Annotated in this window: 50 protein-coding genes and 2 pseudogenes; 29 read left to right on the top strand and 23 right to left on the bottom strand. The window is 59.8% G+C overall.

The window, feature by feature from the left end; translation table 11 throughout:
- Nucleotides 1–311: 311 nt before the first annotated feature.
- The 17 genes from AC07FD_RS22675 to AC07FD_RS22755 form a co-directional block, all read right to left on the bottom strand.
- Nucleotides 312–533 carry a DUF768 domain-containing protein gene (locus tag AC07FD_RS22675; RefSeq protein ID WP_478351625.1) on the bottom strand — a complete coding sequence of 74 codons (222 nt, stop codon included), beginning with the start codon at nucleotides 531–533 and terminating at the stop codon, nucleotides 312–314.
- An 82-nt stretch (nucleotides 534–615) separates the two neighbouring features.
- A complete protein-coding gene (locus AC07FD_RS22680; protein WP_478351626.1) occupies nucleotides 616–918 on the bottom strand; it encodes a DUF1236 domain-containing protein in 303 nt (100 codons plus the stop codon).
- Between the two features lie 133 nt (nucleotides 919–1,051).
- Complete coding sequence (locus tag AC07FD_RS22685; RefSeq protein WP_478351627.1) at nucleotides 1,052–1,207, bottom strand: hypothetical protein; 156 nt, start codon at nucleotides 1,205–1,207, stop codon at nucleotides 1,052–1,054.
- A 99-nt stretch (nucleotides 1,208–1,306) separates the two neighbouring features.
- Nucleotides 1,307–1,501 (bottom strand): hypothetical protein, encoded by a 195-nt coding sequence (locus AC07FD_RS22690; protein ID WP_478351628.1) that lies wholly within the window; start codon nucleotides 1,499–1,501, stop codon nucleotides 1,307–1,309.
- A 164-nt stretch (nucleotides 1,502–1,665) separates the two neighbouring features.
- Entirely contained in the window at nucleotides 1,666–1,791 is a 126-nt protein-coding gene (locus AC07FD_RS22695; RefSeq protein ID WP_478351629.1) for a hypothetical protein, read from the bottom strand.
- A gap of 19 nt (nucleotides 1,792–1,810) precedes the next feature.
- Nucleotides 1,811–2,683, bottom strand: a complete 873-nt coding sequence (locus AC07FD_RS22700; RefSeq protein WP_478351630.1) for an ATP-dependent DNA ligase — start codon at nucleotides 2,681–2,683, stop codon at nucleotides 1,811–1,813.
- 183 nt (nucleotides 2,684–2,866) lie between these two features.
- Nucleotides 2,867–3,145: a hypothetical protein gene (locus tag AC07FD_RS22705; protein WP_478351631.1), complete on the bottom strand. Its 279-nt coding sequence runs from the start codon at nucleotides 3,143–3,145 to the stop codon at nucleotides 2,867–2,869.
- Between the two features lie 365 nt (nucleotides 3,146–3,510).
- Nucleotides 3,511–3,894 (bottom strand): DUF982 domain-containing protein, encoded by a 384-nt coding sequence (locus AC07FD_RS22710; protein WP_478351632.1) that lies wholly within the window; start codon nucleotides 3,892–3,894, stop codon nucleotides 3,511–3,513.
- A gap of 192 nt (nucleotides 3,895–4,086) precedes the next feature.
- The gene (locus AC07FD_RS22715) at nucleotides 4,087–4,338 is read right to left on the bottom strand and encodes a hypothetical protein (protein WP_478351633.1); all 252 of its coding nucleotides are present in this window, start codon (nucleotides 4,336–4,338) and stop codon (nucleotides 4,087–4,089) included.
- Nucleotides 4,339–4,554: 216 nt separating this feature from the next.
- A complete protein-coding gene (locus AC07FD_RS22720; protein ID WP_478351634.1) occupies nucleotides 4,555–5,484 on the bottom strand; it encodes a Mu-like prophage major head subunit gpT family protein in 930 nt (309 codons plus the stop codon).
- Between the two features lie 2 nt (nucleotides 5,485–5,486).
- The gene (locus AC07FD_RS22725; RefSeq protein WP_478351635.1) at nucleotides 5,487–5,729 is read right to left on the bottom strand and encodes a hypothetical protein; all 243 of its coding nucleotides are present in this window, start codon (nucleotides 5,727–5,729) and stop codon (nucleotides 5,487–5,489) included.
- A complete protein-coding gene (locus AC07FD_RS22730; RefSeq protein WP_478351636.1) occupies nucleotides 5,726–6,526 on the bottom strand; it encodes a hypothetical protein in 801 nt (266 codons plus the stop codon). The genes AC07FD_RS22725 and AC07FD_RS22730 overlap by 4 nt, the downstream gene beginning before the upstream one ends.
- Nucleotides 6,523–8,550, bottom strand: a complete 2,028-nt coding sequence (locus AC07FD_RS22735) for a hypothetical protein (RefSeq protein WP_478351637.1) — start codon at nucleotides 8,548–8,550, stop codon at nucleotides 6,523–6,525. Before AC07FD_RS22735 ends, AC07FD_RS22730 begins: the two co-directional genes overlap by 4 nt.
- A 133-nt stretch (nucleotides 8,551–8,683) precedes the next feature.
- Nucleotides 8,684–9,265: a hypothetical protein gene (locus tag AC07FD_RS22740; protein ID WP_478351638.1), complete on the bottom strand. Its 582-nt coding sequence runs from the start codon at nucleotides 9,263–9,265 to the stop codon at nucleotides 8,684–8,686.
- A 97-nt stretch (nucleotides 9,266–9,362) separates the two neighbouring features.
- The gene (locus AC07FD_RS22745) at nucleotides 9,363–9,938 is read right to left on the bottom strand and encodes a MerR family transcriptional regulator (protein WP_478351639.1); all 576 of its coding nucleotides are present in this window, start codon (nucleotides 9,936–9,938) and stop codon (nucleotides 9,363–9,365) included.
- A 180-nt stretch (nucleotides 9,939–10,118) separates the two neighbouring features.
- Nucleotides 10,119–10,589, bottom strand: coding sequence for a hypothetical protein (locus AC07FD_RS22750; protein WP_478351640.1), 471 nt, complete (start codon nucleotides 10,587–10,589; stop codon nucleotides 10,119–10,121).
- 350 nt (nucleotides 10,590–10,939) lie between these two features.
- Nucleotides 10,940–11,299 (bottom strand): hypothetical protein, encoded by a 360-nt coding sequence (locus AC07FD_RS22755; RefSeq protein WP_478351641.1) that lies wholly within the window; start codon nucleotides 11,297–11,299, stop codon nucleotides 10,940–10,942.
- Between the two features lie 282 nt (nucleotides 11,300–11,581).
- Between AC07FD_RS22755 and AC07FD_RS22760 the strand changes: the two genes are divergently transcribed.
- The 3 genes from AC07FD_RS22760 (at nucleotide 11,582) to AC07FD_RS22770 (ending at nucleotide 13,392) form a co-directional block, all read left to right on the top strand.
- Complete coding sequence (locus tag AC07FD_RS22760; RefSeq protein WP_478351642.1) at nucleotides 11,582–11,947, top strand: hypothetical protein; 366 nt, start codon at nucleotides 11,582–11,584, stop codon at nucleotides 11,945–11,947.
- Nucleotides 11,948–12,094: 147 nt separating this feature from the next.
- Nucleotides 12,095–12,454, top strand: a complete 360-nt coding sequence (locus AC07FD_RS22765; RefSeq protein WP_478351672.1) for an ArsR/SmtB family transcription factor — start codon at nucleotides 12,095–12,097, stop codon at nucleotides 12,452–12,454.
- Between the two features lie 206 nt (nucleotides 12,455–12,660).
- Complete coding sequence (locus AC07FD_RS22770; RefSeq protein ID WP_478351643.1) at nucleotides 12,661–13,392, top strand: thermonuclease family protein; 732 nt, start codon at nucleotides 12,661–12,663, stop codon at nucleotides 13,390–13,392.
- A gap of 4 nt (nucleotides 13,393–13,396) precedes the next feature.
- On the opposite strand, the pseudogene AC07FD_RS22775 reads toward AC07FD_RS22770, so the two are convergent.
- Nucleotides 13,397–13,674: pseudogene (locus tag AC07FD_RS22775) on the bottom strand (DNA -binding domain-containing protein).
- A gap of 615 nt (nucleotides 13,675–14,289) precedes the next feature.
- Nucleotides 14,290–14,460: a DUF6011 domain-containing protein gene (locus tag AC07FD_RS22780; protein ID WP_478351644.1), complete on the bottom strand. Its 171-nt coding sequence runs from the start codon at nucleotides 14,458–14,460 to the stop codon at nucleotides 14,290–14,292.
- A gap of 213 nt (nucleotides 14,461–14,673) precedes the next feature.
- Between AC07FD_RS22780 and AC07FD_RS22785 the strand changes: the two genes are divergently transcribed.
- Nucleotides 14,674–15,534 carry a glycine-rich domain-containing protein gene (locus tag AC07FD_RS22785; RefSeq protein WP_478351645.1) on the top strand — a complete coding sequence of 287 codons (861 nt, stop codon included), beginning with the start codon at nucleotides 14,674–14,676 and terminating at the stop codon, nucleotides 15,532–15,534.
- A 110-nt stretch (nucleotides 15,535–15,644) separates the two neighbouring features.
- The gene (locus AC07FD_RS22790; RefSeq protein WP_478351646.1) at nucleotides 15,645–17,753 is read left to right on the top strand and encodes a beta strand repeat-containing protein; all 2,109 of its coding nucleotides are present in this window, start codon (nucleotides 15,645–15,647) and stop codon (nucleotides 17,751–17,753) included.
- Between the two features lie 2 nt (nucleotides 17,754–17,755).
- On the opposite strand, the gene AC07FD_RS22795 is transcribed toward AC07FD_RS22790, so the two are convergent.
- Complete coding sequence (locus AC07FD_RS22795; protein WP_478351647.1) at nucleotides 17,756–19,846, bottom strand: acyltransferase family protein; 2,091 nt, start codon at nucleotides 19,844–19,846, stop codon at nucleotides 17,756–17,758.
- On the opposite strand from AC07FD_RS22795, the gene AC07FD_RS22800 reads away from it, so the two are divergent.
- The 10 genes from AC07FD_RS22800 (at nucleotide 19,778) to AC07FD_RS22845 (ending at nucleotide 25,537) form a co-directional block, all read left to right on the top strand.
- Entirely contained in the window at nucleotides 19,778–20,413 is a 636-nt protein-coding gene (locus AC07FD_RS22800; protein WP_478351648.1) for an N-acetylmuramidase family protein, read from the top strand. The two genes, AC07FD_RS22795 and AC07FD_RS22800, sit on opposite strands and share 69 nt — an antisense overlap.
- Nucleotides 20,414–20,461: 48 nt before the next feature.
- A complete protein-coding gene (locus AC07FD_RS22805; RefSeq protein ID WP_478351649.1) occupies nucleotides 20,462–20,728 on the top strand; it encodes a hypothetical protein in 267 nt (88 codons plus the stop codon).
- Nucleotides 20,729–20,784: 56 nt separating this feature from the next.
- Nucleotides 20,785–21,162: a hypothetical protein gene (locus AC07FD_RS22810; RefSeq protein ID WP_478351650.1), complete on the top strand. Its 378-nt coding sequence runs from the start codon at nucleotides 20,785–20,787 to the stop codon at nucleotides 21,160–21,162.
- Between the two features lie 26 nt (nucleotides 21,163–21,188).
- Nucleotides 21,189–21,497 carry a hypothetical protein gene (locus AC07FD_RS22815; RefSeq protein WP_478351651.1) on the top strand — a complete coding sequence of 103 codons (309 nt, stop codon included), beginning with the start codon at nucleotides 21,189–21,191 and terminating at the stop codon, nucleotides 21,495–21,497.
- A 41-nt stretch (nucleotides 21,498–21,538) separates the two neighbouring features.
- Nucleotides 21,539–21,793 carry a hypothetical protein gene (locus AC07FD_RS22820; RefSeq protein WP_478351652.1) on the top strand — a complete coding sequence of 85 codons (255 nt, stop codon included), beginning with the start codon at nucleotides 21,539–21,541 and terminating at the stop codon, nucleotides 21,791–21,793.
- A gap of 64 nt (nucleotides 21,794–21,857) precedes the next feature.
- Nucleotides 21,858–22,214: a DUF1515 family protein gene (locus AC07FD_RS22825; RefSeq protein ID WP_478351653.1), complete on the top strand. Its 357-nt coding sequence runs from the start codon at nucleotides 21,858–21,860 to the stop codon at nucleotides 22,212–22,214.
- A gap of 293 nt (nucleotides 22,215–22,507) precedes the next feature.
- The gene (locus tag AC07FD_RS22830) at nucleotides 22,508–22,981 is read left to right on the top strand and encodes a YidB family protein (RefSeq protein ID WP_478351654.1); all 474 of its coding nucleotides are present in this window, start codon (nucleotides 22,508–22,510) and stop codon (nucleotides 22,979–22,981) included.
- A 107-nt stretch (nucleotides 22,982–23,088) separates the two neighbouring features.
- Complete coding sequence (locus AC07FD_RS22835) at nucleotides 23,089–23,307, top strand: DUF768 domain-containing protein (RefSeq protein WP_478351655.1); 219 nt, start codon at nucleotides 23,089–23,091, stop codon at nucleotides 23,305–23,307.
- A gap of 386 nt (nucleotides 23,308–23,693) precedes the next feature.
- Nucleotides 23,694–24,311: a hypothetical protein gene (locus AC07FD_RS22840; RefSeq protein WP_478351656.1), complete on the top strand. Its 618-nt coding sequence runs from the start codon at nucleotides 23,694–23,696 to the stop codon at nucleotides 24,309–24,311.
- A gap of 239 nt (nucleotides 24,312–24,550) precedes the next feature.
- On the top strand, nucleotides 24,551–25,537 hold the full coding sequence (locus AC07FD_RS22845) for an SMP-30/gluconolactonase/LRE family protein (RefSeq protein ID WP_478351657.1): 987 nt from the start codon (nucleotides 24,551–24,553) through the stop codon (nucleotides 25,535–25,537).
- A 62-nt stretch (nucleotides 25,538–25,599) separates the two neighbouring features.
- On the opposite strand, the gene AC07FD_RS22850 is transcribed toward AC07FD_RS22845, so the two are convergent.
- The gene (locus AC07FD_RS22850; RefSeq protein WP_478351658.1) at nucleotides 25,600–25,905 is read right to left on the bottom strand and encodes a hypothetical protein; all 306 of its coding nucleotides are present in this window, start codon (nucleotides 25,903–25,905) and stop codon (nucleotides 25,600–25,602) included.
- Nucleotides 25,906–26,171: 266 nt separating this feature from the next.
- Here AC07FD_RS22850 and AC07FD_RS22855 point away from each other — a divergent pair.
- Together AC07FD_RS22855 and AC07FD_RS22860 are read left to right on the top strand one after the other, a co-directional pair.
- Nucleotides 26,172–26,459 (top strand): annotated as a pseudogene (locus AC07FD_RS22855) (alpha-hydroxy-acid oxidizing protein); the annotation flags it as partial.
- A gap of 417 nt (nucleotides 26,460–26,876) precedes the next feature.
- Nucleotides 26,877–28,010 carry a M20 family metallopeptidase gene (locus AC07FD_RS22860; RefSeq protein ID WP_478351673.1) on the top strand — a complete coding sequence of 378 codons (1,134 nt, stop codon included), beginning with the start codon at nucleotides 26,877–26,879 and terminating at the stop codon, nucleotides 28,008–28,010.
- Nucleotides 28,011–28,294: 284 nt separating this feature from the next.
- Here the strand turns inward: AC07FD_RS22860 and wrbA are convergent, their stop codons facing one another.
- Both wrbA and AC07FD_RS22870 read right to left on the bottom strand, forming a co-directional pair.
- Nucleotides 28,295–28,894: an NAD(P)H:quinone oxidoreductase gene (gene wrbA, locus AC07FD_RS22865; protein ID WP_478351659.1), complete on the bottom strand. Its 600-nt coding sequence runs from the start codon at nucleotides 28,892–28,894 to the stop codon at nucleotides 28,295–28,297.
- A 54-nt stretch (nucleotides 28,895–28,948) separates the two neighbouring features.
- A complete protein-coding gene (locus AC07FD_RS22870; protein ID WP_478351660.1) occupies nucleotides 28,949–29,362 on the bottom strand; it encodes a DUF4437 domain-containing protein in 414 nt (137 codons plus the stop codon).
- A 131-nt stretch (nucleotides 29,363–29,493) separates the two neighbouring features.
- On the opposite strand from AC07FD_RS22870, the gene AC07FD_RS22875 reads away from it, so the two are divergent.
- The 12 genes from AC07FD_RS22875 (at nucleotide 29,494) to tsaA (ending at nucleotide 42,819) form a co-directional block, all read left to right on the top strand.
- Nucleotides 29,494–30,405 carry a LysR family transcriptional regulator gene (locus AC07FD_RS22875; protein WP_478351661.1) on the top strand — a complete coding sequence of 304 codons (912 nt, stop codon included), beginning with the start codon at nucleotides 29,494–29,496 and terminating at the stop codon, nucleotides 30,403–30,405.
- A gap of 471 nt (nucleotides 30,406–30,876) precedes the next feature.
- A complete protein-coding gene (locus AC07FD_RS22880) occupies nucleotides 30,877–34,233 on the top strand; it encodes an adenylate/guanylate cyclase domain-containing protein (RefSeq protein WP_478351662.1) in 3,357 nt (1,118 codons plus the stop codon).
- A gap of 389 nt (nucleotides 34,234–34,622) precedes the next feature.
- Nucleotides 34,623–34,913 carry a DUF1330 domain-containing protein gene (locus AC07FD_RS22885; protein WP_478351663.1) on the top strand — a complete coding sequence of 97 codons (291 nt, stop codon included), beginning with the start codon at nucleotides 34,623–34,625 and terminating at the stop codon, nucleotides 34,911–34,913.
- 513 nt (nucleotides 34,914–35,426) lie between these two features.
- Entirely contained in the window at nucleotides 35,427–36,422 is a 996-nt protein-coding gene (locus tag AC07FD_RS22890; protein WP_478351664.1) for an NAD(P)H-dependent flavin oxidoreductase, read from the top strand.
- A 229-nt stretch (nucleotides 36,423–36,651) separates the two neighbouring features.
- Entirely contained in the window at nucleotides 36,652–36,843 is a 192-nt protein-coding gene (locus tag AC07FD_RS22895) for a DUF3606 domain-containing protein (RefSeq protein WP_478351665.1), read from the top strand.
- Nucleotides 36,833–36,997, top strand: a complete 165-nt coding sequence (locus AC07FD_RS22900) for a hypothetical protein (RefSeq protein WP_478351666.1) — start codon at nucleotides 36,833–36,835, stop codon at nucleotides 36,995–36,997. Before AC07FD_RS22895 ends, AC07FD_RS22900 begins: the two co-directional genes overlap by 11 nt.
- A gap of 202 nt (nucleotides 36,998–37,199) precedes the next feature.
- Nucleotides 37,200–38,165: a hypothetical protein gene (locus tag AC07FD_RS22905; RefSeq protein WP_478351667.1), complete on the top strand. Its 966-nt coding sequence runs from the start codon at nucleotides 37,200–37,202 to the stop codon at nucleotides 38,163–38,165.
- Nucleotides 38,166–38,185: 20 nt separating this feature from the next.
- Nucleotides 38,186–38,887 carry a hypothetical protein gene (locus AC07FD_RS22910; protein ID WP_478351668.1) on the top strand — a complete coding sequence of 234 codons (702 nt, stop codon included), beginning with the start codon at nucleotides 38,186–38,188 and terminating at the stop codon, nucleotides 38,885–38,887.
- A 774-nt stretch (nucleotides 38,888–39,661) separates the two neighbouring features.
- Nucleotides 39,662–41,560, top strand: coding sequence for a polysaccharide biosynthesis protein (locus AC07FD_RS22915; protein WP_478351674.1), 1,899 nt, complete (start codon nucleotides 39,662–39,664; stop codon nucleotides 41,558–41,560).
- Between the two features lie 244 nt (nucleotides 41,561–41,804).
- Nucleotides 41,805–42,011: a hypothetical protein gene (locus AC07FD_RS22920; RefSeq protein ID WP_478351669.1), complete on the top strand. Its 207-nt coding sequence runs from the start codon at nucleotides 41,805–41,807 to the stop codon at nucleotides 42,009–42,011.
- Between the two features lie 102 nt (nucleotides 42,012–42,113).
- Complete coding sequence (locus AC07FD_RS22925; protein ID WP_478351670.1) at nucleotides 42,114–42,320, top strand: TOBE domain-containing protein; 207 nt, start codon at nucleotides 42,114–42,116, stop codon at nucleotides 42,318–42,320.
- Nucleotides 42,321–42,327: 7 nt separating this feature from the next.
- Nucleotides 42,328–42,819 carry a tRNA (N6-threonylcarbamoyladenosine(37)-N6)-methyltransferase TrmO gene (tsaA, locus tag AC07FD_RS22930; RefSeq protein ID WP_478351671.1) on the top strand — a complete coding sequence of 164 codons (492 nt, stop codon included), beginning with the start codon at nucleotides 42,328–42,330 and terminating at the stop codon, nucleotides 42,817–42,819.
- The last annotated feature ends 351 nt before the right edge of the window (nucleotides 42,820–43,170 follow it).

Raw genomic sequence — 43,170 nt, forward strand, 5'->3', positions numbered from 1 at the left:
TTCGCCCATTGGGCGTCCGTCAGCACGAATCGTTCCATCCAAAGCTTGAATCACAATCCAATCTCAGGCGGAATCCTGAATCTCAACAAGCCTTAGAGCGGTTGGCCCTGGCAGCGGTCCGCTTTGTCTCCGGCGGAGCACCTGGCTCAAAGCGATAAAAAGTGGATGGGGCCCGCTCTACATCGCCGTCATCCTCGCCAGCGCGGTCTGGCGCTACCGGCACAATGATATGATCGCCGGCCGCCGGCCTCCTGATGGCCGCGCTAGGCGTCCTGGCTCTATTGCTTCCCGTGCGGCAAGATCAACGCGCGCTATTCTGGTGCCTCACTCGGTCGCTCCGTCATAGCTTCGCGGAGCACCTCGTAGGCGCTGCCGCTGTCCTCTTCCAATTCCACATGGCTGCTACCCATCGCTTTCGCATCAGCGAAGAGCTTCATGACCATTTCGGCAATGGTGGTTTCGTCGGCGTCGCCGATTTCATCGAGATTGTCACTGATCCACTGATGAAGGAAGTTGGCGCCGCGCGTGCTCATCCGAATCGACCGAACTTGAATGGTTCCAGATCAAAAGAGCCCGCCACCGAGGGTGACTGGGCGCGGCGTCCTCGGCTGAGACTCAGTGCAGGACCGCGACGATTTTATGAGTTTTGGGATCAATCAGAACAGTCTGGTCATTGATTACCGCTACGCGGTATTTGACGTTGGGCACCTCGCGCAGTTCAACTTTGTCCGGGACCGGCGAGCCGATCTTGAGTTCAACCCCGAGCAGGCTGATCGACGCCAACGGCTGCTTCTTGACGTACTCGCGGATGACCGTTTCCTGCTCAGGCTGAACAACGACGACATCTTCTGCTACCGCTGCACCGATGCCGCTCAACAGAATGAACGCAGCCGCCGCACTCGAAATGTACATTTTCATAACATTCTCCATGAATTTCTGTTTCGCCCTCGGCTACTAAAACTCGGTGATCAGTTGGAAGTTCCGGTCCTGGCGTGAGGCTGCGCAAGAATGCTCGTAGTGCATCAGTTTGAATTGTGACGCGTGTCGATCATTAGCCGCGCCTCTCGAACGAGCGAGGCCAATTGCTTGCGCCGAGGAGCGTGACCAAATCGAGAGCCTGCTGCTCTGTGATGCCGGTTTCTTTCATCAATCGCCGGACAGCGTGACCGTCTGTCGATTGTAGCTTGTTGTTAGGATCGTCGGCCATTTGTCAGGCTTCCTGGCTGATGCCGGGAAAACGTCCATCTCGACAACAAAGTTCCGCATCGTTCAGGGAAACTCTCTTTGAGCGCACACAGCGCCAGAGCTACTTCCGCGTGATCCATTCCAGCAATTCAGGATCAATCTCTTCGCTGCCGGTGAAGTCGCGGATCAACTGTGCGGCGTGCGCCTGCCACTCGTCTTCAGGAAGGCCCTGCTCGAGCACCAATGTCCTGAAGGCACTGCGAATGATGTCGCAGTCAAAGGCCGATATGGCGCCTTTTGGCGCCTCTTCGTCCATCTCAACACCCGGTGTGTGGGCAAGAGCTTGGAGAACCCTCAAGCGTCCGCCTGCCTCTATTGGATGCGGACGACAGTTGAAATGATACGCCTATGCATGGCCTGCTACGAGTCCCAATTTGTTCGCTGGTCGGCGCACTAAGCAGCATCCTTCAGAACGACGGCCTAGCGCAGCCCTTGCATGATGAATTTGTAGATTGTTCCAATTTCTTCATCGATCTCTCGTTCGGGAATGCCTTGGGTGGCAGCCGCCCGTTTCGCGTCCACCGTCATTTCGATGACCAGCAACACAAATCACTTCCCCGTTTGCTCATTCTTCCCGGAAATCCTGCAAGGAAGCGTGCCGCAGATCCTCTTCGCCGCCCAAGTGCTTCACGCGCCCGATAAGGCCCGGTTTGACCCATTGCGTCGCCGGTCGCTTCATGCCCTTTGGCGCCGGCCCTGCATGGCCCTGGACACGCTTCCAGAGGCGTTCCCGCATCTCCCGGTTCAAGGTGATGAATGCCGAGCCGACATACCGCCCTGTGCCTCGCTCTGCCATGAGAGCGAATGCCGGCTTACCTGGCTCTCGCTCGACGCCGAGCAGATCGAAGTCGCCGATGGCGTAGCTTTTTGCCTTGAGCCAATTTGTCGTCGGGCCGCTTCGGTATTTGCTGTCGCTGCGCTTCGAAACCAGGCCTTCAAGGCCGGCGTTGTCGACCAGATGGAAAATGCTGGCAGCATCACCGGGCAGCGCCTGGCTGAATTGGATTCGGGCGCCGTCCGGGATCATCTTGGCCAGTATCTCGCGGCGATCGATCAGAGGCATATCGCGGATGTCAAAACCGTTGACGTGCAGGAGGTCGAAGGCGACGAAATAAAGGTCATGCTGGCGCCGGATAATTGCTTTGCGTAGCGCTCCGAAATCGGACAGGCCGGCATCGTTCAACACGATGATCTCGCCGTCGATGATGGCTTCCTCTACATCGAGTTCCGCGCCGACCTTTGCGAGGTCGCGATACTTCGATGTCCAGTCCAGACCGCGACGAGTGAAGATGCGGGTCCCGCCTGCATCGATGACGAGCTGCGAGCGGTACCCATCGAACTTGACTTCGTGAATCCAATCCTTGCCCTCGGGAGGCTTCTCCACCAGGGTCGGCATCATCGGAGGAATGAACGAAAGCCGATCGACCGTCTTGCCCATACGCAACCCACGCCACACAGAACGCGATTCAATAAACTTTTAGCGTTTCGGTTCCGTTAGCGAGCGCTGAAATTCGCCGGTACCTTAGGCCCGCTGCGGGGGGTGACACAGGGCCAGCGGGCCATCGGATCGGTGGGGTCGCGTCTTTTGCTCCACCCATTTGATTGGGTCGGTTCCTATTTCCTATTTCGAGCCACCCAGCGCCTTAAGCTTTTCGCAGAACTGGGCATGAGGCTTGCTCATCGCCGCGTCGTTGCACTCTTTCATCATCATGCCCTGATCGTCCTTCGACATGGCTGTCCAGGCAGCCTTCATTTCGGCATCGGACTTCATCGTTTTCATGCTTGCATCCGTAAAGAAGGGGCCCATCATCTTGGGCTCGTCGAGAGCTCCGGCAAGCGCTACGCCCGCCAATACGGCCGAGGCGGCCAGTGCACCTAAGCAAATAGATTTGATGTTCATGACGATTCTCACTCCCTTGTTTGTTTCGTCGGCCAGAAGGGCGACGCAAGAGTCAACGCGTGAAACGACCAAGAGTTCGGCGTCCAGATCCTTACTTTTTCGCAAGAATGGGCGTCTGGAAAGGCCTGGGCTCGGGCGCGGCGGGATCTTCAAAACCCGCTTGGCGGCGCGCCTCATTCAAGCGGGCTTTAGGTTGTCTCTGAGCCGGGTAGGCCGGAAAGCCCGCGCCTCTGGCGGAGGACGCGGGCCGATCGGATACCGATCTTCAGCCGACATCGGGGGCGACGTCGGCCGCCAACTCAAAGTAATTTAGAATTATCTAAAGTTCTACTGAATGCTGAATTCCAGAGACAGCCGCTCCCGGATCATCGCCGCCGCAGCATCCCACAAGCCTTCGCCGCAGCCAGAAATGCCTCCCTGACGTCATCGGGTGTCGCCGTTCCTTCAATCGCCGCCACGCACATTTCGACCGGAACACGCCATGTGCCGTTGCGCTTTTCCCAGGTCAGCAATTCTTCCGCGGCGGCGTCGACGTTGTTCACCTCGCGCGTTACGCCAACGCGCTTCGTTCGAACGGGAACCGGCGGTGAGAACCAGAGCATGGTCGATATTTGTTGCGATGCTAATGAATTGCCATGGGCGGGATGATTCGCGGAGCCGGCTTGCGTGGAATATTTTAGCAAAAGTGAATATTCATTACGTGATCGCGTAATTTCCGGCCTCGTGTAGCGCGCAAAATCACTTGGCACCTCCGCGCAACTTCATTTGGCACTAACTCGGCGCGCAAAAGGCCCGTTCAGGTCAGTGCTATTCTCGGGTCGCCACCCCCGCCGCCAGCGGACTGCTCAAAGCCGCCTATGGTTCCTCCAATACCGGGGATCATGCTGCCTCGCAAATCTTGGAAAGTTTGTCGACTTGCCGTATTTGGATGCCTTCGGCCATCAATGGCACCGCGCGCGCGCTGCGGCCTTCTCCAGCTGGACAGCATGGAGTTCGAAAAGCCCATTGTGGAACAAAGACCAGTCGTTGATGATCTTGGCATGCGCTGCCGGCAAGCCGGGAGCAGCCACCAGCTTCGAAACCAGCGTGTTGTTGGCTTCCCGCATGATCTCGACCAGCTCCTCATAGGTCTGAAACAAGCTCTCGGTTTCGCCGTCCGTGAGCTGCGTCACGTCGATCATTGTCGGTGGCATCTTCGTGGGTCCCATCAACACAAAACCTTTCTAATTCGAAAAAGTTGCCCCGGCCGCTCTGTCCAAACTCCTAAGTCCAGAGCGCCGGGGCGCGTTGCCAAGGCCGGTAGTCATGGACAACTCCGCCATTGGTCCCCGGCCGCCCCCCGATCCTTGCAAGAAAGGGGGCAGCCGGCCATCTTGAAGCCGCGCGCCAACGCCCGGCATCCAAGGTCCCTATGCGGCGTTCAGCCACTGAGTGATCAGAGGCTTTGCCGTATTTGCCCATTCGTTCTGCACCGCCACCGGCAAATCGTCGGCGCCAGCAAGCACGATACGAGAACCGTTGTTCAGCAGCCGCATGGCAGCGCCTTCGTTGTTCGGCCCGCAAACCAGCGTGTCAGGCTTCACGTTCAAAGGCCGGCCGGCATCGCCCAGCTGGGTCATCATCGCCGCCCGCGCTGCCTCGTAGTTTTCGGCCGTCAGCGGCTGTTTCGAAGCGTAGGCGAGCTGCCAAAGGCCGTAGCCGGCGTTGCATCGCCCGTCGCTGCCGTACAGATACTCCTTGTTGAAAAACACGTTGTCGTCGGTCTCCTTGTCCTTGGAGATCAGATTGCCCAACGGCATGCGCTCCTGGTAGAGCAGCGGCTTGATCGCCCGGCTGGTGTCGAGCAGAAACCAAGCTTCGCCAGCGCCGCCCTGGCTGTTTGAAACACTGGACGGGGTGCCATCGGCCGCAAGCACCGGATGATCGGTATCGAAAAAATACTGGCCATCGTAACACACGCCGGTGAAGCCGGCAGCGAGCAGCCCGAACACCAGTTCGTCCGGCAGCTCGGTTGCCGAGCGCCCCAACTCGGTGAACATCGGCGCATAGATGCCGAAGCGATCGTCCTGAATGTCGTTGCGCTGAACGGAGATCGTTTGCTGGAAGTCGCGGTTCTTGATCGTGAAACCGTGAGCGCTGAGGTTCTGGACGACACGCTGGCCGAGCCATTCCGTCATCTTCGGGAACTGGCCGAGCCAGCCATATTGCTCCTCACGGGTCGTGGACGGAATGACCATCGCAATCGACTTATAGGCTGGCGTCAGGGCCGTGAAACCCTGGTTGAAAGCGGTTTTGAAGCCAGCGAAAAGGGCGCTTAAATTGGTGGCGTTTACAAGCATATTCAGTGCTCCGGTGTCAGTTCGGCTTTCGCCTTGGTGAAGTCGTTGGTGTTGATGCCCATTTGCGAGCAGAGTTCGATTTCCAGCGCCGACAGATTGGTGTTGCCGGCGCATAGCCTGGCAGCGAATTCCCTCATCACGCTGGCCATCTTCAGGATGCCCAGGCGCAGCGTGTCCGCCTCGGTCACGGCCTTGCGATAGTCGCCGATCGGGACGTACTGGTTTGGGTCTGGACGCTCGTTCATCGCCGGCCTCTTGCTTTCATGCGCATCGCTTTCAAGGCGAGTTCGCGCTGTCTGGCCGGTTTGGCGTGGGCGATTGGTGTGACCGTTCCGTCCTCGGAGAACGGATTGATCCGCTCGCCGATCTTGTCGTGCCAGTCAACTATCGGCCGGACTTCGCAGCCGTTCGAGTTGACGATTGTCATATCGACCCCACCACCAACGACATACTTCGCCACGGTGCCAGGAGCGTCCCACCCCCCCGGTGGCAACAGCACCCGGCGCCAATGGTCCATGAGCGTTCTGCCAAGGTAGGACACATAGGAAACCACGTGCTCGCCTGGCTGTTGCTTGCGAGTGGCTGGTAGAGGCGTTCCGTTGGTCGACGCGCCGACAAATTGAGACCCGGCGTCCTCGAGCACGCCGAAAGCTGTATAGCCTTCAAAATGGCCGCCGACGCCTATCAGTTTGTTGGGCCTGTTCCGCCAAATAAGAAGCTGCGGTCCTCTGGTTGGCGACACGCATCCAATCAACACTTCAAGCTCGTTATTGAGGTCTGCATCGTACTCATAAATGCGCCCGCCGCATTCCGCGAAAGTCGCAATTGCCTCGTCAACTCCGGCCTCGTCGGCCCACTCAATGATCGTGCTGGATACTAGTTCGCTCCAACGTTCAGAGCCACGAGTTGCGACGGCCAAAGGAACTCTTGCCGTCACGACCTTCTGCTTTAAATCGCGGAGCACATATTGGTTGTCGTAGATCGCGCGATCACTGAAAAGGATAACGCCGTCCTCGACCTTCACCGCCCACGTTGCGCTCATGATGACAATGCTCCCGAAAGATCTAGTTTCTGGTTCTCAATGCACTCGCTTAGTGCCGCCGCTCGCCGGTTCTGGGCCTCCGTAAGGGCGATTTCCTTCTGGCGCTGCTGCTCGCGCTGCGCCGCGAATGGATCATCGCCAAATCGCTGGCTCATGACGGACTGGTCGCGTCCGGCCTGCTGGGTCCGATCGAAATTGCCGACAGATGAGCGGTTGATATCCTTGATATAGTCGGCGCTTTTGCCAAGCTGCGATGCAGCGGCCGTCGCGGCTAAAACGATGCCGAGAATTTTATCAGCCGTGGTCTGCAAGCCTGGGTTTTGCGCGACGACGCTGGAGATCGACTTCTCGAACGCGTCAAAGTCCGGACGGCCATTATGGGCCTCCCTGACTATTCTCTGGATGGGTTCATTGAACGCCGAGAATTGATCTCGTGCAGTGATGAAGCCCTGACCAGCGGCGAACGGGTTGATTAGGTCGGAAAACGCGCTAACATTTGCGACCCCAGACGATTTCTGCAAGTCGGCCGTCGTCCGGCGTGCCGCCGACTCAGACGCGATGATCGACTTCTGATAGAAGTCATCCGCCTTGATGCCCACATCGCCGTAGGCCTTCGCGAGGTCCGTGACGGCTTGACGCTGCGCCTCGGTTGCATCCTGGAGGTCTTTCGCCTTCTCACGGGTAAGCAGGTAGAACGCACCCGCTGCCACAGCGGCGAGACCAAAGCCGGTCGCGATAAGACCGGTCGTGCCGAGCACTCCCACCAATGCGCTGCCTGCGGCGGCGGCGCTTCCCTTGATCGCTGAGAGCGAGCCCTTGACGCCGCCTTCGCCCATCTGCAGCGACTGGAAGATCTGACCGCCCTGCGACGCGGCGATCTGGGACATCGGCGCCCCCATCAGCATCATGGTCGCGACGTCGTTGGCCTGGAATGAGAGGTTTTGCAGCTGGAAGCCCGAAAGCCTGGAGTTGCCGTTCGCCGCCGGCGTGGCCTGCCGGGTCTTGATCGCGGCGACGTTCGCCAGGGTCGCCTGCCGCTGCCGGCCGATGGCAGCTGTCATTTCGTCGCTCGAAATCGCCCCGAGGCGCTCCGCGTCGCGGGCCTCCAGCACGGCGGCCTTGTACCGGGCGATCTCCGCATAGATCGGATTGAAGCGGGCGCGCAGCGCGTCCAGGGACTTGCCATAGGCCTCGACATCAGCCCCTCGGTCCGGAACGATCGTGACCCGATTGACCATGGCTTGCGCTGCGTTCTTTTGCGCTGCGGCAACACCGTTCAGCGCGCTGACCTGGCTGTTCAGCGCAGCCGTCTCTTTCAACCGGGCCTCGGTCGCCAACGAGGCGGAAATCGCCCCGGTGCGCTCGGCCTGGCTAATGGTTTCAATCTCTGCTGCATATCTCTGTTGCGCGACGAACAGAGGATCGTAGCGAGACCTGAGCCCGTCGAGCTCGGCGCCGTAGGCGGCGATATCAGCCCCTCGGTCCGGAACGATCGTGACCCGATTGACCATGGCTTGCGCAGCGTTCTTTTGTGCTGCGGCAACACCGTTCAGCGCGCTGACATGGCTGTTCAGCGCAGCCGTCTCTTTCAACCGGGCCTCGGTCGCCAACGAGGCGGAAATCGCCCCGGTGCGCTCGGCCCGGTCGATGTCTTCAACAGCCGCTTTGTGCCGCATCTGCGCCGCAAACAGAGGATCGTAGCGCGCCCTGGTCCTGTCCAGCACCGCACCGAAGGCGTCGATGTCAGCCGCGCGCTGCCGGTACCCCGCGTCGCCGGTTGGCTGTGCTGCCGCGATCATTGACTGGATCGACCCCTGCAGCTGACGCTGGGCGGCAACCTGCGTGGCCAGCGCCTGGGTGACACGGCCGGAGGATGCGATCGCCTGGTCGTTAGCTGCCGTCATCGCCGCCGAGGTACGGCCGGCCTCGGCGCCAAGCTCGCGAACGCCAGCCGCCGTCTCCTGCACGGCGCCCTTGGCGCCTGCGGCATCGCCCGAAATGACGAGTGCGAGGTTGAGGGCCATTAGGCGGCAACCTCGAATTCGCAGGGAAGGCCGCCAGCGCATGTTGCGGGGCTTCGGATGACCGACTGCCGCGCGGAAAGCGCCCGCGCGCGTCCTAGGCCGTTCAAAACCGATTTCAGGGGCAATTCGCGGGTCATTCGTCGCCCGCTGCACGGATCAGCCGGCGTTTTGGCATGTCATCGTTGGCCGCTTTAGGCGTGTTATGGTTCGCCGCCAGCCTCCTTAGCTTCGTGCTTTTCAAGCGTTGGAACATCCTATCGACGCCGGTCTCGGTCATCCCAAGTCGGACGGCAATTTTAGCGTTAGATAGACCTGCTTTGCGGTAGTGCTTTGCGCGTAATTCTCGCGCAAGCGGGCAGCGAATTTGCGTCCCGCCATAAACCGTCATTAGTTTTTGAGCGATCTCGAAGCCAACAGCTTCGGCAACATGGTCCACCTTTTCGCGGGGGGCCTGGATGCCGATATTGTTGTCATGGTAGTGGGCTGTGGCGTGGACCCGGATGGACACCCGGCAACCCGCAAAGTTCTCTACGAAGAGTATGAAGTCAGCCTCGCCGAGCAACTCCAGCAGATCGCTTGAGAGTGTGTCTTCCATCATCGCCATATCCGTTTTGGGATTATGGCCAGCACTATGCGCCCGCCATGACGGGCCGCCATGCCCGCTAATGCGGGCGGTGGGCAGAAAGAGGGAAATGACGGTGGAAACCGGCATCATTCCATAGTTCGAATTGGATGCAAATCCCCGCCTTGGATGGCTTTTAAAACGAACAGGGCGGCGCGGCCCTTTTTTCCCAAGGGCCGCGTCCGTTTTCCTAGTGCTCGCTCCAGTTGGCCATCTTCTCCGATGACAAGCCAAGCTCAACAAGGATCGTCGCGGCCTCGTCGGCCGTGGGCAGCAACATGCCCTTTGGCAGATGCTTGGGCAGATCGCGCCATGCCCGGAACAGATCGCCCTTTGCTGCACCGCGCATTAGCCGCATGAGGGGCAGCACCCACGGCGGTGCGGTTTTCGTCTGCTCTGTCGGCAGCACGGCGGGCGGGGCTGTCAGGCTGACCAACGGCGTGGCGATCGTCTCGGGATCATCGAAGTCCGGCAGATCGAGCAGCCGCGAGATCAGGGTATCGAAGGCGCGCGGCGGCAGGCTCGTGACGTGATAGAGCCGGTATCTGCCAACGTGGCGGATACGCCAGCGGTCGGCCCGCGCCTTGCGCGAGACGCCAGCGGCTTTCGCTGGCAGCCCCGGCAAGCGGAGCGTCGCCAGTTCGGCAGCGTTGAACCACTCCTGAATTTGGGCCTCGTCACGCGCGAGGCAGAGCAGGAGGGTTTCGAGGTAGGAAAGCCGGCGCTGGTTGTATGCCCACTCGTCGGCGGGAACGTGAACCGTCAATTGGAACTCGGTACTCATGACGCATTGACCTTGTGTTGGTTGCGGATAGCGAAAGGGCGCGGCTTTAAAGCCACGCCCTTTCTGAGATCAGCGCAGACGCTGCCAAAGATCGTAAAATAGCCACGCTTTCATCGCGGCGCGTTGCCGGCGGGCGGTCAGCCACTTTTTCATGGGTGACGCCTATTCGTTGACGGCTTTGCCGACACTCGACGGCGCAGCGCGCACGTCGGTACCGAGCATCTGCGCCACGATCTTTTCGACTGCCGTCCGCCTCATATTCACGGCCTCGGCGATGTGGCCGAGTTCGACGCCTTCGCGCATCTTGTCGGCGATGAACTGGTTGCGAAGGTCTGTCGCAGTCGGCGGCTCTTCGAAGCCGGCTAGCGGAGCCGCAAGCTTTTCGGATTGACGGTGTAGTGCCTCCGCCTCTTGGTCGTCGCGGGCGATCTTCGCTGCCTCATCTGCCCGCCACTTCGCGGCGATGCTTTCGAGGATGTCGGTCTGGCTTTCGAGCAGCGTGTGGATGCCGTCCTGCACGGGGGCGAGGCTGTCGCCCTGGAGGTGAGTGCAGAAGATCATCCAGTTCAGCGCGCGATTGGCCTGAATGGTCTGCTCGAAGGCTTCGAGCGGGCTTTGGATATTAGAGGTCATGTGTCGGTCTCGCGTTTTTTGAATGGCCGGCAGGAACCCGTTTTGAAGCGGGAAAACCGGGGGTTCAAAACCGCGCGAGACGGCACCAAGACCTTTAGGCCGAAGCCTTGGACATACGCCCTGGTCCCCCGGTCGCGTGGATGCTGCGACCGCTCCCGAAAGAAAATAGTGCAAAGTTTGCACTCAATCTTCCGGGCATAAAAAAAGCGCCGTTCAAGCGCGGGTTTTGAATTGGGTGCAGACTTTGCACTGTTTTCCAAGCCGGCCTTAGAGGCGCTCGACCTCTCGCAGAGTTTTGAAGCTCCGGCGCGACATATAGCGCCAATTCGATTTGAGTGCAAATGTTGCACTCATTCCGGAGGCTTTGGGTCGATCTCGTCGGCGATCGCGCGCAAGGCGGCAGCGATGCTGGCAGTCGATCCCGGCAGGCCAGCGAGGAACGTGCGGACAAGTTCCAGCGGCGCTGGCCTGGGGTGCCCGCCTTCCGTAGTAGTGGGTCTTTCTTTCCAGCCTTTGCGAACGGTCAGTGCCCATCGATAGAAGGGAGCTTGCGTGGTCGGTGGAATTCCCAGTGCGGCGAGGTCCGCATTCAAGTCATTCAGGATTTGCAGTGTTGTCGACCGCTTGCCTTTGAGCCTATCGAACGCCCTTTGCAGCGCCGGTATTCCGGGCTCCGGTATAAGGTCGAGTTTTGTACGCTGCTCGCCCATCGGTCGCTGTCTCCCGTCCTATTTCGGTCGTTTATCGGCTGTTCCCTTTAGCTGCACGCGGCTGCTGTGCGGCATGCCCGCCTTGGCGGGGCTGCTTATCTGTGGACAGTCGTGCATCTCGGCTTTCGCCCTGCTTGGCCAGGCAGTAGGTTCTGCGCGTTAAAGGGGTCGCATTCGCGGCCTCTTTTGCGTGCCGCTCGCGTTCGGAGTTCGCGTCAGAGTTCGCAAAAGTTTGGCGGCCGCATTTTGTCCGTTTGCTAGAACGGAAAACGAAGTATTTTCATGCGCTTGCCGCCGTTTGGTGGCGGGCGTTTTTCCATGTCTGCGAACTTTTGCGCGAAGTCAGAGTTCGTTTCGGAGTTTGCGCCGCGTTTTGGCCTGCTTTCCGGCATTCCGCGCGCCGAATTGTTCTTTTTTCAACAGGACTTAGCCGATTGCCGGCCTTTTGGCGCTGGCGCGGCAGAGCGGCTGCGTTGCCGCTCGTTTAAATCGATTTGGTGCCAAATGAAGTTGCGCGGCGGTGTCGCGTTGCGGCCCGCCGTTCCGGTCCAGCCGGATCGCGGTTTGTGTAGCCCAATCAATGGCTTCGCGCGGCCAGTCCCGCTTTATCCCGTCTTATCCCGGAGAAGGGCCGCCGCTGCCATCTGATCTTGCGCGTTACACCTCGAAAAGGCGGGGCATCATAACCGTTGAAGGCTCCTGTCTAACGTCTGGGGCCGAGGCCGCCACCTCCCCGTCAAGGTGACCCTCCGGGCCGTTCTAGCTGGAACCACTGTCGGATTGAGAAAAGAATTGATGATTTCGAGGCGGCTTACAGCCCACGCAAAATATGTCGCGGAATTTCTATTTGTGATGGGCAATGAGAAACGGCTGTTGATCATGAGCCATCTGATCGACGGTGAAATGTCGGTCGGCTCCATCGCCGAGAAGGTGATGCTAGGTCAATCCGCCTTGTCGCAGCACTTGGCCAAAATGAGGGCACTCGATCTTGTCGAGACCCGTCGCGATCGGCAGACGATCTACTATTCCTGCAAATCCGATGCCGTGCGCGAACTGCTCGGCAAGCTGGACGAGCTCGTTGCTGAGGACAAATTCCCCGTGTCCCTGCAGCAGCCTCAGGGAATAAGAGCACCCCGCAGATTGAAAGCTGCATGAGTCCCGCAGGCTTGATCCGTTCCGCACATCGCTAAGAAGCTGATTGGGAAGGTGCGGGCGGCGTAGCGAGATTCGACTTCCTCTCGATAGCGAGGCATGATGGGGCTGCGGTGTTCGGGGGGACGCCTATGGCTTGGTCAAGATATCCACCTAAGAAGGTTCGCCGACCGGCGAGACGTTCGGTCTTTCGAGATCCGCAATTTCGATTGGCAGCGGTCGTCCTGGTTGGCGCGGTCGGCTACATCACCGCCAGCAATTCTGATATTGAACGCATCCCCATTCTCGGATCAATGAACAATCCAGGCCCGATCTCAGGTGTCGCATCCGTCATTGACGGCGACACGATCGAGATCCACGGCCAGCGCATCCGCTTCAACGGGATCGATGCGCCAGAGTCCACCCAGCAGTGTGACGACGCCAAGGGCTTTCGCTACCAATGCGGTGCGAAGTCGGCGGCGGCCCTCGATGCCTTCCTGACGATTTCCAAGCCGGTTACATGCACGTTCGTCTCATGGGACCGGTACGGTCGCTATGTCGGCGACTGCGCGCGTGCTGATGGCGCCAGCGTGGCCGGCTGGATGGTCGAGCACGGCATGGCGCTGGATTGGCCCAAATACAGCGACGGCGCCTATGCTGGACAGCAAGCGACGGCACAGGCTGCAAAGCGTGGGATCTGGGTCGGCGCGTTTGAGATGCCTTGGGATTGGCGGGCAGAGCACCGCACTGGCGAGCAAGCTCGGCCTGTAGCGTCCCTGCTGGGCTCCGGATCTAGTAGCTGTGACATCAAGGGGAACATCAGCTCAAAGGGCGAGCGCATCTATCACATGCGCGGGCAGGAATATTACGACCGGACCATGATCTCGTCCGGCAAGGGCGAGCGCTGGTTCTGTTCCGAGGAAGAAGCACGCGCGGCCGGGTGGCGGAAAGCGAGACGCTAGGTTTCTAATGCGGCGCGCCGCCTGCCAGCAGATACTTGTAGCCGTTGGTCGTCATCCATCGGGCTCGGGCAAGATGCGTTTCCCACGCGCGGAATGCGCGCTCCGGCTCCTTTGCAGGATCGATGTGCAGAACGATCCTGGCAACCTCTCGCCAGTCGGCGTCACGGCCGCAGCGTCAAGAACACGAATGTAGGTGAGCAGGCGTTCCTCGTCGTAGCCGGTCAGAACAGAGGGAGCAGGCGCCTCGTCATCAACATCGGGATCTAGGAGAGGCTTCAACATGCTCAAACCATAACAGGAGCCCAAGAATGAAAAAAGCCCGCCACCTTTCGGCAGCGGGCAAAGTTAGGAAGTGTGCTGGGATCAACCAGCGAAGGTCAACGAGCGGCGGCGGGGTTGGTTGCGGAATGGCACTGGTTTAGTGCGGCAATCGGCTGACGACGAAGATCGCTGCAGCACCCAAGGCTATGACCAGCGCAAGCACTGCTAAGCCTATTCGCTTGTAGGAAATCCGAGGCCTGGAGCGGGCTGCTTTCGAGGCCTCCACCTCATCGAGATTGTTGTAGATGGCCTGCCGATCGTTGTCCTGCTTAGGCGCTGATTTAGCCTTTTCATAAGCGCTGTGAATACGTCGGCCGTTTTCCCCGTAGCGGTCGCTGTTCGGGTAAGCCTTCTTTGACTTTGGCTGGGTCGGTCGAAGTATCCCCATAGATGTCGATGATAAATCAGACGAAGGGTGCCCGCCAGCCGTCAGCGTTTACCGCCGCTGTGTCCTACGCTAGCGAAGCGCCGTTCGCGCCGTGGCGGAGCGCAGTGCTGCAAGCTCGTCTTTACTCAAAGTCATTGTCTTGGTCTCCGTGGCAGGGGATTGGTTCGAGTTCGAGGAAGGCGCGGGGTTCAGCCCCACGCCAGTCCCCAGCGCTTGGCGCACACCGGCCCGTAGCCGACATCGATGGAGCGGTGGTCGGTGAGCTCGATGGCGCAGAAGCAGCAGTTTCCGGTCCGCTTGCCGTGGGCGGCACCGGCCTTCGAAGGGTTCTCGGCCAGAGCCGAAAGCGCGGGAATCAAGGTCTCGGGTCCAGGCGAGCGCCGCGACCGCGTGAACTCGCCCTTGCGGTCGATGCGCCCATACCATTCGCGGCTTGCGAACGATCCCGGCGAGGTGACGTTGATCTGCCCTGCGTGGCTGGAGCGTTCACCGGCAGGCGCGAGGATGACGGTTTTCCGCCGCTGAACTTCCTTCCGGTCGGCTCGGGCGGCGTGCCTCCGTTCGGCCAGGACATGAACGGCATCATGCGTCAGATGACGCAGTGGTTGCAGTGGGCGGAAGTTGGGGGGCCGATCACTTACGATGCGGCCTTTCAAGCCCAGGTTGGAGGCTATCCGAAGGGTGCCATTGTCGCCTCGGCCGTGACCTTCGGAGTCTGGTGGCTGTCAACCGTCGACAACAGCGTGACCAATCCAGACACGGGCGGCGCTGGCTGGAGGCGGTACTTCACCTCTGGCGGGCTGATCGCAACGCGCGTCTTCGCAAACAGCGCCACTTACACGCCCACGCCTGGAACCAACAGCATTCGCGTCATGGTGGTCGGCGCGGGCGGCGGCGGCGGTGGCTGTCCGGCCATGAGTTCCACGCAATTTGCATCAGGCGGCGGCGGCGGCTCCGGCGGCTGGGCTCAGTCGGCCCTCGCTACTGGTTTTGCAGGCGTCGCCATAACCATTGGGAACGGCGGAACAGGCGGCGTAGGCCTCGTGCCCGGCAACGCTGGCGGTACAACTTCGTTCGGCTCTGCCATCTCGATCTCTGGTGGCGGCGGCGGCGCTCCCGGCAACCCATCCACAAATCCATCCACCCAACGTGGAGGGGACGGGGGCGTTTCGACCGGCGGCAACCTGATCAACTCCTCGGGAAATTCTGGGCTGGCGGCAATCTCGCTCGCATCGGTCAATATGGTCAGCGGCGGTGGCGGCGGATCGATTTTGGGCGGTGGCGGCAAGCCAGTCGTTTCAACGACTGCGAACGGAAATGCTGGCGGAGGCCCAGGCGGCGGTGGCTCAGGGGCTGCAGGGCAATCGTCAGGCGCTCAAACGAACGGCGGCACAGGCGCTAAAGGCGAAGTTGTCATCGAAGAATTTGCCTGATCTGGCGCCTGCGTAACGCAGGTCCGCACACCACCTTTCTCCCTCTCCTTTTTTGGTCGCGCGCGCGTCGCGCATAACGTCCCGGGTTCGGCCCGGGCGAAGGATCGCCTATGCTCAAAAACATTTCACTCGCACTGGCGTTGGTCATCAGTCCAACGCTGGCCATGGCTCAGTCGGCGCCGTCAGACCCCGCAATGACCTATGGCATGGTCCCCACGGTCGGCCAGTGGAACCACTGGTTCCAGCAAAAGCAGGATGCCCTCGGCTACGTCCCGGTGAATCGCAGCGGCGACACGATGCAGGGCAAGCTGATCGCGGCCGCCTCCACGTCGACCAGCGCCGGCTTCAATCTGCCTCCGGGCACCGCTCCAGACGCTCCCGTCGATGGCGATGTCTGGATGACGACCGACGGCATGTTTGCCGAGGTCGGCGGGGTGACCATTGGCCCGATCCGCAACGGCAACGTCGCCGGTCCTGCAACGACGGTTGTCGGCGATCTGCCAACCTTCTCGACCACGGACGGTTCGGCCCTTGCCGACAGCGGTCAAGCCCTGCCCTCGGGTGCCCTTGTCGGCACCACGGGCATTCAGACGCTCACGAACAAAACCCTGACCGCGCCGGTTCTCGGATCACCAAGCATCACGGGAACGGTAACGGTCGGCGGCGTGGCGATGAATTTCCCAGCGTCGGGCCTCATCGCCGGAACAACCGATGCTCAAACGCTCACCAACAAGAGCATCGATGCGTCTGAAGTAAATTCGGGCACGCTTGCCGGCGCGCAGCTTCCGGCGCCCACGGTCTCGGTCCTTGGCGGCGTAATTTCGGCGACTGCGCCTTCGCACCAGTTCGCCACGGGCATCAACACGAGCGGCAACCTAACGTTCGCGCAGCCGGCCACCGGAGACATCTCGGGTCTCGGAACCGTCGCGACACAAAATTCGAATGCCGTCGCCATCACCGGCGGCACGATCACCGGCATAACCGATCTTGCCGTTGCTGACGGTGGCACCGGCGGGTCGAGCGCCGCAACGGCGCGCACAAATCTAGGCTTCGCCAATGCCGCTGGCGACGATGTGATGAACGCCAGCGGGCAGCATTTTGCTGCCGGTTGCCGCAGCATTGAAGCGTTCGGCGGTGCCGGCGATGGCGTGACAGACAATCTCGCGGCATGGAATAGTGTTGTGGCGTCTTTTGGCGCGACAGACCAGTGCATTAAATTCGGAGTTGGAACGTATCTGTTCAGCAACACCGCGACCGCAACACCAAGCTCGACACATCATATCAAAATTTTCGGTATGGGAAAAAGCGTCACGCATTTGTTGTGGAATGCCAACGTCAACGGCATGGTTTTGAACACCGGCAACCAGATGACGATTGACGTTGAAGGGCTGGACTTCACTACCGGGATTACAGTTGCCAACACAAATTCGGCGCTGACAATCAACAGCGCCGATTGCAACGGCTCCCGGTTCGGCTCGTTTTTCAGCGACCTTTCTTTTCGTGGCGCTGGCACGTTTTCGCCAACAACGTTTTGGTCGAATGAATTGCTCATAAACGATTTGTCGTTTGTCAGCATTTCGGACGTCGATTTCTTCGGTGAAAGCGGCAGCCATGTCACTGGCTTGACGTATCAGGCGAGCAACCCGCCAACCTGCGTACCCATCGTTGCGAATATTTCCCGCGCGAATTTCATCGGTGACAAAGTCGGATTTCTCTATGGCAGCGGTGCGCAAGGCGTCACCATTTCACAGTCGAACTTCACGAATGGGCTAGTCGGAATCAGCCTTCCGGTAACGTCCGTTGGCACCGCGCAACTTGTCGTTTCGGATAGCCAGTTCAACACTGTGAACGATCAAATAGACATCAATGGAAATATTGCCGGCGCCCAATTTATCGGCAATACCTTTACAGTCCCTGCCGCTCGCACTGGAATTTTTATCAACAGCTCTGGCGCAACCGGCGCGGTTTGGTTTCCGATCATTGGCAACATTTTTGAAAACACTGTCGTTTCCGGTGGCGATGGAATTCAAATCAGCGCCAACGGGACTAACAATGCCGGCACGATTACCGGCAACGCTTTTTTCCATCTGGATTTTGGTGTTGCCTTGCAGGCGAGCGCGACACATTGGACGGTTGCAAGCAATTCCTACAACGCCGTGACGACGCCAACGATTAACAACGGCGGTGCAACCAACCTGATCGGGGTTGCCACGCCGTAGCCTCAGTGTGCGAGAAAAGGAAAGATGGCCGCGCCGTTCCGGGCCGCTAACAGTTGCGCGCCGGCTTGCGTCCAATGGAAGCGATCCCAATAGACCGGCGCGGCCTTGTTGGTGAAGATTGCACATCGGCCATTGGGGCAGACCGCCACCATCGGATCGATATAGGTGACGTGCGACAGCGTCTTGAGGAAAGTGTCGACCTTCACCGTCTGCGGGTCGATCTCTCGGAAACCATATTCACCGATGCCTGAGAAGGTGCCGTGCTTGTTTAGCAGATCAAGGCTGCTGCCGTTGAAGCTTTTGGTGCCGACAACGTAAACCGGAGCCTTTGTTCGAGATCGTATTTCGTCAATCGAAGCCTGGTCGTAGGGAAACGCCCAATTCTGCCAAAGCAGCGCGACAACCACGATGTCGGCATGCTCCATCGATGCCTGTTCGGATTGGATGGTTGAATACTGAGGGTCGCAGATTTGCTTAACTGCCGCCGAGAACGGGTTTATTGATTGCCAATATCTCTCGGACAGGTCGGCACGGAGCAGGGGTACGCCACAACGCCAGTCGAGTTTGCGATAGACGATTTCGAATTGTTTTGCCGCACCGGACTCTACAAGCAGGTTGATGATATCTGCCCCCTGAGAGTCGCCGATGACGAGAAGGCGCTTTTTGGGGGTCTTGAAATCGGGCACCATCAATGGATCCGCGTTCGAGAACGTATAGAGGCGCATGTTGTGGTCGCCTAAGGCAGTATAGGCCTGGCGCAGCTCATGAGGCATCCGCCACACCCACCCGTCCGTTGCCCAGCTTTGCGAAGCGGCAGCCATGAAGCCGGCGGTGATGGAGGCGAAAATCAGCGTCTTTACCAGCCGCAACGGGCGCGGCTTGCGGTAGCGCACTTCGATGAAATGGAAACTGGCGGCGCCGAGGAGCAAAGTCGCGACCAGCAAGGCGAGGCTTTGCCACACTTCCAGGGCGCCAAATCTGTACACCGTGAAGACGATCAGCGGCCAGTGAACCAGGTAGACCGAATAGCTGATCTTGCCGAGATAAACGGCCGGTCGGAACAGAGCCATTCTTGCCAGCCGGCCTTGACCGCCGAGCAGCATCAATGCCGCGCCCAGGACCGGCGCGAGAGCGGCAACGCCAGGATAAGCCGTCCGCTCCGAGTAGGCGAAGACGGCAAACAGGATCGCGGCCAGCCCTGCAACATAGAGCGGGTCGGCATAGGCCTTGGAAAGCCGCCTCTCGACCAGAAACACCAGCCCGCCTGCAGCGAACTCCCAGACCCGGAATGGGACGAGGAAAAAGGCTGCCGTCGGATCGTGGCGCATCATCCACAGGCAGCTCGCCAGCGATGCCGCGAAGGCTGCAGCGATCAAGGCGAACGCCACCCGATGGCTCTTTCGGACCGCCAGGGCAATGAGGAAGGGCCAGAAGGCATAGAACTGCAGCTCGACCGCCAGCGTCCAGATATGCAGCAGCGGCTTTTGTATCGCGCTCGAGTCGAAGTAGCCGGACTGCATCCAGAAATCGACGTTGGCCAGTCCAAGCAGGGAGAATATCGCGGACCGCGACAGCTCTTGGAACTGCTGCGGAATGAACAGGAAGCCGCCCACGACAAAGGTGACGACGATTGTCGCGAAAAGGGCCGGCAGCAGCCGGCGGGCGCGCCGGGCATAGAAGTTCGTCAGGGAGAAGCGGCCTAGCGCGCTCTCGTTCCAGATGATGCGCGAGATCAGGTATCCGCTGATTACGAAGAAGACGTCGACGCCAACGAAGCCGCCGCCGATCTTGGTCCAGCCGACATGGAACAGGACCACCGCAGCGACAGCGATGGCCCGCAAAACGTCAATATCCGATCGATGCTCTGCTGTTGAAGACTCGGCTTTTACTGTTTTGCCCATGGGCCTGTCTGTACTCCCCGCCCGAATTCTAGGCGGCGCCAACATACCCAAAAACCGAAACGGAACAAGCTGCCCGCGAGGGCGGAAAGGCCAACTATGGACATCACATTCAAGTGTACGGTCGTGCGCCTGAGCGATACCGATCTGCCGCGCATCGGCTACGGCATCGGCGTCGGCGAGGATGAGGTGCATGCCTTCCTCGACGTCGAGACGTCTGGCGGCGGCTATGACAGCCAGGGCCGGCCGAAGATGCTTCGGGAGACCTATCATTTCTTTAAGAACCTGCCGGCCGCGCTACGCCCTGCCGCCCTTGCGGCTGGTCTGGCCACGACAAGCTGGGTCAGCAACTATCCGAGCGACAGCTATCCCGACCTGGTGCGCATGATCGCCATCGATGAGACGGCGGCGCTGATGTCCTGCTCATGGGGCATCGGCCAGGTGATGGGCGAAAACCACATCGCCGCCGGCTACGACACCGTGCAGGCCATGGTCACCGACATGGTCAACGGCGGCGAGGCGGCCCAGCTGCAAGCCGCCGTCAATTTCATCAAGGCCGAGCATCTGGACGACGAACTGCGCACCCACCAATGGGCGGCGTTCGCGCGCGGCTACAACGGCTCCGGCTATGCCAGGAACCACTACGACACCAAGCTCGCCGCGCGCTTCAAGTGGTGGCAGGGCAGGCCCGATACGCCGTGGTCCCCGATGCCGGAGAACGCCAACATCTGCCAGTCCTGCGGCAATGCGGTGGCGGCCTGACCAATCCGCGCCGGCCGGTCGCCGGCAATCACGACAAGGAGAAGACCGATGACGGTCCGAGCAATGTTCTACGTCAGCGAAGTCAACCATCGCACCACGGGAGACCCGACGGCGGTGAACGTCCAGATCAAGCTGAGTGCTGCTTTCGGCACTTATCTGAAGGGCTTGCCTGAGGGCAACCGTGACTGGTCGAAGTACACCCCGGCTGGCGATCTTTCGATCACGATCACCAACCCTGCTGCCATCGAGCAATTCGAGATCGGCGAAGTCTACTCGCTGACGTTTGAGAAGGCCGAAAAGACCCCGGCAGCATAAGCGTACCCCGAGCCCGGCCGGGTGAGCCGGGCATCCCCCAAAGAAGGAAACTGTTCATGAAACTGCTGTTTGCGGCAGCGGCGATGCTCGTGCTCGCCGGCTGCGCCAATGTCACCAGCGCGATCGACACCGTCACGCAGGCTAAGGTCTCGCCCGCCGCGGTCTCGATCGCCGTCAACGCGTTCGACGCCGTGAAGGTCACGGCCAAGAACTATGTCGTCTATTGCTCGCCCGTGCCTGCGCCGGTCGGCTGCGACGACAATACCATTCAGACCAAGCTGGATCCGGCAATCAAGGCCGGCACCACGGCGCGCAACTCGATTGAGGACTTCCTGGCCTCGCACCCCGGCGAGCTCGGCGACGCGGGCGTCTATGACGCGCTGACCACCTCCACCGAAACCATCCAACAGATCGTCTCGGCCTTTCACGGCTGAACGTCGAACAATCAAGGAGCTACCCCGTGAACTGGTCCGCCTTCGCTGCCATGCTGCAGACCCTGCTGTCGTTGATCCCGCTGATCACCAGCTCGGCCAAGATCAATGAGATCATCGCTCAGCTGATCAACATCATCCCCGTCGCCGTCCAGGAGGCGCAGGACGTTGTGCCCCTGATCCGAAACATCATCTCCGCGCTGTCGAACAGCGGCTCGGTCACGCCCGACCAGGTCGCAGCGCTTAAAGCTCTCGATGCCGAGATCGACGCCTCCTATGACGCCGCGCTCTCGGCTTACCTGGCGGCGCGCCGCCCTCAGACGCCGGCGGCGCAGTAGCGTTTGCCGGCGTTTCTCAAATTTCGAAGGGACTCGCTTTCATGAAATGGCTGAACACCAACACGCTGCACAACGCCCTCAACGTGCTGATCTGGCTTCCCACGGCGATCGCAGGCCTTCTGACCGCCACCGGTTGCACGACGCTTGCGAGCGGCGGCTTCGATTGCGCAGCTTCGTGGCTACCGCCGCAGGACGCCCTGTGGATCGCCGCCTTCTCCGGCTTCCTCAAGACGCTGATCAACTTGCAGCGTGACGGCCTCGCCGGCCTGATCAAGCCGCAGCCACCGTTGAAGTGACATTGGCGCCGGCTCTCCGGGGCCGGCGCCATCCACTCCATGAAAGTGCTGATCCGGTGAACAGATGACATCGAAGCTTGACGATATCTCGGAGGCCATCGGCGGCTTGCGTGCGGAGGTGGCGGCATTGCGCCGCGACTTCACCGACAGTACACGTCGAGCGGATGAGCATCGGGCATCCATCCACAAGCGCGTTGACGACCTGGTGCACGATTTCGGCGAGGCGAAAACCAGCATCGAGACGATGAAGGCTGATGTCACCGATAGCAAGGAGATCACCGATGAATTCAAGGAGTGGAAGCAGCGCGGCATCGGCGCCCTGTTCGTGGCGGGCATTGCGGGCACGGCCGTCGGCGGCACCGCCGTCGGCTTCATCGCCTATTGGTGGGACGTCATCTTGAAGGTGCTGCGCACCCCCTGATCTTCCCATATCATTTCCTATCTCCCATCGGCTTCGGTCGGTGGGTTCTTTTTTGCGCTCAGGGTCGGAAAGCTCATCGGCTACCCCGAATGTGCGCAACCAACCCCTCCGCCGCTCGTTTACCCTATGCTGGCTTTGATCCCCAGCACTCCATAACTGGCCGGCTGCCGAAAGGTGGCGGGCTTTTTTGTTTCAGGCGTCGGGATCGAGCGGCTAGCGCGCGAGCATTATGTGGACAGGCGGAACCTTTGCGAGCACGGAGCCTTCTCTCTGTGACCCAAGGGAGGAAACCAATGGCAAATCTGGGAAGACTGGCTGTCGCAATGCTTGGCGTTCTGGCCTACCAAAATCGCGACAAGATCGGCGACTTGATCCGCGGTGCAGGAAATCGCGATCCCAACAACCCGCAAGACGGGCTTATGGATCAGCTTTCCAAGGGTGTATCTGGGACGGCGCTTGGGGACATCCTCGACCGCTTCAGAAATGCTGGAGCGGGATCGAAGGTAGATTCGTGGGTTGGCACCGGAGCCAACGAGCCGATTGAACCGAAGGATGTGGAGACGGCAATAGACGAGGACACCCTCACGTCCCTTTCGATGCAGACCGGTCTGTCACGCGATGAGTTGATTGCCAGGATCACGAAAGATTTGCCCGAAGTAGTCGACAAGCTGACGCCGGAAGGAGCACTGCCGGCCGCAAACGCGACGCAACAGACCGATGAGACAACACTCCTCGATCCGGCGCCAGCTCGCATCCCCGAGCGGTAGGTGGGATTAGGAGCTTCCACGAAAGCCGCGAAGAAGCCAGGTCGAAAGATGGTCGAGGTCGACTAGCGCAGTGCGGAACTGAAACCTGAGCACCAGCTTATGCATCAATGAGCACGCGCGGAATCAGCTTCCTGGATCAATGGATTGCCGACAACGTCCCTGAGACGACGAAAGCCGACGTGATCTCCGTTGACGAGCTAACCCACAAGCTGTTTGCCGATGCCAAATCGGTGGGGATCAAGCGGAACGAGTGCGACGAGGAAGTCGACAGCCTCTATCGAACGATCCTCGACGCGATTGTTGCCTGCCCGAGTGATGCGCTCTAAAGCGTCCGACCGGCGCGACAGTCGTGCGGATGCTTTGGGAGATTGATCATCTTGCCCTCTGCAAATGGCGATCACCGTGTTCCCGATGCTCCAGACAGTACCAGTGCGAAGCCTGCCTTGGCTTGGCAAAGCCGAACGGCGCACGCTTCCCGCATCCGACAAACTCGCAGATGTGATTTTCGATCCGTGCGTGCTCGCGCGGCACGGGTGTCATGCCTACGGCAAGTTTGGTGGGTTCATCGCTCATCCTGTCCACAGTGAACAAAATGAGAACATGAGTGTCAAGAGCCCCTTGACTGGCAGGAATATGTTCCTCATTTCAGGGTATGCCCGAGACCTACGCGCCGAAGAACCGCGACTTTCCGCTGTCGAAGCTGAACCACAGCATGCGCCTGGTGCGTGTGCGCTGCCGCTATTGCAAGCGACTGCACAATTACGCGCCTTCCGACCTGATCCAGATTTTCGGCGACGTCGACGTGGATTCTCTCGCCTTTCGGATCAAGTGCGAAAACGGCAAGGATCATGGCCGGCTGGAGGTCGAGGCCTTCGTGCGCTGTCGGCCTGCGCATCCGCCGCCTGGTGGCAATCAAGATCAACCGCGTGCCGATCTGGCGCGAGGATCCGGCGTAGTGACCGACCGCCTTGTCGTGCGGTTAGCCAACCAGCGCGGCTGGCAAGTCGTGGATGGAAGCAAGATCCTGGAGACTTTGGAAACCAAGGAAGGCGCCTTCCAGTTCTTGGTCGACCGAGGCGCCCGCGTCTGGCTGCAATGGGGTAGAACCGAAATCGGCGGGAAGACGGTGCCCTATGACTTCTGCGGCGATTTCCAGAGCAGGAGCGTCGGCCGGATCATGAAAGAGCAACATGGCCCATCTGCGGGCACATGGTCCTGGTCATGTTTTATCGGCGGTGCGCGGGGCAGGGTGGATACGAAGGACGAAGCGGTATTCGGTGTCGAGCGCGCTTACACCCGGATTGTCGTAAAGGCGGATCGGCTGCGCTGAAACTCTGACTTGGCGGCCCGGCATCCCTGTTACGGGCGGGTGGCCAGCAGAGCGCCGGGCCTGACCGGCGCGGGGGGCATACGCGGTCGCGCCGGCTGGCGAATATATACGCTTCTGCAAATCGGGACCTATCCGTAAGACGATGGAAGCAGCAAAAGGTGGAGCACAAGCCGGTAAAGATCTAAACGGAAGGCCAAAGCGATGGCGAAGGGGTTCGGCGACAAAGGGAGGGAGCACAAATGGCCGCCTATCTGAGAGGAAATCGTCACATGACAAGATTTCTGGTTGCTGACGCCGCAGACAACTTCCAATTTTGGCCCAATCTGCTGCTCATGAAAGCATTCGCCTTCACCTGCGCACTTCTCGGCGTTCTGTTGCTCACAACAGGTTCCACCTTCGCGGCGGATTCCTCCGTCGTCGCGCCTGGTGCGAAGTTGGAAAAATTGGGCGAAGGTTATGGATACACCGAAGGTCCGGCAGCGGATGTTGAGGGCAACGTGTTCTTCACCGACGACCCGAACGATCGTATCGTTAAGTGGAGCGCGGTAGACGGGAAATTCTCCGACTGGCTCAAGCCAGCGGGACGCGCGAATGGAACTTACTTCGACAAGGTCGGCAATCTCATCGCCGTCGCCCCCGATAAGGGCGAACTATGGTCCATTGCGCCCGACAAGAAAGTTACGGTGCTGGTGACGAACTTCGACGGCAAGGTGTTCAACGGCCCGAATGACTTGTGGATTCGTCCGGACGGCGGCATCTATTTTACCGACCCTGATTTCGATTCATATCACGACCGCAGCACGCGGGTGGAGGGCCAAAACGTCTACTTCGTCACGCCCGACCACAAGACTGTCACGCGTGTCACGACCGACCTGACGAAACCCAACGGCATCATTGGCACGCCCGACGGCAAGTTGCTTTACGTGGGGGACTACGGCGCGAGTAGGACCTATGCCTACGATATCCAGCCAGATGGCGAGCTCACGAACAAACGCGTCTTTTGCAAACTCGGTTCTGACGGCATGACCATCGATTCTAAGGGCAACGTCTATCTCACCCAGATTGGTGTGGCTGTATTCGATCAAACGGGAAACAAGATCGAACAAATCGACGTACCCGAGACGACGACAAACGTGACCTTTGGTGGCAAAGATAACGACCTGCTCTTTATCACCGCCACCGGCAGTGTTTACGGTCTAAAGATGAGGGTGAAGGGGGCGCGCTAGAAGCCCGTCCAGAAATCGTACTGCAAGACCATTGCCGACACCCTGGCCGCCCGCGAAAGCGTCTACGTCAATTGCGGACATCCGGCATGCTGCAAGTCAACAAAGCTCGACGTCCAAGCACTTATCGACCGGCTCGGGCCGGACCATGTTTCCATGCACTGGGATTTGGTCGGCGTCTTCCGCTGCTCGGACTGCAAGGCCAGGCGCTCGGCGAGTTGCAGCATGTAGTAGGTGGTCTGCGGCGGCGCATACTCGCCAATCCGCTTTAGAAGATCGGCATTCTCCTGGAGGAACACGTAGAGACCGGCGTGGCCTAGCGCCGGGTCGCCGTCTCGCTGACCGGCCGCCGAGCCGGTCCCGAAGAACATTTGCTTGCCGGCGATATCAATCAGTCGCGCGCACTCTCTGGCCTCCGCTGCGCCACGGCAAATGTCAGGAGTTGGCGCATAGCGGTCTAATTGATCGCGAAAATGTCGAGCCAGTGTTGCTCTTGCCCAGGAGAGAGATATTCAAAAACTCGCGTAAGGCCAGTCAGTGCTAACCTGTTGAAATATCTGACGGCGAAAGCTGGGGATTTTTTGCGCTACTCCCCAGCTTCGGAGAATATCGGGCACTCGGAGAGCGATTTGCGCCGATGGCTGTTGACGCGCTCCCCAGCTTTCGGCCGCACACCGCGCTGACAACCCTACCGCTTATCCTGAAGGGCATCCTCGATTCTGACGATGCCGAGGAGGCGATCCGAACCGGTGCCGATGCCATCGTCGTCTCGAACCACGGTTCGCGTAACCTCGACACCCTGCCGGCGACCATCGACGCCCTGCCCGCCATCTCGGAGCGGGTAGCCGGGCGGATTCCCATCATCCTCGACGGCGGCGTGAGGCGTGGCACAGACCTTTTGAAAGCGATTGCCCTTGGGGCAAGCGCAGTCATGATTGGCCGCCCCTATGTCTACGCCCTGGCAACGGGTGGTGCTGAGGGGCGTAGCCCATTGTGTCAACCTGCTTCGCCGGGACTTCGAGGTGGCAATGGCGCTGACCGGCCGGGCGCGCATCGGCGAGATCGACCGGTCGGTAATCTGGTGAAATCCGGACCTATCCTCGGCCAAGTTCAGCATTGCACTTCCGACGCTTCACCTCCGTCACCCGCCCTTTGTCCAACGAGCGCCGACGCCAGAGAACACGATGGCAGCTTATCGACGAGGTTCGTTCTTGCTAGCAATGCGAAATCGCGGCAGTCTTGGCTCCCAACGTTCCGGCGTGAATTTCGGCAAATAGGTCATATTGCAACCGAGACGTCGGCGAGGACGGTTCTTTGTCGCTATGTTCGCGAGGAGGCGACCATGACGCATAACCAATCTATCGACCTTGGGGCAATGATCGAGGGCATCGGGCGCTGGGTTCTGACCGAAAGCCCCAGCCGCGATGCTGAAGCCGTCAACCGCATGGTTGACCTCGTCCAAGCCGACGCCGCCGACCTCAATGTCGCGATCGAACGAGTTCCGGGCCAAAGAGGCCTCGGCGACCTCCTTGTGATGCGCAGCGTGGAGGCAAGGCAAAGTCCGGGCATCCTGGTCCTCTCGCATGTCGACACGGTGCACCCTATGGGCACCATCACAAGCTCGCTGCCGTTCCGGCGCGAAGGCGATCGCCTCTACGGGCCAGGCGTCTACGACATGAAGGGCGGCGCCTTTCTCGCTCTGGAGGCCTTCCGCCAGGTGTTGCGCGCGGGAACCGTGCGCCTGCCGATCACCTTCGTCTTCACGCCCGATGAGGAGATCGGCAGCCCGACATCGCGCGAACTGATCGAAGATGAAGCTCGCCTCGCGCGTTATGTCCTGGTGACGGAGCCCGCCCGTGATGGCGGCAAAATCGTCACCTCACGCAAAGGGGTCGGAGCCTTCGAATTGAAGATCACAGGCGTGCCCGCGCATGCCGGGCTCAATCACGAGAAAGGCCATAGTGCCATCAAGGAGATGGCGCGACAGGTCCTGGCGATCGAGGGGCTGACCGACTACCAGCGCGGGGTGACCGCCTGCGTCGGAACGATTTCCGGCGGCACGGGGAAGAATGTCGTCCCGCACCATTGTCAGGCTTCGATCGACCTGCGCGTGCCAGATTTAGCCGCAGGCGACGAGTTCGAGCAGAGGATCCGCGGGCTTAAGCCGCACGATCCCGCCGTGAAGCTGGAGGTGAGCGGCGGGATTACCCGCTCGGCGTTTGTGAAATCGGCGGCGGTCGACGCCCTGTTCCATCACGCGCAGGCGCTTGCAAAGGACATCGGATTCGAGTTGCAGGATTCCGCGATGGCGGGTGGCGCGAGCGACGCCAATCTGACCGCAGCGCTAGGGGTGCCAACGCTCGACGGTCTTGGGATCGATGGCGATGGTGCGCACACCGATTGGGAGCACGGGTATGTCTCATCGATCGAGCCGCGCACCCTGCTGATGGGAAGACTTCTCGAAACCTTGCAATAGCAGAGATGGCCAAGATCGACGCTTCAAATAGGGTCAGGTCTAGACTTCAAGCTTCCCATGCAAAACTTCCGCTATCGCCATCCCGAAGTCGCGAAGCTGCCAGTCCGCTGACGGCCCGAAGCGCTAGCTTGGTTACTGTTGCGCCGTCGGTAGCTTTGCGCCCAATCCCGGTCGCTCGCGCAGTGTTTGACGCTTCTCGCAAGCGGACATGAACTTGACTTCTGCCCGGCCGTTGGCTTCGACTCGGTAAAGCTGGCCCACGCCATAACGGCGCGGACGTAGCATTAGCCGTGTAGCTTGTTTGCGGTCTCTCCAATCTTGCGGCCCTGGTAGCGGGCTCCCTGCAGCTCGTTCGCCGTCGGCAGGCGCGAGCCATCGCCGCCAGCGATCGTGGTGGCGCCGTAGGGTGAGCCGCCAGTGATCTCGGCAAGCGTCATCTGCCCCGCATGGCCGTAGTCAAGGCCGACAATGACCATGCCGAAGTGAAGTAGGTTGGTGATGATCGAAAAAAGCGTTGTCTCCTGCCCGCCATGTTGCGTTGCGGTCGACGTAAATGCGCCGCCGACTTTGCCGTGCAGCGCTCCGCGCACCCAAAGCGCACCCGCCTGGTCGAGGAAATTGGCCATTTGAGATGATAGTCGGCCAAAGCGGGTGCCCGCGCCGATGATGATCGCGTCATAGGCAGCGAGTTCTTCCACCTTCGCGATTGGTGCGGTCTGATCGAGCTTGTAATGTGCCTTTCGAGCGACCTCTTCGGATACGAGCTCGGGGACCCGCATAATATCGACGTGCCCGCCCGCTTCACGCGCCCCCTCAGCAACGGCATTCGCCATTGCTTCGATGTGCCCATAAGCTGAGTGGTAAAGAACCAGTACTTTTGCCATTCCTATCCTCACACTCCTGCCGCGCCTATCCGAGGTTGTCGAGCACCTTGAAGCTCATTTCTTCTCTGCCGGGCCGGCGCCCTCGGGAAGAATGAAGTCGGCCTTCCCGAGTTGGTGGATGTAGACAATGCAGTCTTCATCACCCAGGAACTTTTCATTGTGGAACTGCCAGGCCGGCTGAAAAACGTACGACCCCGGCGTCAGTTCTTTCGGAGGGCTGCTGTCGCCTTCGACTGTGTGTATCCAAATCCCCTGCACCAATACCGCGTGGTAGTCCGTCGCGTGCGTGTGCATAGCCTCGTCTTCCCCGCCGGCTGGGTGCTTCAGCAGCATGCCGAACGGACCTTCCTTGTGGTCGCCCCACAAGACCGAAAAACTAACACCAGAGCCGGGTTTCATTTCCTCCCACTTGAGGTCGGCGACCGGCACGGCGACGCTCGCAACGCTCTCTATTTTTTTGACAGCCATTTGTCTCATCTCCTCATCAATTGGTTTCGTGAAGCCTTTGCGCTGTACGTGAAGGACAGATAGGCCGTCGATCTGTATGGACAATGTCGACAGGGCGGATACACTGGTACGGTATGACGTACCAATCTGGAATGGCGCTCGAACAGCTCGCCACGCTGGTGGCGGTAGTGGATGCGAACGGCTTCGCCGCCGCCGCGCGCGCGACGAACCTCCGCAAAGCGACCGTCAGTCAGCGCATCCAACAGCTCGAGAAGCGACTGGGAGTGTCGCTACTGGTCCGCACTACCCGCTCTCTTCGCCTCACCGACGAGGGTCGCGCTTACGTAGAACAAGCGCGACGCGCGCTGGAGGCCGTCGCCCAGGCAGAGCAGGTCATCGCTGCCGCCAAACGCAAGCCGGTCGGAGTTCTGCGCGTTACGATGCACGCGGCGCTGGCCAGCAGGCTCTTCGAGCCGGTTGTCCTGCCGTACATGGCGAACAACCCAGACGTCTCCGTCCACATCGATACGTCGATGCGCCATATCGATCTCGCGCGTGAAGGCTTCGACCTCGCAGTCCGCACCGGCATCGGGCCTCTCGCCGAATCATCGTTTATCGCCCGAAGGATCGGTATGACGCCCAGCGTATACACCGCGAGCCCGCGCTGGGTCGCGACCAATGGCGATCTGAGGCGCCCTGAGGACGTGACCGATCATCCGACTATCGTCATCGAGAAGGAAGGTCCGCACGAGTGGTCGTTCGTCGTGAACGGGCGCACGCGCCTCGTTCCGATTCGCCCTCGGCTCATCGTCAGTACCTTCGACCTTGGCGTGCGCGCCGCGCTAGCGGGGCTTGGCGTCCTTCGCTCGCCCGAACACTTCGTCGAGTCTTCTGTCGTTGCGAAGACTCTCGTCCCGGTCCTTGTCGAGTGGACGCCGCCGCCCGTGGAAGTCTACGCCGTGTTTCCGAGCGGAGGCGCACTCGTGCCGAAGACGCGCGTCTTCATCGATGCGCTGACGACGTGGTTCGGAGAGCAGAAGCAGCGCCTGAAAGCCCGCGAATGACGAGCTAAATTAGGCGCGCTGCAACACCAGCACGCGAGTCGCGCGCGAGAGGTACGCGTCAAGCGCGGTGGCCTCTGTCTCAGAGAGCGCGTCACGCTCGCAAACGTATTCGGTTAGATGATCACCATCGCGCGGCGACCGCCGTTCAGACTCAAGATCCCTCAACTACACTGAAGCTCGACACGAAAACCGCTCGGGGTCCGTTTCGGTCCAGGCGGAGACAACGCCAGTGGGCTTGAATGTCGGCTTCCTAACGTTGGCGGCCGAAAGCTGCCAAGCCGCTTCCGGCCCAAGCACGCCACTCCACCGATGAATGCTGATCCCCAGCTTCCGGCCGCCACCCGCGCCAACGCTGGCCTTTAGATTGGGAGCGTTTTGGTGCAGCGCGGACGCAGCTCGTCCGCACCTGACCACAAAGAGTGACGCATTCTTAGGCGTTGACATTTTGAGTATGTGCGTTTGACTGCCTCGATGGATCATCAGCAGGGCGGCAGGGAGATCGCTTCATGGCTGCAAGGCTTGGGCCTTGAGCAGTATGCCGGCGCATTCATCGACAACGACATTGATCCGGCAATTCTACCAAAGCTCTCCGACGATGACCTTCGGGAGCTCGGCGTAAAATCTGTTGGTCACCGGAAAAGGATCCTGACCGCCATCGCTGAGCTCTCGCATCAAGTGGACCAACCACTCCCGGCGGGCGAAGAGGCTAAGCGGAATGCTCACGAAGGTGCAGCGCCAAAGCGCGAAGCGAATGAGTCCGAAAGGCGCCACCTCACAGTCATGTTCGTCGACCTCGTTGGATCGACCGCGCTGGCGTCGACGCTCGATCCTGAGGACTTGGCCTCGATCATAGCCGCATATCAATCGTTGGTCGCCGCAGAGGTCGCCCGTTATGATGGCTACGTCGCCAAATTCATGGGCGACGGCGTGCTGTGCTACTTCGGCTGGCCACATGCTCACGAGGAGGACGCCGAGCGGGCGGTCCGCTCTGGACGTTCCATAGTGAAAGCTGTCGCCAGTTTGCGCACTCCTGCTCAAGTACCACTCGCAGCTAGAGTGGGAATTGCCACGGGATTATGTGTCGTCGGAGACGTCATCGGGACTGGGTCCGCACAAGAAGAAGTCGTCGTTGGCGAAACACCCAATCTCGCCGCTCGGCTGCAAGCCCTGGCCCAACCGGGATATGTGGTGGTCGCCGAGAGCACGAGAAAGTTGCTCGGCGGAATATTCGCGGTTGAGAGCCTGGGTCCTATCGAGCTGAAGGGATTTTCGATACCCGTCTCGCCGTTTCTGGTTGTCGGGGAACATGCCGTCGAGACACGCTATGACGCGCGCGTCACGAGCGCTACTCCAATCATGTTCGGAAGAGATCTCGAACTCGGACTTGCTCTCGAACGTTGGGGGCAAGCGAAGAGGGGCGAAGGCCAGCTGGTGCTTCTCAGCGGCGAGGCGGGTATCGGCAAATCTCGCATCACCCGCGCCTTGATAGACGCGGTCTCTCAAGAGAAACATGCGCGGGTGAGCTATCAGTGCTCGCCGTATTACTCTGGCTCGCCGCTCTATCCAGCTGTTCAGCAACTCCGCCGCACTATCGGTATTGGAGAAGCCGACGGGGTTGAAGAGAAGGTCAGAAAACTCGAAGGGACCAAAGGTCCAGCGAATCCGTTGTTGCCTATCTTCGCTTCCCTGCTCGATCTCCAAAACCACCAGAGCGATGCTTTGATGGGCCTGAATCCGCAGCAGCTGCGAGCGCGAACGCTTGACGGATTGTTGGACGACATCCTCGACTCTGCAGCAAGGCTGCCATTGTTGTTCGTGATCGAGGACATCCACTGGATTGACGCGACAACGCTCGAATTGTTGGATCAATGTGTCGAACGGATTCAGCACGCTCGGGTCATGATGATGGTGACGACGAGACCGACCTTCGAACACGGTTTTGGCGGACATCCCATAGTGACGAAATTGGCGCTTAATCGCCTGGGCCGTGAACAGACCACCGCTTTCATCGAGAAGCTCGCTGGCGATATTCGACTACCGCCCACCATTGTGGACAAGATCATCGCCACGACGGATGGTGTGCCGCTGTTCATTGAAGAGCTGACAAAGAGTGTACTCGAAGCCAGACACTTCGATCGCGCAGCCGTCTTCGACGAAGATCATGCCAGACTCGCAAATCTCGACATTCCGCTAACGTTGCACGATTCGCTGATGGCCCGCCTCGACCGATTGCAGCCGGTCAAGGAAGTTGCGCAAATGGCCGCGTGCATCGGCCGCGAATTCCGCCACGACCTCCTTGGATCGGTCACGCGGCTCAGCGCTGCCCAGTTGGAAGAGGCACTCGATAAGCTCGTGGAGGCCGAGCTCGTCTTCCGCCGCGGAAGGGGCTCGGACGCACGATACACGTTCAAGCACGCGCTCGTTCGCGATGCTGCCTATCACAGTATGTTGAAATCGGTGCGCCAGGACATACACAGCCGGCTGGCCGACAAACTCGGCTTGGAGTCGACGGCCGAACCGGAGTTGGTTGCACATCACCTCATAGCGGCAAAGCGGTATCGTGAGGCAGCTGAATGCTTCCTCCAAGCTGGGCGCGCTGCCGCGGCGCGATATGCGAATCCGGAGGCGGTCGCGCATTTCAGGGGTTCGCTGGATGCCCTGGAAGCAGTCACTAGCTCGGGCGATAAAAATGAGCTTGAACTCAGAATCCGGATTGAAATGGGCGTCCCGCTGAACGCGTCAGCTGGATATGCGTCGGAGAAGGTTGAAGCGAACTTTCTCCGTGCCGAAGAGCTTTGTATATCCACGGGCCTCACCTCCAACCTCTTCTTTGTCCGACGTTCGCTTTGGAACTTCTACCTTGACCGGCCCGACCTTCACCGGAGCCGAGATCTGGCCAAGCAACTCCTTGCCGAAACCTCGCGCGGAGAAAACGTTGAGGAAACGACTTTGGCGCATCGGGCACTCGCCACGTCCTATTTCTATCTCGGTGCCATTGGGGATGCTGCACGGGAAGCCGAGGCCGGAATCAATGCCTGGGCGAACTCCGATCGGAATTTCGATGTCGCAAGATATGGAGAGGACGGCCCCTCGATCTGTCGCAGCTATCTGGGCGTGGCGCAGCTGCTCGCTGGGCGGGTCGACACCGGGCTCGCCAATTGTGCGTCAAGCGTTGAAACTGCGGAGCGGATCGATCATCCGCTCAATCTGGCATTTATCCTCATGAATCTCGCCCTTGCCCGACGTTTCCGCAATGAGCCGACCGAGTGCCGTGAGATCGCTGAACGGATGCTCATATTAGCTGACAACCGCAGGCTGGCATCCTGGTCCGGAGGTGCTCGCACTGTGCTCGGCTGGGCTATCGGCAGCAACCTGCCCGACGAAGGGCTCAGAATGCTGCGAGACGGCATGAACCGATGGCGCTCGACTGGCTCTGAGCTGCACTTGCCACACTTCTATTCGTCGATTGCGGACATTTGCCTCCGGCATGGACGGATCGATGAGGGTCTCGCAGCGATCGAGAATGCTATCGAGGCGATGGACAAGACCGACGAGAGATGGGCGCAGGCCGAAATAGAGCGTATTGAGGGTTGCTTGGTCGCCAAGGCGGATGTGACTCGAGGGATGAAAGTCCTAACTAGAGCCTATGATACTGCGATAAGTCAGGGCGCGTGTTGGTTGGCGGTTCGTGCTGCAACCGAGTTGGCCAAGCTCTCAAGAAGGTCGGGCCACGAGCTCCGAGCTGACTATCGGAATCAGCTTCGGATTAGCGAGATCGCTGAAGGCTTAGAAACCTCGGTCATCCGCGAAGCTGCTGCCATCCTCTAGATCACCGCCAAGCGCAAGGGCGATTATCCTGAGATCTGCTCGCAAGGGCCTGCGTGTGGGGCAGAGCGGATGATGGCGGGCTTACCAGATTAGGCGGCATTGCAAGGGGCGCAACGTAAGAAACTCCGAGGATTTTTAGTACCAGCAGCGATAGTAGCCGCAGCGATAATATGGACGCCTGCTGCACGCCGTGCTCGACCTCGTCGGCCAGCCAGCCATTTGTTAAGCCTGACCGGCGGAGCTTGGGGAAGATATGCGCTCGTGCTAATGTCTGCGAACCATCAGAATGAAGGATGGCAAGGCCGGCCGATGACCGACAAGCCGACCGCCACTCACGGTCTGGATGTCTGAAATCCGCCGATACTGTCAGTGGCATCTGAGGTTCAGGCATGCGAGCATTCGTCGTTTTCCAGGAAAATCTACACGATCAGGCAAAGTTCGATGCCTACCGCAAGGTGGTCATGCCCACGTTGGCTGCGTTCGAAGGCAAAATTATTGCCCGCGGCGGACAGTTCACAATTATCGAAGGTGCGTGGCCCTTCGGGCGAACTGTAATCATAGAATTTCCTTCTCGGGCGGCTGCCGAAGGCTGGTATGGGTCGCCGGCATATCAGGCGATCCTACCGCTTCGCCTGCAGAGCATGACTTGCAATGCCATCATTGTTGATGGGGCAGATTAGCGCTTATTGGCTCCTTGCAAGCGCGTTCGAGATCAGGTTGCGGCGACCCCCCTTCAACGGGAGATCGCCATGCCTCAGAAGATCCTCTCCGACACCCCGGCCGCCCGAGAAACCATGTATGTCCATTGCGGGCACCGGCGTGCTGCAAATCGACAAAGCTCGACATTCAAGCGCTGATCGATAGGCTCGGGCCGGACCATGGTTCCATGCATTGGGACTTGGTCGGCCTCTTCGTCTGCTCGGATTGCAAGGCCGCTGGCCGCGTATCGCCGGCCGGTGTTCTTCACTGCATTCCTGACTACGAAGGTGATCGGCAGCGGCACAACCGCGACTGGAAGCCGACGTTCGAAAGGGAGGCTTAGGGTCCGGACTCATAACCAGTAGCTGACGATGGCCGCGAGGCAGACGGCGGCCTTCGCGGCGAAATCCCCGTTGATTCCGTGCCTCCTTTGGACCACTGTCCCTAAATCGGGCAAAAGGCTGCGCCCGGATGAAGGATTCAGGGGGAGCGCAATGCCCAACGCCTTCACCACTCTCGTCGGCATAGAAATTCCGATTGTCCAGGCGGCCATGGGTGGAGCTACATCTCCGCAATTCGCCGCCGCGGTGAGCAATGCAGGCGGTCTCGGGATGCTCGCCCTCGGCTGGAGTCCGCCTGAAGCGGTACGCGCAGAAATTCGGGCCACCAAGGCCCTGACCAAACGGCCGTTCGGCGTCAATCTCGTGTTGACTTATCCGCAGGAGGAGCGCCTCGCGATCTGTTTGGAAGAAGGCGTGCCGGTAGTCTCATTTTTCTGGGGCCAGGCAGGTTCGCTGACGGCTGCGGCGCATCGTGGCGGGGCAAAGGTGCTGCATACGGCAGGAGGCGCCGAACAGGCTCGGATATCAGCCGCAGATGGTGCCGACGCAATCGTCGCGCAGGGCTGGGAGGCGGGTGGCCACGTTTACGGTACAGTTGCCACAATGGCGTTGGTTCCGGCGGTTGTTGACCAGGTCGCGCCAGTCCCCGTTCTTGCTGCCGGTGGCATCGCGGATGGACGCGGTCTAGCCGCGGCGATGGCACTTGGTGCCGCGGGCGCTTGGATCGGTACCCGCTTTCTCGCGAGCATCGAAGCTCCAATCCACCCGCGCTATCGCGAGCGCATCCTGACAGCCAAGGAGACGGACACAGAATACGGGACTGTTTTCGATGTCGGCTGGTCCGACGCTCCGCACCGTAGCCTCCGCAACAAAACGATTGAAGCTTGGGAGGCAGCCGGACGCCCGCCGGCGGGTAGGCGTCCCCACGAAGGCGCGGTCGTTGCAAAGTCGCCATATGGCGACGTGGTTGCATACCAATCTCATACGCCGGGATCGGGTGACGAGGGCGATATCGACGCCCTTGCCCTATGGTCGGGCCAAGGCGTCAGCCTCGTCCGCCGCGTCCAGCCGGCCGCCGAGATTGTCCGCGAAATCAGCGACGAGGCGCGGGCAATCTTCGCACGGCTTGGGAACGATCCATCTTTCTAAGGCCTGTGTGGGAAATACCGTCGATCTCAATCGCGAATGGGTCCGGACCCTAGGGACTTCAGTCTTAGTTGAGCTATTGCTAATATGAATTTAGCTTGGGCAAGGCGGGGGACGATCCTAAAAGACCGACCCGCCATGGCCGGTGCGGCTCGCTTCACCCAAGCATCCCGGCACTGGCCATTCCCCCACGGTAGCATCAGGCTGCCGAACTGGCGTGCGGAGGGCTCAAATGGCCGGCGATAAGCGCAGGCAGGATGCTATTCACGACCACCAGGTCGAATATTTCGCCTCGGAGAACGGTTTGACTCCGGACCTGGCTTGGGAGTTGATCCTAAAACACGGCAACAGCCGCAAGGCCGTGATCAAAGCTGCGCAGGGATTGATCAGGCGACACGCGCTCGATCAACCAGATGACCGATAAGCCGGTGACAACCTACGTGGTGAGCGTGTTCGAGAAACCGCACTCGCGCACCGTGCTGACCACCAAGGACAAAGACAAAGCCTTGGCGATGGCAAAAGAGATCGGCGACAAGGTCAGGATCGAAGAGATAACGCCGAAGATGAAACGGCGGTAGGCTTTGTTTGAGTGAAGATGGTGAGCAGTCTAGCCCGCACCGCCACCGTGATTGCATACCCTCTCGGACCGGTCCTGGTCGGCCGCTGGAGCTATCCGCGTCAGGCATTCGACACTGTGCTTGAGAGGCTATCGTGATCTTGCGGCCGAAGCACCGCGTGAACTGACGACAGCCTTCACAATTGACATCGACAACCGTCTCCGTGAGCGCTTTCTGGTCCGGATTGCCGGAAATCGCCAGCGTGACCATTCAACCCTATGGATCATTGGCACGGGCCGATGCCAGCATGGTCGGCGGTCAGACATATCTCGAATTGCAAACCCGCAACGACTCGCACTTTGCGTGGGGCCGGCGCTACTACGCCAAGGACGGATTCCTGGGTGACATCGACGATCAGGTCATTAACTGCCTCCTGGATGCAATCGCGACTGCGCCAACGCCGGATTCGGAATTCTACGTGCTGCAGCTTGGCGGTGCGATAAGTGACGTTGACGAGGCTGCCACTGCCTATTCGGGGCGGGCTGCGAAGTTCTACTGGATTGCCGAGCCGGTTTGGGACAACCCCGTCGACGACTCCCGTTGCATCGCATGGGGACGAAAGGCAGGCGGCCGCCTGGCGGCGATGTCTCAAGCCGGAAATTATCTGAATGAGCAGGCGGATACCGGCAAGGATGTCTCGTATGACGCCTACGGCGCAGAAAAATACAACCGCCTTGCGGCGCCCGTCACCCATAGCCTGATCACGCTGTATCACTACGGGTACATGATCATGCCGCGCGACTGGCCGAGTAAGTGGGAGGTCTGGCACTATGCGGGCGACACGCTGAAGCACGTCGCCGCGACGTACTGTGATGCCCTCAACTGGGCGCAGGTGAGCCCCGCGATCCCCAGGTCGGCGAGGAAAACTCACCGCAAGTTTCTTCGAGAAGGACCCATACAACTGACGCTTGCCGCCACTCGAATGGCACGGGGCCGGAGCGGAGGGCTACGGCGAACCGTGGACGGGTGGTCCTTGGAGATCCGCTTCGGTCTCGGAATCACGCCGTGTCTCTGGTATAAAGACGGCTTGGGCCAGGTCGTGTGGCAAGGCCTTTTCCGGTCTCAAGCTGGAGCGCAACCGTGCTGGCCAAGTGTATTCCAGCTTCGGCTTATCCGGCGAGAAGAGTAACCTAAATGAAGGCGACCTTGTTGACTGCAGCCATCGCGCTCACCATCACCGAAGCGCAGGCCGCGGACATCCTGACCAGGGACGAGATCGCCAAGCTACCGTTCATGACGGCCTTGGCCTATGCCGAAGCTATCGACGCCTACTGCCTTCGGGATTGGCACTATGCCAGCACCGATCTCGCGGCTGCGGCAATCACGCAAGCGGATCTCCAGGACAAATCACGTTCCGGCGTCGAGCAGACGCGTGAAGCCAGCCGTCTGAAAGCCGACAAGTCGGCCTGCGAGCCCGCCAAAGCGTTCGTCGACAGGGTCACCGCCACCATCCTTGAAATGCAACCGAAGATGGACGCAACGCTCATAGCGCTCAAAAAAGAGAGGGCCCAGCGCGACGCAGCCCAAGCGAGGGTGGCGCGTGTCGCACAATGCGGCCATGTCGTTGCCGTGGTGAAGATATTCCTGGCGGCGCGCTGGTCGCTGGCGAATGGCGGCTACGAGGAGGAATTGCCCCGCTGCATCGCTGATCTCGCCGCGATGCCCGAGGCGGGGGCGCTGCTGGCCGAAGCGAAGACGCTGCTGCCGCAGATGACCGAGCGCAATAGGGTGCAGCTTGGGAAGGATCGTGCCGTGCCGGAACAGAGTGAAGCCGATCCGAAGGCGATCATCGCTGACTGGTGCGCCAAGCAGACCGAAAAGACTGCCTTGTGCGGCGAGGGGGCGAAATGATCGACTGGCGCGGATCGTGTCTCTCGATGCTGCGTCTCTTGCTGCTGGGTGCGTCGGCCATTCAAGCGAGAAGTCCCGAATTGCCGCGACTGCTCTGCAAGCCGCGCTGATCGTGACCGCGATTGAGGAAAGGTCGCGCCGCTGCGATCATACGCATTCACATTGCGTCTGCTTAGCGTCGAAAGTGTTCTCTAATGGGTCAAGGGGCGGCGGCTCGATTTTGAGCGCTGTCGACGCTTTCGGATGCCTGCCGGGTGCCTGCATTCTCTGCGAGGTCAAAGGCACTTGATGGAGTCAGCTGGGTATGGAGCGGCTTGGTTGAAATCGCAGTCTGGCGACGATGGACCGCCTTGTCCAGTTTGGCGACATTGCCGATCTTTGAAAGGTCGAGTTCCTCGAGGAAGTCTTCGGCGCCCTGCCAGACAGTGGGGCCTCCGACATCGACAAGATCCCATCGCACCTGCTTCGACCATCGCCTTGAACTTGGCGTCCTCCCTCGGGGTAGTATTGATAATCGCCGCGTGAACGATTCACATTTTCAGACGTTACTGGCACTTGTCAGCGCCAGGGCCCTATACTGCGACTCCGAGCGACCGAACCTCGGCTGTTCGGACATTGGACGTCGGCGGATCGAGTTGATCTCCGCCTTTTATCGAAAGGTCTAAACTAGTGTCTCCAGAAGAATGCAAACAGCGAAAGCGTGTTTATGCTGGAGACAAAACGACTTGGTCCTGGCGAGTTTCCCGACCGATAGTATTGCGGGGCTTGGCGCTGGTGCACGACGGCACCATGGGTGCTTCCGCAATGTTTCTTTCGATTGCGTTAAGGTTTGATGTCGATATTGTTGTTAAAAACTTGACGAATTTCCTTGGTTCGGCAGTTCTATTTGGGATTATTGTCTGCAGTGTCGGTTTTTTGCTAGGACTTAACCGTGGTATTTGGCGTTATGCGTCGCTGTCTGACCTCCTGGCAATCACGTATACAGCTAGCGCCTCCGTCGCCATGTTCACAGTGGGCCAATTTCTGCTGAATAGACTGGATTTGATTCCCCGTTCTTCCATTCTCATCGCCTGGGCCTTCGTGATCTTGCTGCTGGCGGGGCCGCGCGCTGCTTATCGGCTCTATCGCAATCGCCACGATACCGGTCGCTGGCGCTTGGCCTATGGCGGCACCCGCAAGTACGTACTGCTTGTTGGAGCCACCGACAATGCCGAAGCCTTCCTGAGGACGATTAAGGAGAGAAATAGTGCCTCATTCGAGGTCCTTGCGATTATCGACGAACGGGGTCGCAGGACCGGGCGTTCTATTCGCGGGGTTCCAGTGCTGGGTCCGCTGGAAAAACTGCCGCAGATCCTCAATCAATTCGAGGCCCAGGGGCGCCGGCCCGAAGCGATCATCCTGACACGTTCGCGCGAGGACTATCAGCGGCACGCCAGCATTGAGGCGTTGGTTGAGATCGCGGCACAGCAGAAAGTCGAAATCCTAAGGCTCCCGAACCTGCTCGAGATGCAAAGCATCGATCCTGAAATCGAACTGCGTCCGATCGAGCTGGAAGATCTCTTGCAACGGCCGGCCGTGAGACTAGACACGCCCAAGATCGCCTCGATGATCGAGAGCAGGATCGTAATGATCACCGGCGCGGGTGGTTCGATCGGTTCCGAGCTGGCGCGACAGGTCGCGGCCCTTAACCCTCGCGGCCTCATTCTTGTGGACGCCAGCGAGCACCTTCTCTACTCTATCGAGACTGAACTCACTGGCACCCGCCCGAGCTTTGAACTCCACGCTGCCCTTTGCAACGTGCGCGAAAAGGACGCCGTCAACAAAATCGTCGCGACCCATAGACCCGACGTGCTGTTCCACGCCGCAGCACTCAAGCATGTGCCGATCGTTGAAGCTCAGCCGCTTGAAGGTCTTTTCACCAACGCGATCGGGACGCGCAATGTCGCTGAAGCCGCGCTTCGTGCCAACGTCTCAACGATGATTTTGGTGTCGACCGACAAGGCTGTGAATCCCGCTAACGTTATGGGCGCGACCAAGCGGATGGCGGAGATGTTCTGCCAGGCGATGGATCTCGGCTCGGAGGTCAACGGCACACGTTTCGTCACTGTTCGGTTTGGGAACGTTCTGGGCTCGGCTGGATCCGTGGTCCCGCTGTTCGAGAAGCAGATCAGGGCCGGCGGGCCGGTGACAGTTACCCATCCGGACATGGAACGCTTTTTCATGACAATTTCGGAAGCCTGCCTTCTCATCCTGCAGGCGGCCGCGCATAGCCGCGCGCGACCGGAGGAGCGCGGCCGAATTTACGTTCTCGACATGGGCTCGCCGGTGAAGATCGTGGATCTTGCTCGAAATCTCATCCGTCTGTCGGGGCGCCGCCCGGACACCGACATTCTGATAGTCTACATTGGGCTTCGGCCTGGGGAAAAACTCTTCGAGGAACTTTTCGACGACAAGGAAACCTTGAGCGGGACCGCTGCGTCGGGGATACTGGCCGCATCCCCACGGTCGATCGAGGGGGCGCTGATCGTGCGCATCTTCGACGAAATGAAGCGCAAGATCGACGCCCAAGATTTGCCCGGCGCCCTACGACTTCTGAAATCGACCGTCGGGGAGTTTACTCCGGGGAGCGAGATTCAGCTGCTGATGGGCGGGAAGGACTCGAGCAAACACTAAACCTCATCGCAGTGCCCCCCGACGGCCACCCGCGAAGCTGACAATCGGAAGACCCTCATTCGCTCGCCTACCTCGCCGAGCCGATCACTCAGAACTTCCGCCGAGCCCTACGGGAAAAATAGTGGCGCATTACGTGCCGCTGACGCACAACAGCCCTGGCGACGGTAAAATTCCCCAATCTTCTGTCGGCGCATCTTGGCAGGTTGCGGTAGGATCTCGTTCGGACAGCCAGCGGAGTGCCGCCATGAACGATACAGCCAGGAGAAACCCAGCCTATGATCCGCAGGAACTCGAACCGCTGCTGATATCGCGGCAGCATGCGGGCGATGTCGACGGCATGATGGCCCTGTTCGAACCCGATGCGGTGATCGATTGGGGCAAGATGTCCGGCATGGGCCAGAATCTTGGCGTCGCCACCGACCAGACCTGCAGGCGCTCGGCCTTCCTTTAGCTCGTCGCTTCCTTGTTGCACCATTGGCCGGCAAGTGCCATCTGGGCATCTTTGACGGATGACCATAGAACCGCGCGTCGATGAAGCGAGGAGAGAGATCGTATGAAAATCAGCGCTCGCAACATCCTCAAGGGAACAATCGTCGACGTCGTAAAGGGAGCCACAACCTCGCATGTCACGATCGACATTGGCGGTGCTGTCGTCACCGCGTCCATCACCAACGAAGCTGTCGCTGATCTCAAGCTCGAAAAAGGCAAGCAGGCGTACGCCGTTGTCAAGGCCTCGGACGTCATGGTCGGCATCGACTGACTGGAGTATGGTTCGCGAAAACGAGATCAGGCAAAGCGAGGTTGCAGTGGATCCACCGCCGGCCACCGATGCCGGGCTTGTGTTCATAGGTGTGATTCACACGCCCTGGGCGTCGCGTCTGATTACGCCCCGACAGGGCCGGGCGGACGGGCCGATCTGCCGGATAGACATCTTCGATCCGTGGCGGGAAGCGCTGGACGGCATCGAAGCGTTCGAGCGGCTGGAAGTGCTGTACTGGCTGCACCTGTCCCGGCGCGACCTCGTCAAGCAAAGCCCGGCCAGCGACGGTACTTCGCGCGGCACATTTGCGCTGCGCTCGCCGGTCCGGCCCAACCCGATCGGCACATCGATCGCGACACTGGTCGGCGTAGAAGGCTCGACGCTATTGGTGCGCAGCATGGACTGCGTCGACGGCACCCCACTGCTCGACCTGAAACCGGACAGGACGCTGTTCAATCCGATCGCCCCACCGCAGCCAGGCGATTTCGAAACTGGATGAATGCTGTGGTACTAGCCATTCGCCGAAATGCATTGGCACGGGCGATCTTGTCGTGCGCAGCCGCTTCCGCCTCTAGAGTTGGAATAGCCGACCGTTTGATCTGCAGGTCGATCGCTTGTTCGAGAAGCCTGGTGTTATGTCGTACGCGCGCCTGTGGCTCCAGTTGCGCCTGTGGCTCCAGTTGCGCCTGTGGCTCCCGTGGCACATCCCGTTTGAGGCTGCCCGCAACATACTAACTTCGGAAATTACTCTTGAGCCTCTGTAGCCAGTTGGGATTCATTTTGGTTTCTTCTCTTTCACTTGCAGATACGTAACGAGGTCGAATTTTCTTTCCTTTTACGTAAAGCGGCT

The sequence above is a fragment of the Mesorhizobium waitakense genome (genome assembly GCF_056431085.1).

Coding starts and splice junctions, on each gene's coding strand:
- AC07FD_RS22680 (WP_478351626.1), bottom strand. CDS start 918: ATGAAAATGTACATTTCGAGTGCGGCGGCTGCGTTCATTCTGTTGAGC.
- AC07FD_RS22880 (WP_478351662.1), top strand. CDS start 30,877: ATGGATCATCAGCAGGGCGGCAGGGAGATCGCTTCATGGCTGCAAGGC.
- AC07FD_RS22705 (WP_478351631.1), bottom strand. CDS start 3,145: ATGAACATCAAATCTATTTGCTTAGGTGCACTGGCCGCCTCGGCCGTA.
- AC07FD_RS22870 (WP_478351660.1), bottom strand. CDS start 29,362: ATGGCTGTCAAAAAAATAGAGAGCGTTGCGAGCGTCGCCGTGCCGGTC.
- AC07FD_RS22685 (WP_478351627.1), bottom strand. CDS start 1,207: ATGGCCGACGATCCTAACAACAAGCTACAATCGACAGACGGTCACGCT.
- AC07FD_RS22805 (WP_478351649.1), top strand. CDS start 20,462: ATGACGGTCCGAGCAATGTTCTACGTCAGCGAAGTCAACCATCGCACC.
- AC07FD_RS22850 (WP_478351658.1), bottom strand. CDS start 25,905: ATGTTCTTCGGGACCGGCTCGGCGGCCGGTCAGCGAGACGGCGACCCG.
- AC07FD_RS22720 (WP_478351634.1), bottom strand. CDS start 5,484: ATGCTTGTAAACGCCACCAATTTAAGCGCCCTTTTCGCTGGCTTCAAA.
- AC07FD_RS22845 (WP_478351657.1), top strand. CDS start 24,551: ATGGCCGCCTATCTGAGAGGAAATCGTCACATGACAAGATTTCTGGTT.
- AC07FD_RS22730 (WP_478351636.1), bottom strand. CDS start 6,526: ATGAGCGCAACGTGGGCGGTGAAGGTCGAGGACGGCGTTATCCTTTTC.
- AC07FD_RS22840 (WP_478351656.1), top strand. CDS start 23,694: ATGCGCCTGGTGCGTGTGCGCTGCCGCTATTGCAAGCGACTGCACAAT.
- AC07FD_RS22920 (WP_478351669.1), top strand. CDS start 41,805: ATGAACGATACAGCCAGGAGAAACCCAGCCTATGATCCGCAGGAACTC.
- tsaA (WP_478351671.1), top strand. CDS start 42,328: ATGGTTCGCGAAAACGAGATCAGGCAAAGCGAGGTTGCAGTGGATCCA.
- AC07FD_RS22790 (WP_478351646.1), top strand. CDS start 15,645: ATGCTCAAAAACATTTCACTCGCACTGGCGTTGGTCATCAGTCCAACG.
- AC07FD_RS22885 (WP_478351663.1), top strand. CDS start 34,623: ATGCGAGCATTCGTCGTTTTCCAGGAAAATCTACACGATCAGGCAAAG.
- AC07FD_RS22755 (WP_478351641.1), bottom strand. CDS start 11,299: ATGGGCGAGCAGCGTACAAAACTCGACCTTATACCGGAGCCCGGAATA.
- AC07FD_RS22785 (WP_478351645.1), top strand. CDS start 14,674: ATGAACGGCATCATGCGTCAGATGACGCAGTGGTTGCAGTGGGCGGAA.
- AC07FD_RS22690 (WP_478351628.1), bottom strand. CDS start 1,501: ATGGACGAAGAGGCGCCAAAAGGCGCCATATCGGCCTTTGACTGCGAC.
- AC07FD_RS22675 (WP_478351625.1), bottom strand. CDS start 533: ATGAGCACGCGCGGCGCCAACTTCCTTCATCAGTGGATCAGTGACAAT.
- AC07FD_RS22895 (WP_478351665.1), top strand. CDS start 36,652: ATGGCCGGCGATAAGCGCAGGCAGGATGCTATTCACGACCACCAGGTC.
- AC07FD_RS22900 (WP_478351666.1), top strand. CDS start 36,833: ATGACCGATAAGCCGGTGACAACCTACGTGGTGAGCGTGTTCGAGAAA.
- AC07FD_RS22835 (WP_478351655.1), top strand. CDS start 23,089: ATGAGCACGCGCGGAATCAGCTTCCTGGATCAATGGATTGCCGACAAC.
- wrbA (WP_478351659.1), bottom strand. CDS start 28,894: ATGGCAAAAGTACTGGTTCTTTACCACTCAGCTTATGGGCACATCGAA.
- AC07FD_RS22860 (WP_478351673.1), top strand. CDS start 26,877: ATGACGCATAACCAATCTATCGACCTTGGGGCAATGATCGAGGGCATC.
- AC07FD_RS22700 (WP_478351630.1), bottom strand. CDS start 2,683: ATGGGCAAGACGGTCGATCGGCTTTCGTTCATTCCTCCGATGATGCCG.
- AC07FD_RS22820 (WP_478351652.1), top strand. CDS start 21,539: ATGAAATGGCTGAACACCAACACGCTGCACAACGCCCTCAACGTGCTG.
- AC07FD_RS22830 (WP_478351654.1), top strand. CDS start 22,508: ATGGCAAATCTGGGAAGACTGGCTGTCGCAATGCTTGGCGTTCTGGCC.
- AC07FD_RS22715 (WP_478351633.1), bottom strand. CDS start 4,338: ATGCCACCGACAATGATCGACGTGACGCAGCTCACGGACGGCGAAACC.
- AC07FD_RS22760 (WP_478351642.1), top strand. CDS start 11,582: ATGCGCTTGCCGCCGTTTGGTGGCGGGCGTTTTTCCATGTCTGCGAAC.
- AC07FD_RS22740 (WP_478351638.1), bottom strand. CDS start 9,265: ATGATGCCGGTTTCCACCGTCATTTCCCTCTTTCTGCCCACCGCCCGC.
- AC07FD_RS22810 (WP_478351650.1), top strand. CDS start 20,785: ATGAAACTGCTGTTTGCGGCAGCGGCGATGCTCGTGCTCGCCGGCTGC.
- AC07FD_RS22795 (WP_478351647.1), bottom strand. CDS start 19,846: ATGCACCTCATCCTCGCCGACGCCGATGCCGTAGCCGATGCGCGGCAG.
- AC07FD_RS22875 (WP_478351661.1), top strand. CDS start 29,494: ATGGCGCTCGAACAGCTCGCCACGCTGGTGGCGGTAGTGGATGCGAAC.
- AC07FD_RS22725 (WP_478351635.1), bottom strand. CDS start 5,729: ATGAACGAGCGTCCAGACCCAAACCAGTACGTCCCGATCGGCGACTAT.
- AC07FD_RS22925 (WP_478351670.1), top strand. CDS start 42,114: ATGAAAATCAGCGCTCGCAACATCCTCAAGGGAACAATCGTCGACGTC.
- AC07FD_RS22825 (WP_478351653.1), top strand. CDS start 21,858: ATGACATCGAAGCTTGACGATATCTCGGAGGCCATCGGCGGCTTGCGT.
- AC07FD_RS22750 (WP_478351640.1), bottom strand. CDS start 10,589: ATGACCTCTAATATCCAAAGCCCGCTCGAAGCCTTCGAGCAGACCATT.
- AC07FD_RS22735 (WP_478351637.1), bottom strand. CDS start 8,550: ATGGCCCTCAACCTCGCACTCGTCATTTCGGGCGATGCCGCAGGCGCC.
- AC07FD_RS22890 (WP_478351664.1), top strand. CDS start 35,427: ATGCCCAACGCCTTCACCACTCTCGTCGGCATAGAAATTCCGATTGTC.
- AC07FD_RS22765 (WP_478351672.1), top strand. CDS start 12,095: ATGATTTCGAGGCGGCTTACAGCCCACGCAAAATATGTCGCGGAATTT.